The sequence below is a fragment of the Aeromonas sp. D3 genome (assembly GCF_027705025.1).
Taxonomy (GTDB): domain Bacteria; phylum Pseudomonadota; class Gammaproteobacteria; order Enterobacterales; family Aeromonadaceae; genus Aeromonas; species Aeromonas salmonicida.
In genome coordinates, this window is the sequence record NZ_JAPDBE010000009.1 from 57,672 (window position 1) to 114,978 (window position 57,307).

Annotated in this window: 49 protein-coding genes, 4 tRNA genes and 1 pseudogene (2 of these 54 only partly in view); 16 read left to right on the forward strand and 38 right to left on the reverse strand. The window is 56.1% G+C overall.

What is annotated here, in order from left to right:
• From yidC to OKC28_RS07820, 7 genes are all read right to left on the reverse strand, one after another.
• Window positions 1-1,456, reverse strand: partial view of a membrane protein insertase YidC gene (gene yidC / locus OKC28_RS07790; protein WP_219614852.1) — the 5' portion only. The gene continues 191 nt to the left of window position 1, outside the view; the window shows 1,456 of its 1,647 coding nt (coding positions 1-1,456); its start codon is at window positions 1,454-1,456; the stop codon falls past the left edge of the window.
• Between the two features lie 5 nt (window positions 1,457-1,461).
• Window positions 1,462-1,710 (reverse strand): membrane protein insertion efficiency factor YidD, encoded by a 249-nt coding sequence (gene yidD, locus OKC28_RS07795; protein ID WP_010635605.1) that lies wholly within the window; start codon window positions 1,708-1,710, stop codon window positions 1,462-1,464.
• Window positions 1,677-2,036: a ribonuclease P protein component gene (gene rnpA / locus OKC28_RS07800; RefSeq protein ID WP_005319554.1), complete on the reverse strand. Its 360-nt coding sequence runs from the start codon at window positions 2,034-2,036 to the stop codon at window positions 1,677-1,679. Before rnpA ends, yidD begins: the two co-directional genes overlap by 34 nt.
• On the reverse strand, window positions 2,036-2,170 hold the full coding sequence (gene rpmH / locus OKC28_RS07805) for a 50S ribosomal protein L34 (RefSeq protein WP_005307156.1): 135 nt from the start codon (window positions 2,168-2,170) through the stop codon (window positions 2,036-2,038). The genes rnpA and rpmH overlap by 1 nt, the downstream gene beginning before the upstream one ends.
• A 269-nt stretch (window positions 2,171-2,439) precedes the next feature.
• Entirely contained in the window at window positions 2,440-3,174 is a 735-nt protein-coding gene (locus tag OKC28_RS07810; protein ID WP_005319551.1) for an amino acid ABC transporter ATP-binding protein, read from the reverse strand.
• A gap of 12 nt (window positions 3,175-3,186) precedes the next feature.
• Window positions 3,187-3,855: an amino acid ABC transporter permease gene (locus tag OKC28_RS07815; protein ID WP_270688578.1), complete on the reverse strand. Its 669-nt coding sequence runs from the start codon at window positions 3,853-3,855 to the stop codon at window positions 3,187-3,189.
• Entirely contained in the window at window positions 3,856-4,614 is a 759-nt protein-coding gene (locus OKC28_RS07820) for an amino acid ABC transporter substrate-binding protein (RefSeq protein WP_270688580.1), read from the reverse strand.
• Window positions 4,615-4,925: 311 nt separating this feature from the next.
• On the opposite strand from OKC28_RS07820, the gene dnaA reads away from it, so the two are divergent.
• The 4 genes from dnaA to gyrB all read left to right on the forward strand — a co-directional run bounded on the left by dnaA (window position 4,926) and on the right by gyrB (window position 10,999).
• Complete coding sequence (gene dnaA, locus OKC28_RS07825) at window positions 4,926-6,296, forward strand: chromosomal replication initiator protein DnaA (protein ID WP_005319544.1); 1,371 nt, start codon at window positions 4,926-4,928, stop codon at window positions 6,294-6,296.
• A gap of 82 nt (window positions 6,297-6,378) precedes the next feature.
• A complete protein-coding gene (dnaN, locus tag OKC28_RS07830; protein WP_005319542.1) occupies window positions 6,379-7,482 on the forward strand; it encodes a DNA polymerase III subunit beta in 1,104 nt (367 codons plus the stop codon).
• A 2-nt stretch (window positions 7,483-7,484) separates the two neighbouring features.
• A complete protein-coding gene (gene recF / locus OKC28_RS07835; RefSeq protein WP_021139890.1) occupies window positions 7,485-8,588 on the forward strand; it encodes a DNA replication/repair protein RecF in 1,104 nt (367 codons plus the stop codon).
• Window positions 8,585-10,999, forward strand: coding sequence for a DNA topoisomerase (ATP-hydrolyzing) subunit B (gyrB, locus tag OKC28_RS07840; protein WP_096117958.1), 2,415 nt, complete (start codon window positions 8,585-8,587; stop codon window positions 10,997-10,999). Before recF ends, gyrB begins: the two co-directional genes overlap by 4 nt.
• Window positions 11,000-11,066: 67 nt before the next feature.
• Here the strand turns inward: gyrB and OKC28_RS07845 are convergent, their stop codons facing one another.
• The 5 genes and pseudogenes from OKC28_RS07845 to OKC28_RS07865 all read right to left on the reverse strand — a co-directional run bounded on the left by OKC28_RS07845 (window position 11,067) and on the right by OKC28_RS07865 (window position 15,080).
• Window positions 11,067-11,831 (reverse strand): GNAT family N-acetyltransferase, encoded by a 765-nt coding sequence (locus tag OKC28_RS07845; protein ID WP_270688588.1) that lies wholly within the window; start codon window positions 11,829-11,831, stop codon window positions 11,067-11,069.
• 203 nt (window positions 11,832-12,034) lie between these two features.
• Entirely contained in the window at window positions 12,035-12,412 is a 378-nt protein-coding gene (locus OKC28_RS07850; RefSeq protein WP_270688650.1) for a VOC family protein, read from the reverse strand.
• Window positions 12,413-12,482: 70 nt separating this feature from the next.
• Window positions 12,483-13,187, reverse strand: a complete 705-nt coding sequence (locus OKC28_RS07855) for a helix-turn-helix transcriptional regulator (protein ID WP_113721700.1) — start codon at window positions 13,185-13,187, stop codon at window positions 12,483-12,485.
• 71 nt (window positions 13,188-13,258) lie between these two features.
• The gene (locus OKC28_RS07860) at window positions 13,259-14,218 is read right to left on the reverse strand and encodes a GlxA family transcriptional regulator (RefSeq protein ID WP_265458073.1); all 960 of its coding nucleotides are present in this window, start codon (window positions 14,216-14,218) and stop codon (window positions 13,259-13,261) included.
• A 90-nt stretch (window positions 14,219-14,308) separates the two neighbouring features.
• Window positions 14,309-15,080 (reverse strand): annotated as a pseudogene (locus OKC28_RS07865) (MBL fold metallo-hydrolase).
• A 280-nt stretch (window positions 15,081-15,360) separates the two neighbouring features.
• On the opposite strand from OKC28_RS07865, the gene OKC28_RS07870 reads away from it, so the two are divergent.
• Window positions 15,361-15,774, forward strand: coding sequence for an Hsp20 family protein (locus OKC28_RS07870; protein ID WP_005319532.1), 414 nt, complete (start codon window positions 15,361-15,363; stop codon window positions 15,772-15,774).
• Window positions 15,775-15,867: 93 nt separating this feature from the next.
• On the forward strand, window positions 15,868-16,305 hold the full coding sequence (locus OKC28_RS07875; protein WP_058395536.1) for an Hsp20 family protein: 438 nt from the start codon (window positions 15,868-15,870) through the stop codon (window positions 16,303-16,305).
• A 58-nt stretch (window positions 16,306-16,363) separates the two neighbouring features.
• On the opposite strand, the gene OKC28_RS07880 is transcribed toward OKC28_RS07875, so the two are convergent.
• A complete protein-coding gene (locus OKC28_RS07880; protein WP_270688592.1) occupies window positions 16,364-17,614 on the reverse strand; it encodes a valine--pyruvate transaminase in 1,251 nt (416 codons plus the stop codon).
• Window positions 17,615-17,906: 292 nt separating this feature from the next.
• Between OKC28_RS07880 and OKC28_RS07885 the strand changes: the two genes are divergently transcribed.
• Window positions 17,907-18,140: a hypothetical protein gene (locus OKC28_RS07885; RefSeq protein WP_021139880.1), complete on the forward strand. Its 234-nt coding sequence runs from the start codon at window positions 17,907-17,909 to the stop codon at window positions 18,138-18,140.
• Here the strand turns inward: OKC28_RS07885 and OKC28_RS07890 are convergent.
• Window positions 18,106-18,894 (reverse strand): AraC family transcriptional regulator, encoded by a 789-nt coding sequence (locus tag OKC28_RS07890; RefSeq protein ID WP_265463063.1) that lies wholly within the window; start codon window positions 18,892-18,894, stop codon window positions 18,106-18,108. The genes OKC28_RS07885 and OKC28_RS07890 overlap by 35 nt on opposite strands.
• Before the next feature lie 92 nt (window positions 18,895-18,986).
• On the opposite strand from OKC28_RS07890, the gene OKC28_RS07895 reads away from it, so the two are divergent.
• On the forward strand, window positions 18,987-20,114 hold the full coding sequence (locus OKC28_RS07895; protein ID WP_270688596.1) for a multidrug effflux MFS transporter: 1,128 nt from the start codon (window positions 18,987-18,989) through the stop codon (window positions 20,112-20,114).
• Window positions 20,115-20,118: 4 nt separating this feature from the next.
• Here OKC28_RS07895 and OKC28_RS07900 read toward each other — a convergent pair whose 3' ends face one another.
• From OKC28_RS07900 to OKC28_RS07970, 15 genes are all read right to left on the reverse strand, one after another.
• The gene (locus OKC28_RS07900) at window positions 20,119-20,802 is read right to left on the reverse strand and encodes a response regulator (RefSeq protein WP_058395532.1); all 684 of its coding nucleotides are present in this window, start codon (window positions 20,800-20,802) and stop codon (window positions 20,119-20,121) included.
• An 86-nt stretch (window positions 20,803-20,888) separates the two neighbouring features.
• On the reverse strand, window positions 20,889-23,477 hold the full coding sequence (locus tag OKC28_RS07905; RefSeq protein ID WP_270688599.1) for a sensor histidine kinase: 2,589 nt from the start codon (window positions 23,475-23,477) through the stop codon (window positions 20,889-20,891).
• A gap of 126 nt (window positions 23,478-23,603) precedes the next feature.
• Window positions 23,604-24,119: a potassium-transporting ATPase subunit C gene (locus OKC28_RS07910; RefSeq protein ID WP_270688601.1), complete on the reverse strand. Its 516-nt coding sequence runs from the start codon at window positions 24,117-24,119 to the stop codon at window positions 23,604-23,606.
• Window positions 24,120-24,179: 60 nt separating this feature from the next.
• The gene (kdpB, locus tag OKC28_RS07915) at window positions 24,180-26,237 is read right to left on the reverse strand and encodes a potassium-transporting ATPase subunit KdpB (RefSeq protein ID WP_021139873.1); all 2,058 of its coding nucleotides are present in this window, start codon (window positions 26,235-26,237) and stop codon (window positions 24,180-24,182) included.
• 67 nt (window positions 26,238-26,304) lie between these two features.
• Window positions 26,305-27,987: a potassium-transporting ATPase subunit KdpA gene (gene kdpA, locus OKC28_RS07920; protein WP_270688604.1), complete on the reverse strand. Its 1,683-nt coding sequence runs from the start codon at window positions 27,985-27,987 to the stop codon at window positions 26,305-26,307.
• A 531-nt stretch (window positions 27,988-28,518) separates the two neighbouring features.
• Window positions 28,519-30,894 carry a DUF4238 domain-containing protein gene (locus tag OKC28_RS07925; protein WP_270688606.1) on the reverse strand — a complete coding sequence of 792 codons (2,376 nt, stop codon included), beginning with the start codon at window positions 30,892-30,894 and terminating at the stop codon, window positions 28,519-28,521.
• 20 nt (window positions 30,895-30,914) lie between these two features.
• On the reverse strand, window positions 30,915-31,373 hold the full coding sequence (locus OKC28_RS07930; protein WP_256686439.1) for a hypothetical protein: 459 nt from the start codon (window positions 31,371-31,373) through the stop codon (window positions 30,915-30,917).
• Window positions 31,370-33,415, reverse strand: a complete 2,046-nt coding sequence (locus OKC28_RS07935; protein ID WP_256686441.1) for a hypothetical protein — start codon at window positions 33,413-33,415, stop codon at window positions 31,370-31,372. Before OKC28_RS07935 ends, OKC28_RS07930 begins: the two co-directional genes overlap by 4 nt.
• Window positions 33,415-35,151, reverse strand: a complete 1,737-nt coding sequence (locus OKC28_RS07940) for a hypothetical protein (protein WP_270688609.1) — start codon at window positions 35,149-35,151, stop codon at window positions 33,415-33,417. Before OKC28_RS07940 ends, OKC28_RS07935 begins: the two co-directional genes overlap by 1 nt.
• The gene (locus tag OKC28_RS07945) at window positions 35,144-36,469 is read right to left on the reverse strand and encodes a tyrosine-type recombinase/integrase (protein WP_256686447.1); all 1,326 of its coding nucleotides are present in this window, start codon (window positions 36,467-36,469) and stop codon (window positions 35,144-35,146) included. The genes OKC28_RS07940 and OKC28_RS07945 overlap by 8 nt, the downstream gene beginning before the upstream one ends.
• Before the next feature lie 100 nt (window positions 36,470-36,569).
• A complete protein-coding gene (gorA, locus tag OKC28_RS07950) occupies window positions 36,570-37,919 on the reverse strand; it encodes a glutathione-disulfide reductase (protein WP_270688611.1) in 1,350 nt (449 codons plus the stop codon).
• A 76-nt stretch (window positions 37,920-37,995) separates the two neighbouring features.
• Window positions 37,996-39,993, reverse strand: coding sequence for an ATP-binding protein (locus OKC28_RS07955; RefSeq protein ID WP_270688613.1), 1,998 nt, complete (start codon window positions 39,991-39,993; stop codon window positions 37,996-37,998).
• Between the two features lie 92 nt (window positions 39,994-40,085).
• Window positions 40,086-43,166 carry a multidrug efflux RND transporter permease subunit gene (locus OKC28_RS07960; protein WP_265458288.1) on the reverse strand — a complete coding sequence of 1,027 codons (3,081 nt, stop codon included), beginning with the start codon at window positions 43,164-43,166 and terminating at the stop codon, window positions 40,086-40,088.
• A gap of 15 nt (window positions 43,167-43,181) precedes the next feature.
• Window positions 43,182-44,288: an efflux RND transporter periplasmic adaptor subunit gene (locus tag OKC28_RS07965; RefSeq protein ID WP_059112353.1), complete on the reverse strand. Its 1,107-nt coding sequence runs from the start codon at window positions 44,286-44,288 to the stop codon at window positions 43,182-43,184.
• Window positions 44,285-44,875: a TetR/AcrR family transcriptional regulator gene (locus OKC28_RS07970; protein WP_059112354.1), complete on the reverse strand. Its 591-nt coding sequence runs from the start codon at window positions 44,873-44,875 to the stop codon at window positions 44,285-44,287. Before OKC28_RS07970 ends, OKC28_RS07965 begins: the two co-directional genes overlap by 4 nt.
• A 259-nt stretch (window positions 44,876-45,134) precedes the next feature.
• Between OKC28_RS07970 and OKC28_RS07975 the strand changes: the two genes are divergently transcribed.
• The 5 genes from OKC28_RS07975 to OKC28_RS07995 all read left to right on the forward strand — a co-directional run bounded on the left by OKC28_RS07975 (window position 45,135) and on the right by OKC28_RS07995 (window position 46,296).
• A tRNA-Arg gene (locus tag OKC28_RS07975) sits at window positions 45,135-45,211 on the forward strand.
• A 50-nt stretch (window positions 45,212-45,261) separates the two neighbouring features.
• Window positions 45,262-45,337 (forward strand) — tRNA-His (locus tag OKC28_RS07980).
• A gap of 20 nt (window positions 45,338-45,357) precedes the next feature.
• A tRNA-Leu gene (locus OKC28_RS07985) sits at window positions 45,358-45,443 on the forward strand.
• A 77-nt stretch (window positions 45,444-45,520) separates the two neighbouring features.
• Window positions 45,521-45,597: transfer RNA gene (locus OKC28_RS07990), tRNA-Pro, on the forward strand.
• Window positions 45,598-45,783: 186 nt separating this feature from the next.
• Window positions 45,784-46,296, forward strand: a complete 513-nt coding sequence (locus tag OKC28_RS07995) for an RICIN domain-containing protein (RefSeq protein ID WP_059112355.1) — start codon at window positions 45,784-45,786, stop codon at window positions 46,294-46,296.
• A gap of 116 nt (window positions 46,297-46,412) precedes the next feature.
• On the opposite strand, the gene OKC28_RS08000 is transcribed toward OKC28_RS07995, so the two are convergent.
• From OKC28_RS08000 to OKC28_RS08030, 7 genes are all read right to left on the reverse strand, one after another.
• Entirely contained in the window at window positions 46,413-47,225 is an 813-nt protein-coding gene (locus OKC28_RS08000) for a Cof-type HAD-IIB family hydrolase (protein ID WP_270688652.1), read from the reverse strand.
• A 90-nt stretch (window positions 47,226-47,315) separates the two neighbouring features.
• Window positions 47,316-48,356: an alpha/beta fold hydrolase gene (locus OKC28_RS08005; RefSeq protein WP_270688619.1), complete on the reverse strand. Its 1,041-nt coding sequence runs from the start codon at window positions 48,354-48,356 to the stop codon at window positions 47,316-47,318.
• Window positions 48,346-49,092, reverse strand: a complete 747-nt coding sequence (gene trmH / locus OKC28_RS08010; RefSeq protein ID WP_270688621.1) for a tRNA (guanosine(18)-2'-O)-methyltransferase TrmH — start codon at window positions 49,090-49,092, stop codon at window positions 48,346-48,348. The genes OKC28_RS08005 and trmH overlap by 11 nt, the downstream gene beginning before the upstream one ends.
• 156 nt (window positions 49,093-49,248) lie before the next feature.
• The gene (gene spoT / locus OKC28_RS08015) at window positions 49,249-51,363 is read right to left on the reverse strand and encodes a bifunctional GTP diphosphokinase/guanosine-3',5'-bis pyrophosphate 3'-pyrophosphohydrolase (protein WP_005319472.1); all 2,115 of its coding nucleotides are present in this window, start codon (window positions 51,361-51,363) and stop codon (window positions 49,249-49,251) included.
• 134 nt (window positions 51,364-51,497) lie between these two features.
• Complete coding sequence (gene rpoZ, locus OKC28_RS08020; RefSeq protein WP_005307060.1) at window positions 51,498-51,773, reverse strand: DNA-directed RNA polymerase subunit omega; 276 nt, start codon at window positions 51,771-51,773, stop codon at window positions 51,498-51,500.
• Between the two features lie 79 nt (window positions 51,774-51,852).
• Window positions 51,853-52,479 carry a guanylate kinase gene (gmk, locus tag OKC28_RS08025; RefSeq protein ID WP_021140198.1) on the reverse strand — a complete coding sequence of 209 codons (627 nt, stop codon included), beginning with the start codon at window positions 52,477-52,479 and terminating at the stop codon, window positions 51,853-51,855.
• 299 nt (window positions 52,480-52,778) lie between these two features.
• Window positions 52,779-53,834: a glycosyltransferase family 9 protein gene (locus tag OKC28_RS08030; RefSeq protein WP_270688626.1), complete on the reverse strand. Its 1,056-nt coding sequence runs from the start codon at window positions 53,832-53,834 to the stop codon at window positions 52,779-52,781.
• Between the two features lie 185 nt (window positions 53,835-54,019).
• Here OKC28_RS08030 and OKC28_RS08035 point away from each other — a divergent pair, with 185 nt between their 5' ends.
• A complete protein-coding gene (locus OKC28_RS08035) occupies window positions 54,020-54,733 on the forward strand; it encodes a 3-deoxy-D-manno-octulosonic acid kinase (protein ID WP_021140196.1) in 714 nt (237 codons plus the stop codon).
• A gap of 70 nt (window positions 54,734-54,803) precedes the next feature.
• The gene (locus tag OKC28_RS08040) at window positions 54,804-55,664 is read left to right on the forward strand and encodes a GGDEF domain-containing protein (protein WP_021140195.1); all 861 of its coding nucleotides are present in this window, start codon (window positions 54,804-54,806) and stop codon (window positions 55,662-55,664) included.
• Here OKC28_RS08040 and OKC28_RS08045 read toward each other — a convergent pair.
• The gene (locus OKC28_RS08045) at window positions 55,661-56,515 is read right to left on the reverse strand and encodes a carboxylate/amino acid/amine transporter (RefSeq protein ID WP_021140194.1); all 855 of its coding nucleotides are present in this window, start codon (window positions 56,513-56,515) and stop codon (window positions 55,661-55,663) included. The two genes, OKC28_RS08040 and OKC28_RS08045, sit on opposite strands and share 4 nt — an antisense overlap.
• A gap of 42 nt (window positions 56,516-56,557) precedes the next feature.
• Between OKC28_RS08045 and OKC28_RS08050 the strand changes: the two genes are divergently transcribed.
• Window positions 56,558-57,016, forward strand: a complete 459-nt coding sequence (locus OKC28_RS08050) for a DUF6314 family protein (protein WP_034524096.1) — start codon at window positions 56,558-56,560, stop codon at window positions 57,014-57,016.
• Between the two features lie 156 nt (window positions 57,017-57,172).
• Here the strand turns inward: OKC28_RS08050 and OKC28_RS08055 are convergent, their stop codons facing one another.
• Window positions 57,173-57,307, reverse strand: the 3' portion of a protein-coding gene (locus OKC28_RS08055; protein ID WP_005319457.1) for a hypothetical protein. It continues 27 nt past the right edge of the window; 135 of the gene's 162 nt are visible here — the last part of the coding sequence; its start codon lies beyond the right edge, outside the window; the stop codon is at window positions 57,173-57,175.

Genomic DNA, 57,307 nt, shown 5'->3' on the forward strand with positions numbered 1-57,307 from the left:
TCATCTTCTGCAGATACCACATGGAAGCACCCATGAGGATTGGCAGTACGAAGAAGGGGTCCTTCACTGACAGGTCGGTGATCCACAGCGCGAACGGTGCGTGACGCAGCTCAACGGATTCCATCAGTGCCCAGTACAGAGCGATGAAGATAGGCATCTGGACCAGGATAGGTAGACAGCCACCCAACGGGTTGACCTTCTCCTTCTTGTACAGCTCCATCATGCCCTGGGACATCTTCTGGCGATCGTCACCGAAGCGTTCCTTGAGCGCGGCCAGCTTGGGCTGGAGCATGCGCATCTTGGCCATGGAGGTGTACTGGGCCTTGGTCAGCGGGAACATGATACCGCGCACCAGCAGGGTCAGCATTATGATGGCCACACCCCAGTTATGCACAAAGCCCTGGAACACGGTCAGCAACCAGTGCAGCGGTTGGGCGATAAACCACAGCCAGCCGTAGTCGACGGTCAGGTCGAGGTGGTTTGCCACCTTGGCCATCTGGTCTTGCAGCTTGGGACCCACCCACAGCTTGCTGGTCACTTCGGCCTGCTGGCCGGCAGCTACGTCTACCAGCGGCGCCTTGTAGCCAATGATGGCCTGGTCTTTACCAGGGATCACTCGGCTGTAGAAGCTGTTGGTATCGTCGGCATTCGGTGCCCAGGCAGAGACGAAGTAGTGTTGCAGCATGGCGACCCAACCACCCCTGGTGGTCTTGTTCAGGTCGGCATCCTTCATCTCGTCGAAGGTGTACTTCTTGTAGCGGCTCTCCTCACTGGAGAAGGCGCCACCACGGTAAGCACTTGCTACCATGGCGTGACCTTCCTGATCCTTGGGTGTGGTCACGGTCTGCTTCAGCTGACCGTAGAACTGCACCTGGACCGGCTCGGCAGATTTGTTGTCGATCTTGTAATCGACGCCAATCGCATAGTCACCGCGCTTGAGCACGAACTCTTTGGTGAAGACCACACCCTTGCTGTCGGTCCAGGTCATCGGAACGACGACTTGATCCTGACCATCGGCCAGCTGGTAGCTGGTCTGGGCGGCTTCATAGGTGGGACGACCCTGGGCCTGGCTGTCAGGACCATCGCGACCCACCAGGCCGCTTTGGGCGACATAGAGGCGGTCAGGCTGACTGGTCAGCAGGACGAAGGATTGATCCTTGCCCTCTTCCAGTTTGTGAGCCAGCAGCTCGGCAGAAACAATGTCACCGCCCTGGGTATCCAGGGTCAGCTTGAGCACGTCGGAGGAGACGGTGATCAGCTTGCGTGCGGCGTTTGCGTTGGCTTGCTCGGAAACCTGAGGAATATCACCGGTCTGACCGGCTTCAGGTACGAAATGTTCGGTTTGGGCCACGGTAGTCGGGGCCGGCTTCGGAGCCTTGTCGGACTCCCACTGTTGCCAGAGCAGAAAGCTCACGAACAGCAAACCGATCAGGATAAGATTGCGTTGTGATTCCATAGTCTTCAGTTTCTTCGCTTTGGTTGCGGAACCGGGTCATAACCACCCTCGGATAAGGGATGGCATTTTAATAGACGTTTGCTGGCTAACCAAACGCCTTTTATGAAACCGTGAAGTCGGATGGCTTCTATCGCAAATTGGGAACAAGTTGGCGTGAAACGGCAGCGCGGCCCCAGCAGGGGACTAATGATTAGCTGATACAGGCGTATCAGTTTGACAGCTACCCATTGCAACGGCGTGACAGAGTGCGCCATAGCTTTTCCAGTAACTTGAACAGCTCCTCGTTATCCATCTCTTTGACGCCGCCCTTGGCGATCACGACGATGTCGATAGCGGGCAGGCTGGCTTGATTGAGACGGAAGCTTTCCCGGACCACTCGTTTGACACGATTACGCCAGACGGCACGCTTGAGTGCTTTTTTGGGCACAGCGAGGCCAAGACGGGGATGTTCGAGAGTATTGGGACAGGCGAGAAGAGTAATTTGCGGAGAAGCGGCCCGGACAGGCTCGGCGAAAACGCGTTTGAAGTGTTCGGGAGTTAACAGACGTAACTCCCGAGAGAAGGTGTGCGGCGTTGGCATTAAACTACCAGACGGGCACGACCCTTGGCACGACGAGCGGCCAGAACTTTACGACCGTTGGCAGTTGCCATGCGGGCGCGGAAACCGTGAGAGCGCTTGCGCTTCAGGTTGGACGGTTGAAAAGTACGTTTCATGATTCGATTCCGTATTTCTGTACAGTTTTGATTGTCACACTTAGCCGACGCGCCAGCTATAGCGTGTGACGACTAGCAAAAGAGGCCGAATTCTAAACAGAGTTCGGCTTTTAGTCAATCCGCCGTTCCCTCTCATCTTGCCCTGACTCATCAATAAGCAGGAGAAGCTGACAGGATCCGGAGGATCAAGGGCTCCGGATTATACTGGCAACCCGGGGTTAAACAAGGATCCTCCAATAAAAAAGGCGGCCAGGCCGCCAAAGAGAGAGCTATTTAAGGACTTTTCGCAAGAACTCCCGGGTGCGGGGATCCTTGGGATCGACCAATATCTGATCCGGCGGGCCTTGTTCCACGATCCGGCCCCCCTCCATGAAGATCACTCGATCGGCAACATCACGAGCAAATTCAATCTCATGGGTCACCACCACCATGGTCTGGTGCTGGCGTGCCAGCTCCTTCATCAGGCCAAGTACCTCGTCGACCCACTCGGGGTCGAGGGCCGAGGTGGGCTCATCGAACAGAATGACCTTGGAGTGAGCCGCCATGGCGCGGCCGATGCCGACCCGTTGCTGCTGTCCGCCGGAGAGAGACGCCGGGTAGGCATCCTGCTTGTCGGCAAGCCCTATGTCCTTGAGGATGCCGAGGGCTGTGGCACGGGCCTCAGCCTTCGGCTGCTTCCAGACGGTGATCAGCCCTTCGGCTATGTTGTCGAGCGCCGTCTTGTTGGCGAACAGGGCGTAGTTCTGGAACACGAAGGAGGCGCGCTTGCGCAGCTCTATGGCCTGCTGCTCGCTGGCATTGGCCAGATCCAGCTGCAGATCATCGATGGCAAGGGTGCCTGCATCCGGTGTCTCAAGCAGATTCAGGCAGCGCAGCAGCGTCGACTTGCCGGTACCGGAGGGGCCGATAATGACCACTATCTCCCCCTTCCTGACCTCCAGATCTATGCTGTTGAGCACCTTGTTGCCGTGAAATGCCTTGGAGAGGCCTGTTAATTTGATCATCGCAGACTTCCTTTAATAGGCACGGTTCAGGTGCACTTCCAGCAGGTGCTGCAAGCGGGTGAAAATGATGACCACCACCCAGTAGACCAGGGCCACCGCCATGAAGCTCTCGAAGAACTTGAAGGAGGAGGAGGCTTCCATCTGTGCCTTGCCCATGATCTCGGCCACTCCCAAGGTGAACGCCAGCGAGGTGCTCTTGATCATGTCGATGAAGTAGTTCATCAGCGACGGGGTCGCTATGCGTGCCGCCTGCGGCAATATGATCCGCCGCATAGCCTGATAGCGGCTCATGCCGATACTGAGCGCCGCTTCCATCTGACTCTTGTGAATACCCAGGATGGCGGCACGGATCGACTCTGCCATGTAGGCGGCGAAGTGCAGTGTCAGACCGACGATGGCGGCGGTAAAGGCATCCATTCCCACGAAGACGGGGAACAGTTGCGGCAGTCCGTAGTAGAGCAGGAACAGCTGGACGAGCAGCGGCGTACCTCGAAAGAACGAGATATAGAGCATCACCAGCCAGTGGATCACGGGGATGCGAAACACCCGTACTATCGCCAGGGTCAGCGACAGCACGAGTGCCAAGACGAATCCCCACAGAGCCATTTCCATCGTGGTGCCCAGGTATTTGAGCAGGATGGGGAACAGCCCTAGTGTGTACTCGAGGTCAAATTCCATCATTTATTTGTCGGTGATGTCCGCTGCGAACCATTTTTCCGAGATCTTGGTCAGGGAACCGTCTTTACGCATGGCGGTCAGTGCCTCGTCGACCTTCTTCAGCACGGCCTGTTTTTCCGGGGTCTTCAGGAAGGGCAGGGCGTTCTCGATAGTCTCGAACGGTGCGCCGGCCTGTTGCAGCGGCAGCTTGGATTCCTTGATCAGCTGGGCGGTGGAGACGCGGTCCATCACGAAGGCATCGATGCGACCCAGGGCGACGTCCTGCTCGAAGCTGGAGTCATAGGTGCGGATGTCGATCTTCTTGTTCGGGTCGTTCTTGCGCAGCAGCTCTTCGAAGTTGGAACCCAGGTTAACGGCGACCGTCTTGCCTTCCAGATCCTTGATGCCGTGGATGGTGCTGTTGCCCTTGCGGACCACTATCTGGGCACCGTCATGGACGTAGGGTTGGGAGAAGGCGTACTTTGCCTTGCGCTCGTCGGTGATGGTGATCTGGTTGGAGATGGTATCGACGCGGCCAGTTTCCAGCATGCCGAACAGGCCGGAGAAGCTGGCGGTCACGAACTCGACCTTGTAGCCGGTGCGCTCACCGATCTGGTTCCACATATCCACCTCGAAGCCCTGCAGCTTGTCCTGCTTGACGAAGGTGAACGGGAAATATTTGCCGGACATGCCGACCTTGATGGTTTCCTGGGCGATGGCCTGACCGGACAGGGCGGCCAGCAGAATGGCGGCACCGGAGACCAGCTTGATGGATGATGTCATGGGGATTCCTCTCTCTGTTGTTCTGTATTTTTAGTTGTAATGACTGGATTTGTGTTGATGTTATTGGAATAAAACCCAAAGAATAAATGATATTTGGTTATATAAAATAACCGGTTAAGGTCAGGATCCCCGGGGCCGTCCGGGTGGGATCAGGCTGTGGGTAACTTTGGGGATGAAATCAGATTCATCGGTGCTGGATCCTTGAAAGTCAAGGATCTTATTTGCCGGATCCACGAGGTGGCGGCTAGAGATCCAGCCGCTAAAAACGTAGAATAGCCGGTCTTTAGTTAATCAATTGACGGGAGTTTAGAGTGACTGCTTCGCTATGGCAGCAGTGCCTTAACCGGCTGCAAGATGAGTTGCCCTCGGCAGAATTCAGCATGTGGATCCGGCCGCTTCAAGCGGAGTTGAGTGACAATACTCTGACCCTGTATGCACCGAATCGCTTTGTTCTGGACTGGGTACGAGACAAGTATCTCATCCGGGTTAACGGCATCATCAATGAACTCTGTGGGGTCGATGGCCCCACCCTGCGTTTTGATATAGGTAATCGTCCCCATCCCGTTGCGATCGCAAGAGCGCCGGCGCGGGGTGCTGCGCCTGTGAATAACTTGCAGAAGAGCTGGGAAAGCAAGGCTGACGCCAAGCCTGAGCCGAACCACAAGAGCAACACCAACGTGAACTATACCTTCGAGAACTTCGTCGAGGGTAAGTCCAACCAGTTGGCCCGTGCGGCTGCCCGTCAGGTAGCCGACAACCCGGGTGGCGCTTACAATCCTCTGTTCCTCTATGGCGGCACCGGTCTGGGCAAAACCCACCTGCTGCATGCCGTTGGCAACGCCATCAAGGAGCGCAAGAAGGACGCCAAAGTCATCTACATGCACTCCGAGCGGTTTGTGCAGGATATGGTGAAGGCGCTGCAGAATAACGCCATTGAAGAGTTCAAGCGTTATTACCGTAGCGTCGATGCCCTGCTCATCGATGACATCCAGTTCTTCGCCAACAAGGAGCGCTCCCAGGAGGAGTTCTTCCATACCTTCAATGCGCTGCTTGAAGGTAACCAGCAGATCATCCTGACCTCGGATCGCTATCCGAAGGAGATCAACGGTGTCGAGGATCGTCTCAAGTCCCGCTTTGGCTGGGGCCTGACGGTAGCGATCGAGCCGCCGGAGCTGGAGACCCGTGTCGCCATCCTGATGCGCAAGGCGGATGAGAACCAGATCCACCTGCCGGACGAAGTGGCCTTCTTCATCGCCAAGCGTCTGCGATCCAACGTTCGTGAACTGGAAGGCGCCCTCAACCGGGTGATCGCCAACGCCAACTTCACCGGCCGTGCCATCAATATCGATTTCGTGCGCGAAGCGCTGCGCGACCTCTTGGCATTGCAGGAGAAGCTGGTCACCATCGACAACATCCAGAAGACGGTGGCTGAGTATTACAAGATCAAGCTGGCGGATCTGCTGTCCAAACGCCGCTCACGCTCCGTTGCCCGTCCGCGTCAGCTGGCGATGGCACTGGCCAAGGAGCTGACCAACCACAGTTTGCCGGAGATAGGTGATGCCTTTGGTGGCCGTGACCACACTACCGTTCTTCATGCCTGCCGCAAGATAGAGCAGCTGAAGGAGGAGAGTCACGACATCAAGGAGGACTATTCCAACCTGATCCGAACCCTCTCTTCCTGATATGACGGTGAGTGGACAGATGCAGCGCGAATATTCCAACCTGATCCGAAACCTTTCGTCCTGATAACAACGGAGAGCACAGATGCAGCTCGAAATTAGCCGTGAGGCCCTGTTACGTCCTCTGCAACTGGTGTCCGGTGCCCTGGGTGGCCGGCCGACCCTGCCGATCCTCGGCAATGTCCTGCTTGATGTCAGCCAGGGTCTGCTGTCGCTGACCGGGACTGACCTGGAAGTCGAGATGATAGGTCAGGTCTATCTCAATAATGAGAGCCAGGATGGCCGCACCACTGTGCCGGCGCGCAAGCTGCTGGATATCTGCCGTGGCCTGCCGGAAGGCGCGGACATTCGCCTCAACACCGAAGGCGAGCGCCTGATCATCCGTTCCGGTCGTTCCCGTTTCAACCTGTCGACCCTGCCTGCCAGTGAATATCCGAATATCGAGGATTGGGAATCCGTGCTCGAATTCGACATTGGCCAGCTGGAGTTGAAGAAGCTGATCGATGCGACCCAGTTCTCCATGGCGAGCCAGGACGTGCGTTACTACCTGAACGGCATGCTGTTCGAGAGCGAGGGCCACGGCCTGCGTACCGTGGCGACCGACGGCCACCGTTTGGCCACCTGTCGTCGCGAGGTAGTGGAAGAATCGCTGCCCGATCATCAGGTTATCCTGCCCCGTAAAGGTGTGCTTGAGCTGGTGCGCTTGTTGGAAGCGGAAGACAAGCCGGTAAGGCTGCAGATTGGTCGCAGCAACCTGCGCGCCGCGCTGGACGGCTTCATCTTCACCTCCAAGCTGGTGGATGGCCGCTTCCCTGATTGGCGTCGGGTTATTCCGCGCAACAGCGACAAGGCCCTGATTGCCGGTCGTGAGGATCTGCGTCAGGCATTTGCCCGCGCCGCTATCCTCTCCAATGAGAAATTCCGTGGGGTGCGTCTCAATCTGCAGGAAAACCTGCTGCGCATTACCGCCAACAACCCGGAACAGGAAGAAGCCGAAGAGCTGCTTGACGTACAATACGAAGCCAGCGAGATGGAGATCGGCTTTAACGTCTCTTATGTGCTGGACGTGCTGAATACGTTAAAATGTGACCAAATTCGGATTAGCCTGAGCGATTCCATCAGCAGTGCCATTATTGAGGATTTTGATCATCAGGATGCTCAGTACGTGGTGATGCCGATGCGGATCTAGTCGTGTCCCTGGTCAAACTCCAGCTCAGCGACTTTCGCAATATCCAGCAGGCCAGTCTCAAGCTGTCCCCCGGTCTCAATATCCTGGTCGGGTGCAATGGCAGCGGCAAGACCAGCGTGCTGGAAGCCATTCACTATCTTGGTCTCGGTCGCTCCTTTCGTACTCACCTGACCGGGCGGGTTATCCGCCAGGGGGAGCGGGCCTTTACCCTGTTTGCCCAGTGTGAACTGGAGGGGCGTCAGGTGCCCATCGGGCTCGCTAAGGACAAGAGTGGCGAGACCCAGCTCAAGATCGCCGGGGCCCAGGCCCAGCGACTGGCCGATCTGGCCGAGCTGTTGCCGGTGCAGTTGATCCATCCCGATGGCTTCAACCTGCTGACGGGCGGGCCCCAGGCTCGCCGGGCCTGGCTGGATTGGGGCGTTTTCCATCAGGAACCGACCTTTTTCTCCCTGTGGGGACGAGTGCGGCGTCTGTTGAAACAGCGCAATGCGCTGTTGCGCCAGAGCACCCAGTATCGCCAGTTGGCGTTCTGGGATCAGGAGCTGGTGCGGCTCGGGAGTGAACTGGCCGAGTTTCGCGCCAGTTATTGTCAGGCCATTACGCCCCTGATCAAGGAGATGACGGCAGATTTTCTGCCCGAATTCGACATCAGTCTCGGTTTCTATCGGGGCTGGGAGAAAGATACCCCCCTCGGCGACTTGCTGGAGGCGGGGTTTGAGCGGGATCGTACGCTGGGTTACACAGGGGTTGGCCCACAGAAGGCCGATGTGCGACTCAAGGCGAACGGTGTGCCTGCTCAGGATATTTTGTCCAGGGGTCAGCTGAAGTTGTTGGTCTGTGCCATGCGACTGGCCCAAGGGCTCTATTTGAATCAACATAGCAGCCGTGGCTGTATTTTTTTAATTGACGATTTTGCCTCTGAACTGGATGTCGACAAGCGCCGTTTGCTGGCCACAAGGCTGAAGCAGTGCGGTTCTCAGGTGTTTATCACCGCCATCGACACCGGTCAGCTCGCAGACATGATGGATGCGAATGACTGCAAGTTGTTCCACGTGGAACAAGGCAAGATCTCCGAAACGTTAGAGAAGGCAGAGAGTAAGCTATGAGTGAAAATACTTACGACTCCTCGAATATCAAAGTACTGAAGGGCCTGGATGCGGTCCGGAAGCGCCCGGGGATGTACATCGGCGATACGGATGATGGCTCAGGTCTGCACCACATGGTGTTTGAGGTCGTCGATAACTCCATTGACGAGGCTCTTGCTGGCTACTGCTCCGATATTCTGGTCAAGATCCATTCCGACGGTTCCGTATCTGTGCGTGACAATGGCCGGGGTATCCCGGTAGACATGCACGAGGAGGAGGGCCGCTCCGCCGCAGAAGTCATCATGACTGTGCTGCACGCAGGCGGTAAATTCGATGACAACTCCTACAAGGTGTCAGGCGGCCTGCACGGCGTGGGCGTCTCAGTTGTTAACGCCCTTTCTGACAAGCTGTTGCTGACCATTCGTCGCAACGGCCATGTCTATGAGCAGACCTATCACCTGGGTGAGCCTGTGGCGCCGCTCAAGCAGATTGGCGACAGCAGCAGCGGCACGGGTACCGAAGTGCGCTTCTGGCCGAGCCCGACCATCTTTACCGATACCCTGTATCACTACGAGATCCTGGCCAAGCGTCTGCGCGAGCTCTCCTTCCTCAACTCCGGTGTCTCCATCCGTCTGCAGGACGAGCGTGATGGCCGCGAGGTGCATTTCTGCTATGAGGGCGGTATCAAGGCGTTCGTTGAATACCTGAACCAGAACAAGACCCCGATCCATCCCAAGGTGTTCCACTTCTCCACAGAGCAGGACGGCATCGGTGTCGAAGTCGCCATGCAGTGGAACGATGCCTATCAGGAAGGGGTTTACTGCTTCACCAACAACATCCCGCAGCGGGATGGCGGTACTCACCTGGTGGGTTTCCGTACCGCGCTGACCCGTACCCTCAACACCTATATGGACAAAGAGGATTACAGCAAGAAGGCCAAGTCGGCCGCCAGCGGCGACGACGTGCGTGAAGGTCTGATTGCGGTCATCTCGGTCAAGGTACCGGATCCCAAGTTCTCCTCCCAGACCAAGGACAAACTGGTCTCTTCCGAAGTGAAGACCGCCGTTGAACAGGCGATGGGTGAGAAGCTCGGCGAGTTCCTGCTGGAAAACCCGGGCGATGCCAAGATAGTGGTCAACAAGATCATCGATGCGGCCCGTGCCCGTGAAGCGGCCCGCAAGGCCCGCGAGCTGACTCGTCGCAAGGGTGCGCTGGATATCGCCGGTCTGCCCGGCAAGCTGGCCGACTGCCAGGAGAAAGACCCGGCCCTCTCCGAACTCTACATAGTGGAAGGGGACTCTGCTGGCGGTTCCGCCAAGCAGGGTCGCAACCGGAAGAACCAGGCCATATTGCCGCTCAAGGGCAAGATCCTGAACGTAGAGAAGGCCCGTTTCGACAAGATGATCTCCTCGCAAGAGGTGGGCACCCTGATCACAGCCCTGGGCTGTGGTATCGGTCGTGACGAGTACAACCCGGACAAGCTGCGTTACCACAACATCATCATCATGACGGATGCGGACGTCGATGGTGCGCACATCCGTACCCTGCTGCTGACCTTCTTCTATCGTCAGATGCCGGAAATCATCGAGCGTGGCTACATCTACATAGCCCAGCCACCGTTGTACAAGGTCAAGAAGGGCAAACAGGAGCAGTATCTGAAAGACGAAGATGCGCTGCTGCAGTACCAGACTGCCATGGCACTGGATGGTGCGACCCTGCACGTCAACGAGTCTGCGCCGGCTATCGGTGGCGAGGCACTGGAGCGTCTGGTCAATCAGCACCGCGCCGTGTCTCACCTGATCACCCGCATGTCCCGCCGCGCTCCGGATGCCGTGCTGACCCAGCTGATCTATCAGCCTGAGTTGAACGAAACCCTGCTGGCCAGCGAAAGCGATCTGCTGGCCTGGTGCCAGGGGATGGAAGCCGTGCTCAATGAGAGCAACCACGGTATCCAGTACCAGATCCAGGTGCGTCGTGACGAAGAGCGCAGCCTGTTCGTGCCGCACGCCGTCGTGCGTCAGCACGGGGTAGACCGTGAATATGCGATCAGCTACGACTTCCTGCAGTCCTCCGAGTACCGTCAACTGGTCTCGCTGGGCAAGGAGATTGCGAACCTGATCGAGGACGGTGGTTTCATCAAGCGTGGCGAGAAGGTCAAGCCGATCGCCAACTTCGTGGAAGCGGTCGACTGGCTGATGGGCGAAGGCAAGCGTGGCATCTACATTCAGCGCTATAAAGGGCTGGGCGAGATGAACCCGGATCAGCTGTGGGAAACCACCATGGATCCGGAAGCCCGTCGCATGCTGCGCGTCACCATCGACGATGCCGTCGGTGCTGACCAGCTCTTCTCCACCCTGATGGGTGATGCCGTTGAGCCCCGTCGTGACTTTATCGAGACCAACGCCCTGCGCGTAGCCAACCTCGACGTCTAATCGACGCAGTCAGACAGTAAAAAGCCGCTCCTTGTGAGCGGCTTTTTTACATCTGCAGTCAGCGGGATCAGAGCAGTTTGCTCATGATGACCAGATTATGGGGAAGCTCGGTACCATCCTTTGTCGTGCGGTGACGTAACGCAGGCACTATGTGGTGAATGGCCCTGAATCCTAACCTGGTATAAAAGGACTCGGCGGTCTGGGTGCCCAGATTGATTTCGCAAACCCTTTGCAGGCTCAGGTACTCCAGCACTGTATTGGCCAGCAGTGTGCCGGTTCCCGCGGGTTGCCCCGGTTGCACAACGACAGTGCCAATATAGGCATAACGACGCTCTTCTTTAGTCCAGATTGACCCGGACATGCCACCCTGCAGCTTGCCATGCTCATCGCGCAACATCAGCACAAACGTTGGCCGGATCTTTGGGTCCTGCTCATTGACGACTTCGACATAGAGGGTCTTGCCAGCCGGGTGAGTGCCACACTGCCATCTGAAGATAGCGGTATGGTCGGGGCCTGCTGGCATATGAACCGCTTCATGCTGATAACCGGCTTGCATGAGTGGGGAGCTCAATACCTGATAGGTGGTGAGGATAACCACCTGATTGATGAAGTAGCCCAGTTGCAACTGTTCGCCAATCAGCTGATTCAGATAACCGATCGGCGAGCCGAGAAAGCCGGCTTCCGGGTAATGGACGATCACATTCGGGTTGAAGCCAAACTCCTGCTCACGCAGTTGGAGCAGGGTGAACAGTGCCAGTTGTTGCTCTGTCAGTTCATCCGGGGTGCTGTTGGTCGGCTGGTAAAGTCTGAGGGAGTTATGTCGAGAGGTCATTGTTTTTCCAGATAATCAGGCTTGAGGATGATAACACAGGCAATGCAGCTGGTTAGCGAGGCACCTCCCGATGTTCCACGTGAAACACTGGCAGTTGAAAGGATGATAGTGTCACTGTCGGCCGGGTTGAAATAACGAAAATGCCGAACGCCTGATTAGCGTTCGGCATTTTTCCTGATGTACAGATGTGGATACCTGAAGATCTAGGTTGGCTCGGCACCCAGGCAGTAGAGGCGCAGGCGATGGCCATCCGGATCGAGCGCCATGCCGGTGTAGCCAAACTCCATCTTGGTTGGCTGCTGGAGTATGGTCAGGCCGCGAGCCCGCCACTCGGCCAAGCCCGTATCGACACTGGCTTCATCAGGCAGAGGGAAGGCCAGCTCCATGGCGCCTGCACTCTGGGTAACGGCGGGTTCTACTGTGGCACTGGACCAGAGCGCCAGCCTGGCGCCTGACTCGAACACGAACATGGCAAAGGTGGGAGACTCTTCGACTGGCGGGTGGCCAAACAGCTCGCGATAGAAGAGGGCGCTGCGAGCCGGATTCGCGACATAGAGAATGGTGAACTGCGGGACTAACAACATGGTAATGCTCCTTGATTCGGTGGAGGGCGCATCTACGCCGACCCCGTCAGCATGGCGCTACCTGCTGTCAGTTTCTGTCAGCAATGAATTTTGGTTGCGGGATCTGCTGGGTAGCACGCCACTCTTTAAGCAGGCTCTCTCTGCTCTTGGGATAGCGGTTATCTTCCTGCTGCATCCGGGTGATGCGATCTACCCGAAAGTGACGAAAGCCCTGCCGCAGTTCGCACCAGGTGACCAGTACCCGCACCTGCTCGAAGTAGCCGAGAGCAAATGGCCAGACGGTGCGCTCAGATAGCTCCTCTTTCAGATCGCGATAGCTCAGGGTCACCTTGCGCTGCTGGCGGATGGCGCTGCGCAGGGGAGCCTCATCGACAGGGCTGTCGCTGCGGGAGGTGCCGATCAGCAGGGCATTGGCCTGGAGCTGTTGGCGGTATTCGGCGGGCAGCACGGCCTCTATCTTGGCCAGTGCACTGCTGGCAGATGCACTCAAGGCTTCATCACAGTGCGCGACGACCCAGCGTGAACCCAGCACCAGGGCTTCCAGCTCTTCCTCGCTGAACATCAGCGGGGGCAGCATGAAGCCAGGGCGCAGCACATAGCCGATACCGGGCTCACCTTCGATATGGGCGCCTTGAGCCTGCAGGGTGGCGATATCCCGATAGAGGGTGCGCAGACTGATGCCAAGCTGGCTGGCCAGCTCTGTGCCTGTGATGGCGTAACGGTGACCGCGCAACAGCTGGAGCAGGGCCAGCAGGCGTTCGGAACGGGACATGGCATGGCTCCTTGGGATCTGCGGTTAGGGTGCCATGTTTGGGCGAGCCGGAACAGGGTGAGAAGAGCGACTCACTCCTTGTTGCCACGAAAAGATCGCCGCCATTCGCTCGGCGAAACCGCGAAGCGGGCCCGAAAATGTTGGCGCAGGGAGGTGGCTGTCTTGAAACCTACCAGTTCGGCGATGCGTTCTATGGGATGGGTGCTGGCTTCCAGCAGCTCCTGGCAGCGCCTGAGGCGCTCGATCAGCAGCCACTCTCCGACGGAGAGGCCGGTTGCCTGATGAAAGCGGCGGGTAAAGGTGCGACGACTCATCAGGCTGTGGGCCGCCAGGCTGTCGAGGGTATGCGGCTCCGGCAGGTGGGCTCGCAGGTGATCGAGCAGCTGGTTCATCCTGGTATCCCGGGTAGAGGCGGAGACCGGCTGCTGGATGAACTGGGCTTGGCCACCTTCCCGGTGGGGCGGGATCACCAGCCGTCGTGCCACCTGGTTGGCAATGGCGCTGCCGTGGTGCTGGCGTACCAGATAGAGGCAACAATCCAGTCCGGCAGCTGTGCCCGCCGAGGTGACCAGCCCCTCATCATCCACATAAAGGGCGTTGGTATCGAGCCGTACGCAGGGAAAGCGGCGGAGGAAATCCTGCTCGTACTCCCAATGGGTCGAGGCCTTGCGTCCATTGAGCAAGCCGGCATAGGCGAGCACATAGGTGCCGAGGCAGAGTCCCACCACCTCAGCTCCTCTGGCATGAGCCGCCACCAGGGCATCGAGCAGTGGCTGGGCCGGGCGTTCTGCCGGGTCGCGCCAGAAGGGAATGATTATGATGTCCGCCTCGGCCAGGGCCTCCAGCCCATGAGGTGCCTGGATGCTGAACCCCTGTGACGAATGCGAGCTGGCCTTGCCATCCCCGGCACAGAGCCTGAGCTCGAACAGGGGCTGGCCCGGCAGTATGTCGCCGAAGATGAGGCAGGGCACTGAGCAGTGAAAGGGGCTGAAGTGGTCGAAGGCCACGACGGCAACTATCGGTATGGGCATGACGCTGGCCTCCTCTTTGCGCGATGAACAACCATGATATGCGCTGGTAGCTGAAAGCCGAAGGGCCATGCTGATGCACGGCCCCAGTCATCACAGCGAGAGCGTGCCGCCATCTTCCGGTACCCGCACCCGATCCGCCATGTCGTGCTCGGCCAGATAGTCGCGCAACTCCTTGCGTGACAGCACGGCATGATTGACCGCCTCCATGTGGCTGGCCAATCAGGGTGGCCTGTGGCGCTGCCTGAGAGACGGCCCGCACATCCTCCTTCCCCATGATGATGGAACCCAGCCCCGGCACCTGGGCATCGCCACAGTTGAGGATGATCACCTCAGGCCCGTGTCGTCGCAGGCTCTGTGCGACCATCTCGTTCCAGACGGTATCACCTGCCAGATAGAGGGTTTTCTCTTGCGGGTGGGAGAAGACCACACCACACACTTCACCCAGCCGCTCGGCCAACACTGCCATGACCTGATCGTTGCCGTGTTGCCCCTCGGTCTGTTGCAGGCGGATACCGGCAAATTCGACCTGCTCGCTCAGCAGGCGCACATCTTTGAAGCCACAGGCACGTATGGTGTCGGCATCTTTCTGATGTTGCACAAACAGCGGCAGATGTTTGGGGAGCTGTTGCTGAGCGACCGGGTCCCAGTGGTCCAGGTGATCGTGGGTGACGATCACCGCATCCACATCGAGAATCTCCGCCAGGGGCAGGGGTAGCTCGACCAGGGGGTTGTGCAGGTGGCAGTTGGCTGTTCCTGCGAAGGCGGGCAGTGTCCCCTTCGCTGCCAGCATGGGGTCGATCAGAAAGCGGGTACCGGCATAGTCGATCAGCAGGGTGGCGTTGCGAACCTGGGTAATCTGCATTGTGTAGCTCCGTGATAATGGCGAGATGTGCAACCAGTATGACGGGGGATGCGGGCAGCCATGAGTGGCCCGCGGGTCGATTATCGATCCTATCGGGCCAGGTGAACGAGACGACTGTGTGCCGGGCAAATTCTAAAAATTTTTTTGATTTTCGCCCTTGAAAGCAAAAAGCTGGCCCCTATATAGGTAACAAGGCCGGAACGCTCGACAGAGGTTTCGACCAGGAGCCCGTCCAACAGGAGGGTAAATAATCCGTTATCGCTCACAAGAGGGTAATACTATGCGTTCTATCGATTTTTCCCCGCTCTATCGTTCTGCCATCGGTTTCGATCGTCTGGCCAATCTCATCGAATCTGCGGCCAGCAATGGCAATGCCGGTTATCCCCCCTACAACATCGAGCAGCTGAGTGACAACGACTACCGTATCAGCATGGCGGTGGCTGGCTTTACCCAGGAAGAGCTGGAGCTGAGCTTCCAGGAAAATCTGCTGACGGTGAAGGGCAGCAAGCAGGCAGAGTCCGATCGCAACTACCTGTATCAGGGCATAGCCGAGCGAGGCTTCGAGCGTCGTTTCCAACTGGCCGACTATGTGCGAGTGAAAGGGGCTGATCTGAAAAATGGCCTGCTGCACATCGAGCTGATGCGAGAAGTACCCGAGGCGATGAAGCCACGCAAGATTGAGATCAACGGCTAACGCCTGATTTGAATCCATTTTTACCAAGCTTCCCGGGTGCCGATGACGGGCCTGTGGAAATGAAAACCTGTTGCTTATTAGAAGGATAGGATTATGCGTAACCTCGATTTTTCTCATCTCTATTCCAATGCCGTCGGCTTTGAGCGGATGGCCCGTGAGCTGGAGGGCCTGTTTGAACAGAAAGCAGCAGCCTATCCCCCTTACAACATCGAAAAGCGGGAGCACGACAGCTACCGCATCACGCTAGCGGTGGCAGGTTTTGAGCGCGAAGAGCTGGAGCTGGAAACCGAAAACGGCACCCTCAAGGTGAAGGGGCGCAAAGCAGCTGCCGGTGAGCGTCAGTTCCTCCATCAGGGTATCGCAGAGCGTGACTTCGAGCTCGCCTTCAAGCTGAGTCAGCACGTTGAGGTGCAGGGCGCCAAACTGGAACATGGCCTCTTGACCATAGATCTGGCTCGCGAGCTGCCCGAGGCGCTCAAGCCTCGTGCCATCGAGATCGGCAAACCCGATCAGCTGGCGCTGCCCAACTAAGTGACAAGAGATGAAAAAGGCCTGCGATTGCAGGCCTTTTTGTTTTTGGCAGGCTTGATCAGCGAGCGTAGAGAGTATTGATTTCGTCCGCAAGGATGGCAATGCCACGGCGCACCAGCTCCTCGCTCTGGGAGTAGTTGAGGCGGATGCACTCCTGGCTGTGGCGCCACTCCGGGTCATCAATGCCGGGGAAGAAGTAGTGACCAGGCACGATCAGCAGATTCTTGGCCTTCAACCGTTCATACAGCTCCTGGCTGTGGATCGGCAAGCCTTCGAACCAGAGCCAGAGGAAGAGGGCGCCTTCCGGCTTGTGGATATGGAAGCGCGGGTCCGGGATGGCGTTTCGCAGCAGTTGCACGGCGAAGTCGGCCTTCTGCTTGTAAAAGGGTTTCACCACTTGTTCGCTCAGGGCAATGATCTCGCCGCTCTCGATCATGGGGATTGTGATGGCGGGCCCCAGGCTGCCCGGCGCCAGGTTGATGATGCCGCTCAGGTTGGTGATGGCCTGGATGATCTTCTCATCGGCGATGACGATGCCACAGCGGGTGCCTGGCAGTCCCAGCTTGGAGAGGCTCATGCAGAGGATGGTGTTGGCGTTCCAGAACGGCTTGGCTTCGCTGAAGATGATGCCGGGAAAGGGCACACCGTAGGCATTGTCGATCAGCAGCGGTATGCCCCTGTCGCGAGCGATCTGATCGAGGTGTTCAATCTCTTCATCGGTCAGCACGTTGCCGGTCGGGTTGGTCGGACGAGAGACGCAGATTACGCCGATATCGTCGCCCACCTGCAGGCTTTCGAAATCCACATGGTATTTGAACTGGCCATCGGGCAGTTTCTCTATGGTGGGTTTGTACGCCACGAAATAGTCATCAGCCAGTGCCGAGTCGGCATAGCCAATGTATTCGGGCGCCAGGGGGAAGAGTACCTTCTTCTTGCGGCCATCTGCGAACTCACCGGCCAGCAGGTTGAACAGATAGAAGAAGGCATTCTGGCTGCCGTTGGTCAGGGCGATATTGCGGGACGTGATATTCCAGCCGAGCTCCTTGCTGAGCAGGGTGGCCAGCGCCTTGGTGAACCTGTCTTTGCCTTGGGGACCGTCGTAGTTGGCCATGGCTTTGACCAGTTCGCCATTGTCGAGCAAGTTTCTGGCTTCGGTTTGAAAGCGCTCCAGCATGGCGGGGATCGGAGCCGGATTGCCGCCACCCAGCATGATGGCGTCCGGATTGGTCAGCCCCTGATTAAGGTCATCCATGAGTTGGGTAATGCCGGCGTGGCGAGTGAACTTCTCGCCGAACAAGGAAAATTCCATTCGGTGACGGATCCAGAGTCAGTTACGGGGATGTAGCACCATAGCTCAGTTTAAAAGCGGGTGTCGATCAAAATAACGGGACGTTCCACGTGGAACATGACTCAATAATCGAGCATGGTAAAAAATACCATTAATGGGTTTAAAAATGACCACGCATGATGTTTTGTGCGACGTACCTTGGTGTCATAAGAAGATAAATTTAAACAAATTCATAATCTTATGTATTTTTTGAGGATTGGCACGACTATTGGAATAGCTATCTGGTCATCTCAACCATACCGGAGCAAGCCAGATGAAAACCCTGATCGCCACCCTGATAATGAGCACCCTCAGCCTGAATGTTATGGCAACTGAAAACCCCAGACCCGAACTGGATACCGCCAAACTGGGACAGGAGATGCTGGCCCAGCAGCAGGAAGCATCCCGGGCTGTGGTGCTGGATGCCCTCAGCAACTTGAAGCCACTGGCGCTGGACACCCTGGTGGTGGAAGCTAGCTCGGCCGATGCGACTCACCCCGAGAGTTGAGATGGCGCAGGGGAGTTTGCCCCGTATGCTGCTTGAAGAAGCTGATGAAGGCGCTGTCGCTGGAGAACTCCAGCGAAGCCGCTACCCGACTGATGGGCACAGCCTCGGCCAGCAGCTCCATGGCGCGCAGCAGACGCCACTGCTGGCGCCATGCCTGATAGCTCATGCCGGTTTCCCGCATGAAGATACGACCTATGGTCTTGTCACTGGCACCCACCCGTTCGGCCAGCCGGTTGAGCCGATCGGGCAGGGTGTCCCCCCGTTTTACCTCCTGTAACCAGACTGCCAGGCGAGGGTCTGCCGGCAACGGCAGCTGCCAGGATTGTCGCGGCGCTTGCGCCAGCTCCTCCATGAACAAGGCCAGCGTCCGGCTCTGCTCCACTTCCGGTTTATCCCATGACCAGAGCGCCATTCGCTCTATAACCTCCCGCAGCAGTGGATTGACAGCGATCACCTGCACACTGGCTGGCAGCTCTGGTTGTGGCATGAAGTAGAGGGATCGGTAGGCCACCACGCCGCGCATCAAGACCCTGTGGGGCGTACCCGCCGGCAGCCAGGCTGCCCGGCTGGGTGGCAGCAGACAGACCCGATTGGCCAGCTCTATGCTCATGCAGCCAGCCTGGGCGAACAACAGCTGATGGCGTTGATGCTGATGCAAGCCTGAGTCGTGCCAACCCAGTGCAGAGGCTATGCCGATCACGCTGCCAGTCAGGCGGTCGGGATCAAAGGGGTGATCGGGAAGAATAAAGGCCATATGTCTGATTGTTGATGTTTATAGTCTTGCTTATTGTAATCAGACATTTCGTATCTCTCTAGACTGGCAACCTCTCGTCAAGGAGGTTTGTCATGAACAACAAGTTGCCACCGCTCTGGCTGGTGGTGGGATTGATGATGTTTCCCCAGATAGTGGAGACCATCTACAGCCCTGTGCTGACGCATATTGCCAGTCAGTTCAGGGTGAGTGACGGGCAGGCGTCCCAGACACTGTCGGTCTATTTTCTGGCGTTTGCGGTAGGGGTTGTCTGTTGGGGTCGCCTCTGCGATCTGATCGGGCGGCGTCCGGCCATGCTGGCCGGTCTGCTGACCTACGGGGCTGGCAGTCTGCTGGCATTGCTGGCCAACCAGTTTGAAACCCTGCTGCTGGCCCGGATCATCTCGGCCTTTGGCGCCGCCGTGGGATCTGTCGTGACCCAGACCATGCTGCGTGACAGTTATCAGGGCAGCGATCTGGCCCGTGTCTTCTCCGTGATGGGGGTGGCTCTGTCCATCAGCCCTGTGTTGGGGCTGGTGAGCGGCGGTCTGTTGGCCGAGCAGTTAGGCTATCTCGGTGTCTTCAGCGGCTTGCTGGTGCTGGCCCTGGGATTGACGGTGATCGCCAGCTGGCGTCTGCCTGAAACCCGTCCTGCCATCACTACCAGGGTGGCTCTCTGGCCACTGGCGTGCCGGATGGCAAGGGATGGAGGGCTCTGGCGCAGCGCCCTGCTGGTCGCTCTGTTCAATACCATGCTGTTTGGCTACTACAGCCTGGCACCGTTTCTGTTTGCCGGATTGGGATTGAATGCCAGCGAGTTCGGCTATTCCGGCCTGGTGTTGGCGATAGGGACTCTGATCGGCAGCCTGCTGAACAAGCGCTTGTTGGGCAAGGGCTGGCAGTCGATGTCGCTCATCCGGTTGGCCACGTCGCTGGCGCTGGGGGCGGGGGTTGCTGTGTGGGTGAGTCAGGATTCGCTCTGGTTCCTGTTGCCCATGATGGGGGTGGTCGTGGCCTTTGGTATCGCCATTCCCAATGTGCTCAGTCAGGCCTTGCGGACTTATCGGGAGGTGGCAGGCAGTGCGGGTGCTCTGTTCGGGCTGGCCTACTACCTGTTGCTCAGTCTGGGGTTGGCACTGGCGGCCGGTTTGCAGGATCTGGGCATGCTGCTCTTTGGCTGTGGCCTCTTGGCCGTACTGTGCAGCGGACGGCGTTCCACGTGAAACATCAGCTGCCGATAAAGCGGTAGCCGATGCCGGATTCGGTTTCAATCAGGCTGGGTTGTTGGGGATTATCCCCCAGCTTCTTGCGCAGGCTGGCGATGACGATACGCAAGTAGTGGGTATCTTCCTTGTGGCTTGGCCCCCAGATGTCGTTGAGCAGCTGGGTCTGCATCACCAGCTTGCCCGGGTGGCACACCAGCGCCTGCAGCAGGGCAAACTCCTTGCGAGACAAGGGAATTTCCTCATCATGCAGGCTCACCTTGTGGCTGCTGGCGTCTAGGGTCAGGCCACATTGCGGGAAGTGGCGGCGTTCGCCGCTGCTGACTCCGGCCCGTTGGCGCAGTAATACCCGGATGCGGGCCATCATCTCCCCAATGCCGAACGGCTTGCTCATATAGTCGTTGGCGCCGGCATCCAGCAGTCGCACCTTCTCCTGTTCCGAATCCCGCGCTGACAGTACCAGCACCGGATTCTGGTGATGCTCGCGAATGGCTTGCAGTATCTGAATGCCATCCCCATCCGGCAGGCCGAGATCCAGGATCACCAGATCGGGATTGAGATGGCGATACAGCTCCAGCCCTTCATTGACCCCTACCGCCTCGCTGACCTGATGCCCTTCGGCAATCAGGCTGATACGCAGAAAGCGGCGAATCGCCGCTTCATCATCTATGACCAATATGTGAGCCATCTAGTCTCCTGAGGCGAACATTGGGGGAGGGCTGAGGCGAGGGAAAATAGCACTCTCTGCCATCGCTGTGAGCCATATGCGGACCATTATACCTCAGGTGCGTTGAGGGCAAGCGGCAGCGAGATGCGCATGCAGGTGCCGTTGCCATTGGGACCGGAGAATGCCCAGATACGGCCGCCATGGGCCTCTATCATAGCGCGAGAAATGGCGAGGCCAAGCCCGGTGCCTCGACTGCCGCAATCGCCGACAGGCTGGGTGTAGAACAGATTGAAGATCTTGTCCCGGTCCGACTCGGCGATGCCGACCCCGATATCTATGATGTCGAGGATGAGGTCCGGATCCGCCAGCATCACCTTGAACTCTATGGGGGTGCCGGCCGGTGAGTAGCGGGAGGCATTGTCGAGGATATTGACCAGCACCTGCTCGATAAGGGCGCCGTGCACATAAAGCTGGGGGATCTGCTGATCGAAGTGCACCAGCAGCTTGTGCTGACGCCAGGAAGACTCCAGCCGCTTGCGGGCACTCTCCACCAGATCGGCCAGGTCGACCCAGTCGCGTTTCAGCTGGAAGTCGGGTGAACCGATGCGGGTCATGTCCAGCAGGTTCTGCACATAGCTGTGCAGGCGGCGCGCCTCGTCCTGCACCGAATGGAGCAGTTCGCTGCGATCCTCCGGGCTGATCCTGTCACCGTACTCCAGCAGGGTGCTGCCAGCCCCCATTATGGTGGCGAGCGGGGTTTTCAGGTCGTGAGAGACAGACGAGAGCAGGGCGGCGCGCATCCGATCCGTCTCTGCCTGCAACTGGCTGTCGGCCAACCGTTCGTTGAGATCGATCCGGGCCAGGGCCGCTCGGATGTCGGTGAGCAGGGCTTGCAGCTGGTGCTCGGCAGAAGAGGAGAGCGGATTGGTCAGCAGGATGCCCAGCACCAGCTCATCGGTGAGATGGTGATATTGCGCGTCGGCGGCATTGAGCGTCGCCGTGTGGGCTCCGGCACTCTGTTTCTGGGCCAGACACCAGTCGATGGCGGCTTTGTCGGTCTGGCCAGGCTCAATTTTTTCCGAACCAGCCCTGTGTTGATAATGCTGGTCGAGGGCAAAGACGGGTTGAGCCAGGGCCAGGGAGATGGCCTGGGTGCCTTGCCTGAGTACCTCTTCCGGACTGCTGGCGGTGGCCAGCCCCTGGCTCAGCGACAGCAGGGCGTTGCCGAGCTGCTGGGTTTCGCGCAAGCCCACCAGTTGCTGCCGCTGGCGGGAGGCGAGCCGTCCTGCCGTCATACCGACGATAAGCAGTACCAGCAAGGTGAGCAGGTCACTGTGTCTTGCCACGCTCAGTGAAAAATAAGGGGCGGTAAAGAGCAGGTTATGGCCGACAAACCCCAGCACGGCCGCCAGAATGGCGGGCACCAGGCTGGTGGTGAGTGCCGTCGCCAGCACCCCCAATACGAACAGCAGCGGCAGGGAGGCAGGGGGCAGCCAGTGAGAGAGTCCCCAGGCGGCAGCCGATGTCAGCCCCATTATGGTCACTGCCAGCAGACTCTGGCGAATGTCCTTGGGGTGAAGCGGCTGCAATCCTATGCCGGGTTTGCGCTTCTCGGTATCCACCAGCGTGATTTCGAGCCCTTGTGCCTGTTTGAGCAGGTGTTGCACCAGGGAGCGGCGCCAGGGGGCCTTGTGGGGTTTGCCGAGCAGTAGTTGTGAGACCTGTTGCTGCTCGGCCGTTTCCAGCAGGGTACTGGCTACCGCCGGGCTGGAGAGGGTCAACACCTTGGCCCCTAGGTGGGAGGCCAGCGCCAGTGCCTGCTCCAGCTCGGCGGAGCGTTGTCCCTTGCTGTCGATATGGACCACCAGCCAGGGCAGCTGGCGGCGCTGGGCGAAACGGTGGCCGTAGCGCACCAGTGCAGAGCCGTGCTGATCACCGAGGCAGACCATCAGCTTGCCTCGCAACGGCAGCGTTGTCTTGCCTGCGGCTTGCCACTGCAGTTGCAGATCCCCCTCCACGTGGCTGGCGGCGGTCTGCATCGCCAGCTCGCGCAAGGCGGTCAGGTTGTTGAGGGAGAAGAAGGACTGCAGGGCGGCCTTGGCCTGATGGGGCACATAGACCTTGCCCTCCTTGAGTCGGCCGAGCAACTCCTTGGGGGGCAGGTCGATCAGCACTATGCTGTCGGCCTCCAGCAGCACCTGATCGGGCAGGGTCTCCTTGACCCTGACACCGGTCAGTTGCCACACCAGATCGTTGAGGCTCTCGAGGTGTTGCACGTTGAGGGTGGAGTAGACATCGATGCCGGCACCGAGCAGCTCCTCCACATCCTGCCAGCGCTTCTCGTGGCGGCTGCCGGGGGCATTGCTATGGGCCAGCTCATCCACCACCACTATGGCGGGTTTGCGTGCAAGCAGCGCATCCAGATCCATCTCCTCCAGACGTTGCTGGCGGTGGAGATGGAGTTTGCGTGGCTGGATGGCAAGCTTGTCGAGCAGGGCCAGAGTCTCCTGACGGCCGTGGGTTTCCACTACGCCGATCAGGATATCGACCCCCTCTCTTGCCTGCTCACGCACTGCCTGCAGCATGGCGTAGGTCTTGCCTACGCCGGGTGCGGCACCGAGGAATACCTTCAGCTTGCCCTTGTGTTCTTGCTCCAGGCTCGCCAGCAAGGCGTCGGCCCTTGCCTCATCACGCATCCCGGTGCTCCCGCTCCAGACCTGCCGCCTTTACCTCATCACGCATTATTGTCCTTATCGAGCAACCGCTGGCTCAGTTCGAAAATATGGGTCATCGCCAGCCGCATGTGCCGGACTTTGCCTCCATCAGGCATCCTTGCCCTGATCGAGCAACAGATTCAGCTGAAGGATATTGACCACTTGCGGGCCAAGGATACCAGCTTGTGTCGCCGACTTGACCTGCTCCGTCAGCAAGGCGGGGTCCAGCCCTCGCTGCTTGGCCACTCTGTTCACCTGAGCCAGCACGGCATCCACCGGCAGATGGGGGTCGAGGCCTGAGCCGGAGCGGGTCAGCATGGCGGGTGACTGGGCATCACCCTGTGCCTTGGCGAACTCGCTACGCAATGGTGAGCTGACGCCCAGATTGCTGCCGCCGCCACCTATGGTGGCGAAGTCACTGGCGGAAGGACGGGAATGAAAGTACTCGGCCCGCTCGAATTTCTGCGCCAGCAGGGCGCTGCCGACAAACTCTTGCTTCTTGTTGGTCAACTGGCTGCCATTGGCCTGCCAGGGAAACAGCAACTGGGCCACACCTGTCACTGCCAGGGGATAGCCGACGCCCAGCAACAGGGTCAGGGTCAGCAGGGTTCTGATTGCGATCATGATTTTCTTGCTCCAAACAGGTTGATGGGATGCAAGCCTGGCTTGCACCCCGCTATGTCGTTACACCAGACCCAGGCCTGTGATGACCAGGTCGATCAGCTTGATGCCGATAAAGGGCACCAGCAAACCACCGACACCGTAGATCAGCAGGTTGCGGCGCAGCAGGCTGGCAGCCGAACCTTTCAGATCGACACCGCGCAGGGCCAGCGGTACCAGCGCCACTATGATCAGGGCGTTGAAGATGATGGCCGACAAGATGGCGCTTTCGGGGCTACCCAGCTGCATCAGGTTCAGCGCACCCAGTTGCGGATAGGCTGCGATGAACAGAGCCGGCAGTATGGCAAAGTACTTGGCCACGTCGTTGGCGATGGAGAAGGTGGTCAATGCTCCCCGGGTCACCAGCAACTGCTTGCCGACCAGTACCACGTCCAGCAGCTTGGTGGGGTTGGAGTCGAGATCCACCAGGTTGCCCGCCTCCTTGGCGGCCTGGGTACCCTCGTTCATGGCCAGACCTACGTCAGCCTGTGCCAGCGCAGGCGCATCGTTGGCACCGTCACCGCACATGGCAACCAGACGTCCGTCCGCCTGCTCCTGGCGGATATATGCCAGCTTCTTCTCCGGCGTTGCTTCTGCGATAAAGTCATCCACCCCGGCTTCGGCAGCGATGGCGGCGGCGGTCAGCGGGTTGTCACCTGTGATCATCACGGTGCGGATCCCCATGTGACGCAGGATCTGGAAGCGGGCCTTGATGCCGGGTTTGATGATGTCCTTGAGGAACACGACTCCCAGCAGCTTCTCGTGGGTGCAGACCAGCAGCGGCGTGCCGCCCTGGCGAGCTATGTGATCCACCGACTTGAGGATTACCTCTGGCACTGCCTTGCGGTCGAGAGAGAGGTAGTTGAGCACCGCATCCACAGCCCCCTTGCGATATTGGTGACCGTTGCGATCCAGACCGCTCAGGCGGGTCTCGGCACTGAAGGGGATCACCTTGTCGCTCTCCAGCTGGCTCGGTTTGGCCATGCTCTTGCCCGCCAGGGTTAGGATGGACTTGCCCTCCGGCGTATTGTCGCCAAGGGAGGCCAGCATGGCCGCCTGGGCAAGCAGGGAGGGATCCACCCCTGGTGCCGGGATCAGCTCGTCTGCCATGCGGTTACCGAAGGTGATGGTGCCTGTCTTGTCCAGCAACAGGGTGCGCACGTCACCGGCGGCCTCCACGGCACGGCCTGATTTGGCTATCACGTTCAGCTTCACCAGCCGGTCCATACCGGCGATACCGATGGCGGAGAGCAGACCGCCTATGGTGGTCGGTATCAGAGTGATGAAGAGGGCGATCAGATAGAGCCTGGGTACCTGGGTGCCGTTGTAGTTGAGGAACCAGGGCAGGGTCGCCACCACCAGCAGGAAGATCAGGGTCAGACCCACCAGCAGGGCGTCGAGCGCCATCTCGTTCGGGGTCTTCTGGCGCTTGGCTCCTTCGACCAGGGCTATCATCCGATCCAGCGTGCTTTCACCCGGATTGTTGCTGACGCGTACCCAGATCTCGTCAGAGACCACTGTGGTGTTGCCCGTCACGCCACTGCGGTCGGTGCCGGATTCGCGGATGACGGGGGCAGATTCCCCCGTGATGGCGGCTTCGTTGACCGAGGCGATACCGGCGACCACTTCACCATCGGCCGGGATCATCTCACCGCTGCGTACCAGCACCAGATCGCCTTTCAGCAGGCTGGTGGCAGGCACCCATTCGCCCTGACCATCTTTGGCATCGGTCACCCGACGTGCCTTGAGCTGGCTCATGCCCGCCTTCAGGCTGTCGGCTCTCGCCTTGCCACGACCTTCGGCCAGGGTCTCGGCGAAGTTGGCAAACCAGAGGGTCAGCCACAGCCAGGCGGTCAGCTGCCAGGCCAGACTGGGGGCGACCCCAGACAAGGGCTGCCCCAGCAGGGACTCCACGGTTGCCATGACGGCAGCCAGCCAGAGCGTGAACAGAATAGGGCTGCCAAACAGTGCCTTGGGATTGAAGCGGTAAAGCGCTTCGGCCATGGCCTGCACGATTTGTGAGCGTTGCTTTTTACCCTTCACCTTGTCGGCATGGGTTGTGATGGATATGGACTTGCTCATTGAAAAGCTCCCAGTATCAAATAGTTGACCATTGGCATCTGTGATGTGATCGCGCTGGCGTCGTTCATCAGAACGCTCCCTGCATCAGACTCAGATGCTCGGCTACCGGTCCCAGCGCCAGTACCGGCAGGAAGGAGAGGCCACCAATCAGCAGCACTGTGATGATCAGCAAGGTAATGAACAGCGGGCCGCGGATCGGGAAGTCACTCTCACCCGTCTCCTGGCGCGGGGCGCGGGCGAGCTGACCTGCGATGGCCAGCACAGGGATGATGTAACCGAAGCGACCGAGCAGCATGGCCAGGCCGATGGCGATGCATTGCCAGCTATCGGCGGCTGCGAGACCAGCAAAGGCGGAGCCGTTGTTACCCGCGGCCGAGGCATAGGCATAGATCAGCCGTGACAGCCCGTGGGGGCCTTCATGACCTATGATGGTGCTGGCATCCGGCATCAGCAGCGTCACCCCGCCGATCACCAATACCCCGGCTGGCATCACCAACATGCTGGCGACAACCCATTTCATCTCAGTGATACCGAGGCGCTTGCCCAGATAGGTCGGGGTGCGCCCCACCATCAGGCCGCAGAGGAACACGGTCAGCAGCACGAACAGCATCATGCCGTAGATACCGGCACCCACACCGCCAAAGACCACTTCACCGAGCAACATGTTGAACATGCCGACCATGCCGCCGAGGGGGGTGAAGCTGTCATGCATGGCGTTGACCGACCCGTTGGAGGCAGCTGTGGTGGCGACTTCCCAAATGCTGGAGAGCACAGGGCCGAACCGGCTCTCCTTGCCTTCCCAGTTGCCCACCTGAGTTGTGAGTTGAGTCAGGTTCGGGTCCGGCTTCATCTCCTGAGTAACAGAGATACTTAGCCCCAGTACGAACAGCAACGCCATGGCGGTGAGGATGGCGCGGCCGTGGCCCGTGTCCTTCACGTAACGGCCCAGTGTGCAGACCAGCGCGGCGGGAAGGGTCAGCAGGGCGACCATCTCCAGCCAGTTGGAAAGGGCTGTCGGGTTCTCGAACGGATGAGCCGAGTTGACACCGAAGAAACCACCACCGTTGGAACCGAGCTGCTTGATGGCGATTTGCGAGGCCGCGGGGCCCAGCGGCAGCAGTTGCTCCTGACCTTCCAGGCTATGGAACGGCAGATAGGCAGACAGGCTCTGGGGCACACCCTGCCACACCAGCAGCAGTGCCATGATCAGCGCCATCGGCAACAGTACATAGAGGCAGAAGCGCACCAGATCTTGCCAGAAGTTGCCTAGATGAATGGTCTGCTGGCGGGAGATACCACGAAACAGGGCGACGGCAACGGCTGCACCAGTACCGGCGGAGACGAAGTTCTGGGTGGTAAGCCCCACCATCTGGCTGAAGTAGGAGAGGCTGGCCTCACCGGAATAGGCTTGCCAGTTGGTATTGGTCATGAAGCTGACCGCTGTGTTAAAGGCCAGTTCCCAGTTCAGCCCTGGCAATTGCAGCGGGTTGAGGGGAAGCAGGCCTTGTGCCATCAGGATCAGGAACAGCAGACCGAAACCGGCACCGTTGAAGGCCAGCAGGCTGAGGGCGTAGGACTTCCAATCCTGCTCCCGTCCGTCCGTGCCGCAGCAGGCCAGGGTAGCGCGCTCGATCGGCGACAGCCAGCGGCTCTTGCCTTCAAACACCCGATATATATAGCTGCCAAGCAGGGGTGCTGGCAGCAGGACCAGCAGCACAAAGGCTACCGGATAGATCACTTCTTGCCACATATCAGATCCCTCACTCGTGGCTGCGCGTTAAAGCGCGCAACAGATAACCCATCAGGGCGAGGACCAGCAGCAGATATAGCCAATTCATATCGACTCCATTGAAATAATTAGCTGCAAGAGTCGACGTAAAACAGCATCGACTCCGTTGGTGTAGTTGACGCTGAAAGGGTATGTAAAACAGGCGTAAAGGCGCCATAAAGCGGCATGGGGCGGGCGTAAAATCGGCGTAAAAAGCGAGGGTTTTACTGGGCTACGGAAGGAAGGACATGAAAAAACCGGCTGTGGTAGCCGGTTTACTCTGTACTTGGCGCATGGTCACGAACTACCTACACAGACAGATTCTGAAATTTATCTGGAAAGACTTATATGGTAAGGAATGATGACTGTTTCCAGAAAAAATGAAAATTTTGCTATTTTTCCTAATTTTCAACTTTTGATAGTACCATTTTTCCAGAAAAATCACCTCCAATAGATGATGACCCCTTTCACTTTGCGAACAAGTACATTAGTTGAATCATGAATTGTACTGCTTCAATCTTGGATACTAATACCGTAAACAGACCTGACATATCTGTCATACCTCAAGCAACTAGATCGAGCTAGTAGCCGTTGTACGTTGACATCATGGAAACCACCTTCAGGACTCGAAATTCTGAACTGAGACAATAGAACTTGGTCAGTAACCTGCTCAAGGTGCCTCATAAGGTCAGAAGCTTGTCCAGCTAAGTTGGCTAAATTACTAGGATCGCGGTTATTGCTCACAACCATCTTATCCATGGTTTTAAGCCATTTTCTAGCAGTGGAAAAATCACCTTGAGATTTTCGAAATGTATCTAAAATTTTCTCGTCAATCGGTACTGCTCTAAAAGCAGTATGAGAATCATTCCATGGATAATTTACAATTCCTTGCGATCTATGTTGAGCAGCCATCAGCTCCTTCCATCTTGAGCCACTGTCAGTAACTATGACTGAACCCGTTACTTGCGCAATTAATAATGCCATTTCATAGTTGGGCCCCATTCTGGATAGCATGATCTGTCCACTATCCTTAATATTGGCCTGTTGTAGAATCACAAGTGGTGATGATTCTGCCTCCTGCTCGAATAGATCAATCATTTGAGTTGCATGATCGTTATCAAGTCCAAATTGATTCATCAGAAACTGAATTTTTTCCTCTCTGGGAAGCATATATGTTGAGTTCAATAAGTCTTCAATACACATTTGAAAATGTAGCAGACGATCCTGTTCATTTAGAATGCCTTGCTCCATGCCTCGTTTACTCGATATATCCATCACGGCACTCATTAGAGGCATGTCAAACTCGGCTGGATCAGGAATCAAATTAACCAATCCAAAATAAATATAGGGCTCCAATTGAAGCATAAATAATAAATCTTTTAAGGCTTGATATTTGTATTTTGATGGATTGTCTATTGGACTAAATTCTGGCCTGACGTTGTTAGGATTGGTTATTGGTGTCTCAATTAGAAGTTCATCAAACATTGATGCCATTGGTAATGCATTAATACTAATAGTCCGAATATCTAGTGAGCCGCTGTATAAACCTCTAAATTTTCCATCAGACTTTGGCAGTAGTGAATAAACATCGGTTTCGCGAGGCCACAAAATAGAATAGAACTCATAAATTTTTTTAATATGATTGTCCGAAAGTTCTTTTCTTACATCTAGCAATGTTTTTCCGCTATCGAGTCCGAGAACATCACGGATGCATTTGCAAAACATCAAATTCCGCTCTCGGATACTGACAACACTCCATGTTGTGCGTAATTCAAAAGGGATATTTAGACAACAGCTTTTATATTTCTTACCACTTCCACAACCACAAAAATCATTACGACCTAAGTGAGTTTCATCAATATTTTTATTTAGGTATTTGTTTTGTGGTGTTGTTCTACCAAATGCATCCTGATAGTGAACTGTTCCATCTTCAAATTGAGCATACATTTCTCTACCAAAAAACACCCCTTTTTTCGGTGGTAACAATACGTGCCTTAAATACGCCCAGTCACAAGTAATACTGCGTTCTGGGTATAGCCAATCTTCACTACCTGCCGCAACTGACACATGTGCTCTACTTTTAATGATGTAGTTTATTTTTGTGACTTCATCCGCAGTTAGTTTTCGTGTATTAATAAATTCAATCGTGTTGACCATGCTATGACGCATTCGCGCTGGATTAGTGCGTAGTTCAAGGGGGTTTACGTTTTCAGGATCCTGAGCATATTCAAGATTTGTTAGAATCAGGCAACGATTTTTATCTAGTGGAAATATAGTTTGAGAACCTTTTAGCGCAATATCAGGATCATTCGGATAATCACATAACTCCGAATCAGGTGGACAGGCATAATTATAAATGGTGATCGGGTGGTCTGATAGTACGAATTTAACATCTGAATTTTCAGCTGACACCAGCTCTCGAACACCTTCTGCCCACAACGTACAGTGTATAGAACGCAATAACTGCATTTCAGTCATTAACTGTAGCTGGTTAAGTTCATGGTATTTGCTTCTAATCCAGTCCAAACCTTTTGGTGTGCGAAGCTTCTGTGCATCTAAGTAAATAAAGAAATCGTTAAAATTATTATGCCACTCGGCCTGATCGTCGGTTAGAAATGCGCGAATGGCTTTGGAACCATTATCGTCTATTGGGCCAAATAACTTCCGCTCTATATCATCGCTCACATCTTCACCGAAGAATGTTGAATAGAGATGTTCTCCATAGAACTGTTGAGCTGGGGTATGCCATTTTTTAAATGTTTTCACTTTCACCTCACCATTTGGTAAGGGGAACTCCCGACGAGTTAAGTAGCAGAGCTGGTCATCACGATCTCTCATGAAACCTTTCTGATGCCATTGTGGGATGTAATGGTTGTTTTTAGTTATCATCCGACCAACCTCAAAATTAATTATTGTATTGCTGTGATCATGCCGCGTTTAAATCTAATCAGTTCCTCTTTCAACTCAGCATTTTCGTATTCAAGAACACTGATTTGAGCTAGCGCTTTGACGAGTTTATCATTTAATTGCTGCTGAGCAGCAGCAAACAATGCCAGCTTGTTTTTTTCAGCCTCGTACTTCTCCTTGTAGTTCGTTTTAATTCGCTTTTGCTCGTTGAGCTTGGCTCGCACGGCCTGAATCTCTGGCACTACCAGGTTGCCTCTATCTGTAGAGATCTTTGCTTTGGCGGCTTTTACCTTGGTAACAAACTCAGGGTAGTAATAGCCGCTGCCATTGCCTAGGTTAGCCTCCTCCTCTACAGCTCTGACGCTGAGTTTGCGGCTCTTAGGGATACGTTTAGGCTGACCGTGTATGATGCGTTCCAACGCCGCCTCTAAGATCATTAAGGTGTTCTCGCTTTTGTTCATACTGTCGTTGCCTTAAGTTCTGGCTCAAAGGGGGTAAATATCATGCCAAAGTCTGACATTACATTTTCTGCTGCTCGTATCTGAGTGATGTAATGGCTGCGTTCGGTCACAGAAATATCGTCACCTGACTCCATATAAGCGATTAAACTGCTGTGTTTTTTCTGCCACCATTTGGCTTGTTGCTCGTCAATAATGCTACTGCCAGAACCACAATCTACGCAAAATTGTGGTGTGACCACACCATCCATATCGCAGTCGTATCCCGACTTACAATAGCTGTGCATAGAGCCATGAAGGGTTAGTTTCCCCTCTTTAACCGCTTTGTAAATCACCTCCCAAGAGCCATAAATGGTTGGCACATCACCGCGCATCTTCATAATGGCCTTACCATGGGTTCCTGACAGTGTTTCATCCGAGTGCCATTGCTTGAAAATTTTATTTGCTGTGCATTCGGCATTAATGTCAGCCAACAAGCTACGCATCTTGTCATCAATTTTTAAATTGTGCAGACTAGCTAGTTTTCCGCCATTGGTGTACCACTCCGTCATAGATAAATATAGATGCTTAAACTGTTGCTTAAGCGCAACCAAGGTGCCAAAACGGTTTTTAATGCAATAAAATGCCAGCGTGCGCCGAAATTGGTGTGGAGTCAAAGGCCAAGCTTGCCCTGGTACTACGTCCTCTTTCACGCGTACCAATGATCGAGGGTTAGACATAAGGCATTCTTGGTAGTCGGCTTCGGTAACAGAGAAATCAAACTGCCGACAAAAGCGCTTTAATCGCTCACTCCAATTGTTGATAAGTACAGGAGGTATTGAGCGTTTATATTGATTTAACCATAGTGTATTGGCGTATTTTTCATTCGGGTAGTTAACGTCTTTTCGCCAGTTTTCCGTAAGTACGGTCATCAGTTCAATGGCAGTTTTTGAGGATGCAGCTGTCACCCATGTTTCACGCTTTTCACCGAACTTAAAGCTGTGAGATTGCAGCATGTGGTAATCCCGCCCCTCGAACGTATCTTTGTAGTAACAGCCAGGAGACAGTTTATCCAGTTCCGAGTCTCGCATTCCACTAAAGCCGCCACAGATAATGTAACTTGCGGTGATGAGATTTGATAAGTAACGTTGGAAATGGTCTCCATGCGTTAATTTAATGCTGGGGAGTTTGTTGGCTAAAGTGGATAGAATTTTTCTCTGTTCTTGAGGTTTGTTATCTACGATTGTAGAGGCATATTTATGTCCGTCGATGCTTCCATCAGTATTCATAAAAGCAAATACTGCGCCAAGTTTAATCTTCACATCCAATTCGCGCTTAGCTGCATTATAGTTGTCTTGTAGAGATTTTTCGGTGTCTGCAATGAGTTTCCGGTGTGGGTAAGCGCCCTCTACCAACTCAATCGCTTTACCATAGATGGCATCACATAAGCGCTCTGGAATCACGAGAGTTTGTTGCACTTCCTTCAAACTTAGGGACTTCGATTTTATATTGCTTTTAATAGAAGGTAAGCCCAATTCTAACCTGTGCCACGAGGCAAGGTCTGTCGCAGTATTAATTGAAATAAAAGTTTGTTCGAGAGCGCTTTGGGTGCAATCTCTGGCTATCAAATAATTCTCAAACTCTACCCAGACGTTTGACTGAGATAGTGCGCTTAGGGAGTAGTGATTGCTTTTAAATAAAAATTGGTAAGCGCGTTTAATTGCTGAAAGTCGAGTGTAGACAGTCGAAAATTTCACGGCTTTTTTCTTCTTAAGACTTTTATTAAACAACCAACCATATGTGATCAGTTTAAGCTCTCGTTGCAACTTTGGCGTATGCTCAAACTCTTTAAAATTAAGGTTGTTCGCACTTTTATTTCTAGAAAAGGGCATGCAATTCCAAACGCTTTGTCCAAAGCAGGCGGTAACCTGACCATCTCTGTCTTTGCAGACTGTGACAATATCAAGTTTGTCAAATTGCCCTTCATGGTAGAGTTTGACCACATCGATATCTTGAACTTTATGCTGCTCAGGAAAGTTGCTGGAATAGAGGTGTGATGTTTCCATTATTTTACCTTCTGGGGTGGTTTTGGCAGCAGATTTAAAAGATATGCGCTGTCGTCCCAAGCGGGATGTAAACCCTCGTCATTTAACTTTTCTTCGGCTTGTTTTAGTATCTTTTTATTGATGCTCGGACATATATTTGTATCGATAAAGTTAATGATTTTCTGGAAATTTTTGCGGTAGTGGCTGGCATCCAAGTGCAAATACAGCGACTCCTCAACGCATGTCTTAAACGACAGTAAACACCAAATGTCAGAAACAGACTGCACTATTACTTGGTCAGGACAGCCGAAACAAGCTAGCAGATCAGCGCAGGCTAAACGCTCCCCCTCTTTAAGTAGTCCATGCAGTCGCGCTTTGCGTGAGTATTTTTCAGACTTTTCACCAAAGGGGGCTTTACAACTTCCCCCGTTAGGCGTTCGACTTAAATTGGGGAGGTTAACTTTGTATTCCGCATCAATAACTAGTACCTCAATCCCTAATTTTTTCTGTGCCTCTTTTACGTCGATTTTATTTCTTATCTGCGCTTCACGAATGGACATAGTATCTTGCATCATGCCGTTGTTAGCGATTTTACTCCCTTCGCTATAATGCTTCTTGCGCGTTTTCGGGGTATTGTTGAGCATGAGATCGTTAGCCAAGTCACCTTGATGGTAAGCTGTTAACTGTGCGCCAGTTTCGCGAAAACGGCTTATGACAGGTCGTAAGCGGCGGTTAGTTTGATCGATAAAGGCAAAGTGCTTTTCGACCCATATCCTCAGGAAGGTCTCTAGCATTTTTGATGTTAAAGGTTGTGTTTTTTTTGAGACAGCCGTTTGCAGCAAAGTGGCATTTTCACCATCATGGATAAATTTTGATGCAGTCAGCAACTTATCAAAAAAATCCAAGGCATACTTGGGGATTTCTAATTCATGTCCACCCATCTCAAGTTGGATTGTTTTAAACGCACGGCGCTTAAACGCTGGCATGGTGTACCACACTTCACCGGCCTTTGTTGAGGCGTTGCTTGGCTGTTTTAGTTTGAATAAATCACTGGTGTTGGCGTAAGTGTAGTAAGACAGTAAATAGGTCGCTGCGCACATCATTTTTGTTATTCCTATGGCTAGTGGGTACTGCTGCCCTTGCCACTGGAACGTCATCGTATTTGTTTTGAAGCTACTATTAATATGTTTTTCTGGGTTTTGGATGAACTGTTGATAGGTTTGCTTAAACAACGACCTTAGAAATGGCAGCAATTGATTTAGATCGCTGCGACTATAGGCTTCAAAGGGTTCACGATCACTGCCGTCTCTGACCACTATACTATCGAAATAACTTTCTGGTAGCTCTAGATACTTAGTAAATAACGTCACCATGACTGTACGAGTGCTTTTATAGCTATTGCCTTTGTATTGTCCTTGCATCACTTTAGTATCCAGATAAGACATATAGCCTTCTAAAGATCGTTGGGTAAATGCGGGGGCATTGTTCTCGTCACACCATTTTAGATATTGAGCGGTTTTTACAAATATAGTTTTATGTGAGGCTAGACTTCCGCCCTCTTCAATTTTCTCGTCGAACTGTTCTTTCAATTGGTAAATAATTTGTTTGCGGTTGGCTTCGTTAAATTGCCCACCCTGTTGCAACGCTGCGGTCGAAGGTAATCCCTTGAAAAGGTAGCGATTGAAGTCAGCCCTGTAGTCATCAAGCTGAATACACAACTTGGGGTTCCAACCACTGATGTAGGTAATATTATTCATCGTTACCGCCCAGCGCCTCATGCATGATGCTATCGAGCATCCCAAATTTTATTTTGAACGCCTCCTTTTGTTTTAAGAAACGTAGATATTTCCAAGTGGTTGACTCGTTTTTGTGTCCCATCCAGCCCATTAGCAGCTCCATGCACTCCACGACTGACAAGTTGGCTTCCAACAGGTCATTGAGACGGTAGGTGCCGTAGGTGGAACGCAGATCATGAAAGCGATATATAAATGAGGGATGAAGTTGTTTGAGCTGAGTCCTGAACTCTGTCCACCGAGCCTCGATGGATTTAGCGGTTACGGGATTTCCTTGCTTGCTGACAAAAAGTGGTTCGTGTTTTTTGCACCATTGAAGAGTATCTATAGCCGCTTGATGAAAAGATGCTTGAGGATCGGTCAAGAGCTCAATTTTTTGGTAGAGTTTGGTTAAGCGTTTTAGGCGGCGCTCAGAGGTGCGATATTCATTCAAAACTGCCAACAATTGCGCTGAGACTTCAATCTGTCTTGATTTGCTATATTTGGTTTGAACACCCGTTATTTGTGGTGAGAGTAATAGTTCATAACGGTGTTGGCTTTCAGCCAGTGGTGTGGCCGTATCTAGAACATCAAGGGTTAATGTTGCGACTTCATTAATACGTAACCCGGTATCAATAGATAGCAGCACTTGTAAACGCAGTTCCTCTGCTGTTTGTGGTAAATGCTGGGTCAAGATAGCCAATGATTCACGACTTAATGGAGATAAGGGACGAACGTTTTTGCTGCTCGCGTCACGTGCGACTTTTATCCTCAAATCGCTTGTTTGCACGGTATAGGTGGGGGAGAGATGTGCCAGCATTCCGGTATTTTTTACGGAGACAAATTCAATTGTAAAGGGCGCTTCCTTCTCATTCCTGATTCTGAGGTAGCCATCGTGCATCAACCACTTGTAGTAGTTCACTATATGGTTCATGCGCACACTGGCAGTGCTTTGTGCCAGCTCTTCAAGCTTTACTTGTTTCAGTAAATGAGAACGAAACTGGTACGTGGGCTTTAAACGCTTTACTGGCGGGAAGTAATCCCAGGTCAAGCCGTTATCTTCAAGGAACTGATAGTAGGCGTGCAGAGCCTTGGCACAAGGAGAGAGGTCTTTGGCTTGATTAATGGCCTTTTGATAGAACAGGTAGCTGTTCGCTTCGTGATTAAAGGTGCCATCCTGGTTAAACAGGGTGGGCAAGGAGCCAATGTTGCCACTGATGGGATCGCAAGACAACGCACCTTGGGCATCGGTTTTAAGCTCAGTTTTTGTGCATACGTCTGCTGAGGAAATGAGATAGGACATAAATCTACCTAGAAGATGCCACTGACCATACATACAGTATAGACAGTGGCAGGGTATTTTCCAGATTTACTTATGTGTGTGGGTTGCTTTTTCTACACCGCTACCTAAGGGTAACAAACTCTTCCGCGCTGGTGGGATGAATGGCCACGCAGTTATCGAAATCAGCCTTGGTAGCGCCCATCTTCATGGCGACACCGAAGCCTTGCAGGATCTCGTCCATGGCAAAGCCGATGCCGTGCAGACCGACCACTTTTTCTTCCGGCCCGACACAGACCAGCTTCATGCGGGTGGGTTGGCGATGCTGTGTCAGTGCCGAATACATGGCGGTGAACTGGCTGCGGTACACCTTCACCTGACTCTCGCCATACTCGGCGATGGCCTCTGGCTCGGTCAGGCCTATGGTGCCAATGGGGGGGTGGCTGAACACCACTGTGGGTACCAGATTGTAATCAAGGTGCTCATTGGGCTTGTTGTTGAACAACCGCTCCGAGAGGCGGCGACCTGCGGCGACGGCCACCGGGGTCAGCTGAATGCGACCCGTGTTGTCACCCACCGCATAGATGTTGGCGACGTCGGTGTTCTGGAACTTGTCGGTCGGGATAAAACCCTTGTCGTCCAGTTCGATGCCGGCTGCTGTCAGGTTGAGATTGTCGGTGGCTGGCGTGCGGCCAATGGCCCAGATCAGGCAGTCGACCGTGAGGTGGCGACCATCTTCCAGCTGCAGTGTCAGGCTGTCATCGGCGTTCTTGATCACCGCCTTGGGCGTGGCATGGGTGTGCAGTTTGGGCCCTTCTTGCGCCATGATCTCCACCAGAGTCTCGTGGATCATGGGATCGAAGTTACGCAGCGGCGCGTGTTTGCGAACCACCAGATGGGTTTCACTGCCGAGGGCCTGCATCACGCCAGCAATTTCGACGGCGATATAGCCAGCACCGACCACGGCAACCCGCTTGGGCTGCGCCTGCAGATCGAAGAAACCATCGGAATCTATACCCAGTTCGGCGCCGGGAATAGTGGGTACTTCAGGGCGGCCACCGGTGGCGATCAGTATGTGATCGGCCGTGTATTGTTCACCATTGACCTCGATCGTGTTGCTATTGACGAAGCGGGCGAAGCCTTTGACGATGGTGATCTGGTTTTTGCCCAGCACATTCTGGTAGGACTGATGGATGCGGCCTATATAGGCCTGGCGGGACTCGACCAGCTTGGCCCAGCTGAATTGATTGAGTGTGGTATCGAAGCCGTAATCGGCGCCATATTTCAGGGCATCGGCGATCTGGCCTGCATACCACATGGCTTTCTTCGGTACACAACCGACGTTGACGCAGGTTCCCCCCAACTCTTTGGCTTCAATCAGGGCAACTTTTTTGCCGTACATGGCAGCCCGGTTCGCCGAGGCGATACCGCCACTGCCGCCGCCGATGGCGATATAGTCAAAATGCTGTGCCATTGCGAGATTCTCCGCTCATTAAGAAGGCAATCACAGCATGATGGGGATAAAGCGGCTGGCTCACAAGAGCCAGCACTCAGTTATGTTGGATTGGCAGGCGAATATGGAACTGGGCGCCATTGCCCGGTTCGCTGGCACAGCTTATGCGGCCTTTCAGCAACTGCACCACCAGGTTGTAGATGATGTGGGTGCCGAGCCCGCTGCCGCCCTGGCCTCGCTTGGAGGTGACAAAGGGGTCGAAGATGCGCGGCAGTATCTCCGGCGGTATGCCGCGGCCGTTGTCGCTGTAGTTGATCAGCAGCTCTTCACCCTCTTGTTCCACCTTGATGGTGATCTTCTTGGGCTTGTCCCAATTATCAAAACCATGGTTGATGGAGTTGAGGATCAGGTTGGAATAGATCTGGGTGAAGCTGCCGGGGAAAGAGAAGATAGACAGCTTGGGATCGCACTGGATATCGACTTCGCACTGGGCTTTTTTCAGCTTGTGACCGAGGGAAACCACTACCTGATGCAGGTTGTCAGCGAGGCTGAAGTTGTAGCGTGCTTCCGATGACTGATCGACTGCCACCTGCTTGAAGCTGGCGATAAGCTCCGAGGCGCGTCTCAGGTTGCTCTGCAGCAACTGCATGGATTCATCGAGGTTGACGGTGAACTCATTGAGGTAAGAGCGCGACAGTTGTTTGGAGTCGATATGCAGCTTGAAGTCAGCCACTCGCTCCTGCAGATAGGAGGAAGCGGTGACGCTGATGCCGATAGGGGTGTTGATCTCGTGGGCGACACCGGCCACCAGGGAACCGAGTGACGCCATTTTTTCCGATTCCACCAGGGTTTGCTGGGCCTGTTTCAGATCGTCGTAGGCCCTGCCCAGTTGATTGTTGGCATCGCTCAGGCTGCGGGTCCGTTCCACCACCTTGCCTTCCAGCAGCTCGTTGAGCTGAATGATCTCCCGCTCAACCTTCTTCAGGCGGGTGATGTCATAACCGAATCCGATCAGATACTTGAGGTTGGGCCCTTCGTAGAAGGGGGCGAAGGTCCACTGCAGTACCAGCTCATGGCCCTGCTGGTCATGCATGATGACCTCTTTGTCCTCGATGGCGCCGTGATCGGCCAGGGTCAGAGTCAGGTCTTCCCGCTGCTCCTGGCTGACAAACAGATCCAGCCAGTTGTGCTGCAATATTTCCTGCTGGTGATAGCCGGTCAGCAGTATGGCCGCCGGGTTGATGCTGGCGATGTTGAGATCCGGCTCCATGCAACAGATGACCATGTTGGCCGAGTTGATCAGCGTTGCCGAGAAGTCCCGCTCCTGTTGCAGCTGTTCTGCCGCCTGATGGCGTGCCGCAAACTCATCGTTCAGCCGTGCTCGCATCTGGTTGAGGGTGGCGACCAGGGTATCCAGTTCATCGGGTTTCTTGCGGGGCAGAGGGCGGCCTTCCAGCGTCAGTTCGACAGCCAACCTGTCCAGATTGAATTTTTGGGCGTAGTTGGCGATGCGGTTGAGATGACGAACCACCAGATAGTAAATGATGATCAGGATGCAGAATGAGACCACCAGCGTCTTGATGGTCTGACTGACCAGGATCAGCACGGACTTTTCGATAAGGCGCTGATAGATCTGCTCGAGGGAGGCGGCGACGAAGAGCTTGCCAACCACTTCACCCTGATAGGTGAGGTTGAATTCGCGGGAGATGTCGTAGCTTTCCCGTTCGACCCCCTGTGTCAACAGCGGGACTTCCGAGTTGCCGAGCATCTCCTTGACCATCACGAATTGCATGTTGGGCAGGTTCATGATGCCTTCGATCTGCACCTTGACCTGCTCTTCATCCAGGTTCCACAAACTGGCGGCGATGGGCTGCAGGAAGGAGGCTTCGATCTGGCCGATGCTGTCTTCGATGACGGCAACATCCTTGCGGTAATCCCAGGCAAGCTGAAGCGCCGTAATGATCATCGCCAATACGGTACTGCACACCAGAATATAGGAGAGCAGTCGGTATGAGAGTCCGTTGCGGCCGACGGCCTGCGCGGTCTTGGAGAAGAGTCCTGACATGGCGTCCTTGCGGTCTGGATATATTGCCATTTAGTTTAACTGCTTCATGCACTTATGTCGTGTTTCGTTAGCGTGATAAAAATAAGGCCCCGAAACGGGGCCTTGAGCAGTCAATTTGAGTATCAGTGACTCCCTTTCGCCTTGGGCGGAATGGATTCATCAAACACCGGCAGGGGTTTGTGTTCGGAGGCCAGGTAGGTATAGATCACCGGCAGCACGAACAGGGTGAAGATGGTGCCGATCGCCAGACCGGCCACGATCACGATACCGATACTGAAGCGCTGGGCCGCACCGGCACCCGCGGCATACAGCAGCGGGATCAGACCCGCAATCATGGCAGCCGTTGTCATCAGTATGGGGCGCAGACGCACCTTGGCTGCCTGCATCACGGCTTCCATCCGGTTCATGCCATGCAGCAACTGCTCTTCCTTCGCCACTTCGCAGATCAGAATACCGTGCTTGGTAATCAGACCCACTAGCGTGATAAGGCCTACCTGGGAGTAGATGTTCATGGTGGCCATGCCCCATGCCAGCGCAATCAAGGCGCCACTGATGGCAAGAGGGACAGAGACCATGATGACCAGGGGGTCACGCACGGATTCGAACTGGATCGCCAGCACCAGGAAGATGATGGCCAATGCCAGTGCAAAGGTGGCGTAGAGCGCATTGCCCTCGGTCACGAACTGACGGGCTTCACCCATGAAGTCGTAGCGATAGCCTTGCGGCAGCTTCTCTTCGGCTGTGGCCTTGAACCAGTTGATCGCATCCCCCATGGCCACGCCCGGTGCCGGTACTGCGCCTATGGTGGCCGAATTCAGCTGGTTGAAGTGGGGCAGGGCACGGGGCTCACCGACTACTTCAATACTGATGAGGCTCCCCAGCGGGATGGATTTACCGTCAGCCGCCCGCACGTAGTAACCCTTGATGGATTCCGGGTTCATGCGGTACTTGCGCTCGACCTGCGGGATCACTTCATAGGAGCGGCCATCCAGGTCGATACGGTTGACGTAACCGTCCGCCATCATGGTGCCCATGGTGATACCTATGTCCTGCATTGTGATGCCGTAGGCACCCGCCTTGTCCTTGTCGATCTTGATCTTCATGGTGGCGGAGTCGTAGTTCAGATCGAGATCCGAATAGACGAATTGGCCGTTGGCCTGGGTGGCCGCCAGCATTTCACCGGCGATCAGGAACAGGCTTTCGAAGCTCTTCGGCGTCGTGATGACGAACTGGATCGGCAGACCGCTCGACGCACCTGGCAGTTCCGGGAACTGGAAGGTGGTGATGGCCATGCCGGGGATGTCTTTCACCAGATTGGCAACCCGGTCCAGTACCTCTTTCTGGCTCGCTTCACGCTGGCTCCAGGGCACCATGGAGGCGATACCAAAGGCCTGGTTGGCATTGAACACACCGGAGAAGACCTGGGAGTAGGCGATTTCCGGCTGCTCATCCAGGATCTTGTTCACGTCCGCCATGGTGTTTTCGATGTAGTCCAGGTTGGCGTTGGACGGTGCCGTACCCAGCACGGCCATCACCCCCTTGTCTTCCGACGGAGCCAGTTCACTGGGGATGAATTTGAACAGCAGCGGCAGACTCCCAAATACGATGACGGCAAACACCACGACCACGATGCGCTTTTGCATCACGGCGTGCAGCATGCTGTCGTAGCGGTCTGTCATCCGTTCCAGCAGGTGATGAACCGTGCTTTCGAACTTGCCAGGCTTTTCGTTGGCCTTGAGCATCTTGGCGCACATCATGGGCGACAGAGTCAGGGCTATGATGCCGGAGACAAACACCGCCCCCGCCAGGGTCAGGGCAAACTCCTTGAACAGGGAACCCGTGATGCCGCCCATCAGGGCGATCGGCGCGTACACAGCCGCCAGGGTGACCGTCATGGCGATAACCGGCACGGCTATCTCACGGGTCCCTATGATGGCGGCCCGGAAGGGTTCCTCCCCCTGTTTGATATGCCGATCGACGTTCTCCAGCACCACTATGGCGTCATCCACCACCAGACCTATGGCCAGTACCATGGCCAGCAGGGTCATCAGGTTTATGGAGAAACCGAACAGATCCATCATCATCACTACGCCGATCAGACTGAGCGGTATTGTGATAATCGGGATGATGACGGCACGGAAGGAGCCAAGGAACAGGGTGATCACCACCAGCACTATGGCAGCCGCTTCCAGTATGGTTTTGATAACCTCGTGGATGGACTCGTTGATGGCGATGGTGGAGTCATACAGCACATTGGTCTGCATGGTGCTCGGCATGTTGCTCTTCAGGCTCGGCATCAACTCCAGTACATCGTGGGCGATGTTGATGGGGTTGGCTGTCGGTGCTGCGTTGACCGCCATGACCACGGCTTCGCGACCGTTGGCACTGGCGCGATAGATGTCGTGGCTCTTCTCCAGCGTCACCTTGGCAATGTCGGAGAGGCGGATCACCTTGCCGTCACGGGTGGCGACGACCAGCCGCTTCAGCTCGTCGGTATCGCTGACCTGGGTCTCGGCATTGCCGTTGAACAGGGTGAAGTAACCCGTCGCCTGACCGGTGGCTGACTGATAGTTGTTGCTGTTGAGCACAGTCATCACGTCGCTGGCGGTCAGGTTGAAGGCTGCCATCTTGGCCGGATCCAGCCATACCCGCAGGGCAAATTCGACCCCGCCGTAGAGGTCAACCTTGGACACACCGCCCACGGTGAACAGCTGCGGCTTGATGACCCGTTCCAGATAGTCGGTGATCTGGCTGGAGCTCAGTTCTGGACTGGTGAAGCCAAGATAAAGTACTGCCGTGGTCGAGCCGGTGGAGGAGGTGACCGAGGGGTCTTCCGCCTCTTTCGGCAACTGGGAGCGTACCGAGTTGACCTTGGCCAGTATGTCGGAGAGCGCTGCGTTGGGGTCCGTGTTCAGCTTCATGAAGGCCGTGACAGTGGAGCTGCCCAGCTGACTGGAGGAGGTCATGAAGTCGATATTGTCGGCTTGTGCTACCGCCTGCTCCAGCGGCTGGGTGATGAATCCCTGGATCAGGTCCGCACTGGCGCCATAGTAGCTGGTGCTGACCGTGATCACCGTATTGGTCACCTCGGGGTATTCGCGCACCTGCATCTTGAAGATGGCCTGAAAGCCCAGCAGGGCGATCAGGAAGCTGAGCGAGATCGCCAGCACAGGCCGTTTTATAAATATGTCAGTAAATCGCATTGCAGATCTCCGCGCTTACAGCATCGGGGTTTGTGCCGGAACGGCCAGGGCATCGTTTTCGACCACGTGTACCTTGGTGTCGTTGCTCAGGCGAACTTGACCCGACAGCACTATCTGGTCTCCAGCCTTGATGCCGGACAGCACATGCACGTCATTGCCGCGACGCTCACCCGCCTTGACCACTACCTGCTTGGCCCGTTTCACGCCGTCCGCCTCATGAATGACATAGACGTTCTCGCCATACAGGGTGAAGGAGATGGCGGATTGCGGGATCACAACCTGGTCTTTTACCGTGGGCAGAATGATGCTGGCGCGGGCGAACATGCCGGAACGAAGCTGACCGCCGTTGTTCGGGATGTCTGCCTGTACCTGGATCAGGCCGCTCTGGTAGTTGACTGCGGGTTCAATGGCGGTGATATGCCCGTCAAATTGCACTTGCGGATAGGAGTCCACATTGATCTTGACGGTCTGGCCCAGAGTGATTTTGGAGATATCGGTCTGGGGCACGGTGAAGCGCAGGCGCATCACACTGGTATCTTCCAGCCGCACTATGTCGGTACCCGGTTGCAGGTACTGGCCGAGGAAGACGTTGCGCAGACCGACCACGCCACCGAAGGGGGCACGTACCTGGCGACGGGCAATGGTTGCCTTCAAGCTGTCGATGTCCGCTTCCAGTGAACGGTAGCTGGCTTCGGCATCATCCAGTTGATCCTTGGAGATGGAGCTCTTCTTGTAGAGGTTCTGGAAACGCTCGAACTTGGCTCGCGCCGCCGGCAGCTTGGCCAGGGAGGCTTGCAGATTGGCCTTCTCGACGCTGGAGTCCAGGCTCAGCAGCAGCTGCTCAGCCTTGACCGGTTTGCCCGACTCGAAGGTGATGGCATCGATTGTGCCTGCCAGTTCGCTGGAGAGTGTTACCCCCTGATTCGGCTCGATGAAGCCGATTGCCTCTATGGTCGGCACCCAGTCCTGGGACTTGGTCACCATGGCGGTGACGGGGAACTCGGGCTCAGGCCGGTTGGCCATGAACTCTGCAATCTTCTTCTGTTTGAACATATTGAAGCCGATGACGCTGCCAAACAAGACGAGCGCTATCAGCAACATGATGGCCATCCACTTTTTCATGAACAGACTCCTGAGGTGGAAAAATTGGGGGTTAAAATGGCATTCCAGCTGGCCCGGATCGCGGCTTCCAGCTGTTCTTGCGTCAGCTCAAAGTGATGAACCTGGCGTTGTAGCGCCAGAGTTCCCACACAGTCCAGACTCAGCACCTGCAGTGCCCGGACGGGTAGATCGATAAACAGACCCTGTTCACGTCCCCGTTCGAAGAAGCGATCCAGAGGCGCCCAGGCGGCCATGATGACCGGGTCTTTCTCCAGTTCGGCTCCCAACGGGGAACACTCATATTGCAACTTGCATTTGAGTGCGTTGGGGTCGTCGGCAAAAAAAGCGTGGATGTTGAGCCACAGACGCCGAAATTGCTGAAATGACACCTCCTCTATCTGCACACCTTCCATGACCAGGGGATGACACTGGAGGATACTGTGTTGATAGAGCTGGCGGATCAGGTCATCTTTGTCACTGAAGTAACGGTAGATGGTGCCCGCCGCCACCTTGGCTTTCTTGGCAACCACGGCAATGGACAGACCGTGGAAACCCTGCTCGCCGAGAATTTCATGAGCCGCATTGAAAATGCGTTCTTTCTTGTTCATGACTCGATTATCACAACGGCTGAATGAACGTTCATTCATTTTAGGGGGGCATTGAAGCAAGTCAAGTTCCGCTGCTGGATGCATCACCATTAGGGGGGGGAACAAATTAGCGTTGCAGAGCTGGATCCAGCCTGAATGAAACAAAAATGGTGAAAAAGCGCCATAAACGATGGAAAAACAAGCGGTTGATTTGGCGGGAGCAAAAAAGTGTAGACAAGCCTGCCCCCATCATCAATAATGCGCCCCGTTCGACAGCGTAGCGCCCGTAGCTCAGCTGGATAGAGCGCTGCCCTCCGGAGGCAGAGGTCACAGGTTCGAATCCTGTCGGGCGCACCATTTAAAGTGCGCCGGTTAAACGGGCGTGTTGTGGAACGAAAACAGCTGTGGTGGCTGTAGCTCAGTTGGTAGAGTCCCGGATTGTGATTCCGGTTGTCGTGGGTTCGAGCCCCATCAGCCACCCCATTTTACAGCTTGTCAGGTATGCGAAGGTGGCGGAATTGGTAGACGCGCTAGCTTCAGGTGTTAGTGCCCCCCGGGTGTGAGGGTTCGAGTCCCTCTCTTCGCACCATACTTGCTGTATGATGAAGATGACCGAAAGTAGTTGTCTTGATGTTTTGAAAGAGTGTTGCAGTGAAAAAATTGTCTCGGTGATTAGCGCAGCCCGGTAGCGCATCTGGTTTGGGACCAGAGGGTCAAAGGTTCGAATCCTTTATCACCGACCATATTCAGAAAAACCTCGCTTCGGCGGGGTTTTTCGCTTTCCGGCGTTTCTTCTCTTCCCCGCCTCTGTGTTTGTCACGTCTGTTTACACTTCTGTTGGCACTTTCCTGTCACCGCTTCGGGTATGCTGGGCCGCAGACCCACAGCAAAGTGGGCATTATTGAACACTTTTCAGGCCAAAATGTCATATGCACCATAATACAGTTCGCGCCAGCACGTTGGCGCTGGTTGTCGTGGCCCTCAGCGGCTGCTCGTACAAACCCAAGCCGGATGAAATCCTGATGGGCGCCGCCCCCAGGCAGGCCATCGATGCTCCTTCTGCCCTGATGACCAGCGGTGGTTTTTGTGTGGCATTGAATGCCCAGGATCAACTGATCACTCAACCTTGTGAAAAGATAACCCGACAGCAGTTCAACTGGGATGCCGGCGCCCTGCAGCTTGAGCAGCGCTGTCTGGTGGCCAAGGGGGTGAGCGAGCTCGTGCTGGCTGAGTGTCAGGATGATAGCCGTCAATGGCAGTGGCAGGCGGATCGTCTGCTCAATCACAAGGTTGATCGGTGTCTGGATGTCGCCGGTCGTCGCCACAAGCCCGGCACACCGCTCCGGCTGGCGGAGTGCTACGGTGGTGCCAACCAGAGTTTCGAGTGGAAGAGTAGCGCTAGCATGCTGGAGCAGTTGAATCTGAAAAGCCTCATCTGGTGAGGCGATAGGAGATGTGGGGCAAGTTGCAGGCTGAGGGAGATTTCGCCTGTGTCTCGATTTGAAATATCTGCCAAACAGCATGGATACCACAGTCGTGGTATCCATGCTGTCACGGGTCAGGCTGCGCCAGCAGTACTGAGGGCGAACAGCTGCTCCAGATAGATGGCAACCCCATCTTCGTCCGAGCTCAGGGTCTGCTCATTTGCCGGCAAGGCGAGCTTGAGACGGTCGTGAGCATTGCCCATCACAACGCCACGGCCCACCATGTCCAGCATCTCGAAGTCGTTCATGCCATCCCCGAACGCGACGGCCTGAGACATATCCAGTCCATGCTGTGCCAGCACGGCGCGCACGGCATTGCCCTTGTGCACCCCGGCGTGCATCACTTCGAGGCAGTCCGGCAGGGAGAAGGTGACGTTGAGTCGATCACCATAATGCTGGTTGAGGTGAGCCTCGATCCGCAGCAGTTTTTCGTGCTCGCCGATGTAGAAGACCTTGTTGACCTTGTCCATCGGATGGGTGGCGAGGTCGGTGAGGCGGTAGGTGAAGCCGGACTCGTCATGGAATTGCAGCAACCAGGGCAATTCCTCTTCTACCAGCCATTCGTCGCCATAGTAGACATTGAGGTGAATGGAGGGGTCGCGATCCAGCGCGATCAACTCGGCGGCCACGGCAGCTGGCAGTGCCTGATTGAAGATGAGTTGATCCTGTTTGTCGTGCACCACGGCACCGTTGGAGGTGATGAGGTAGATGTCCAGCCCGAGCGTGTCGCGAATGCTGCGCACATCCACATGGTGCCGGCCAGTGGCCACCACGAACTTGATCCCCTGTTCCACCAGACGGTGCAGGGTGTCACGGGTGCGGGGGGAGATCTGGTGCTGCTTGTTGAGCAGGGTGCCATCGAGATCGGATACAACTACCTTGAACATCATTACCTCGGCATCAATTGAACGCCGGGGCAGTGTACCCCAGCGTTTTGCGTCACCCCATTTATTTAGGGATCCAAAAAATAACCAGCGCTAGAAGCGCTCGAAGAACGCCAGGGTCGCGCTCAGTGCGGCCTGACGCTGAGGGTCTGCCTCGATAAACAGCTCATGCCAGGCGCCCTCTATCCGCAGCGGCTTGCCCCCTTCACATCTGGCCTTGGCACAGAAAGCATCCTGGGCGGCATTGTCCACCACGCTGTCTTCCCCCGCCTGCAGCAGCAGTAGTGGCGTCTTGATCCGATCAGCGGCGGCAATGGCGCTGTCTCCGGCGGCTATCCCTTCGCGGATCCAGTGGGCTGTCACCCCCCCCAGCTTGATTTGCGGGTGCTGTTCGTAGAGATCGCGAAACGCCTGATAGCGCGGCGCGCTGTGGCTCAGGCCATTATCGGCAAATTCGTGTGACTGGTAGCTGCCCTGGCCAGGACCATAGGGTGGTTCGCCCAGCCAGCTGCCGACCGTGTCTATGCTGGCCGCGAGTCCCTGTGCCAGCCATTTGGGCAGACCGCCGAGGTTGATGCCCATCATGGGGGAGGAGAGCACGGCCGCCTTGATATCATCCGGCCAGCGTTCCAGGTAAAGCGCTGAGATGGCACCGCCCATGGAGTGAGCCAGCAGGAACAGTTTGGCGGGCTGATCTGCCATGATGACCTGGTCGTGGAACTGTTTGAGATCCACCACATAATCTTCGAAATCAGCAACATAGCCTTTCTGCTTGTCGGCCAGCATACGGTCGGACAAGCCCTGTCCCCGGTGATCGATGAGGTAGAGGCTGTAGCCCTGGCGCCACAGATCCCAGGCCAGTTCCTGATACTTGAGATAGCTCTCGACCCGACCATTGACGATGACGATGGCGCGATCCACCTTGGCCTTTCGCAGGGCTGCATAGCGGATGGTGACGCCGTCTCTGGCCTTGAACTCCCCCTCGATAGCATGTGTACGCCAGAAGTCGGGCAGCGTTTGCTGGTAAAGCGCGGGGACCTCGGCTTCGGATGTCAGCGGATAGGAATTGGTCACGGCTAGGGCTCCGGCAGAAAACAGGGTCAGTGCCAGCAGGGGCAGACAGTTAAATTTCATCGGTTGGATACTCCATATCCTGGGGATCTTCCTGTTGTGCAGCCCAGCCCTTGCGGGTCAGCTGCATCCGTTGCCACCAGGCCTCGTCCGCCAGAATTTCACCAGCCGGGCCGAGCTGGGGATAGGGCATCTCTTTCTCTTTGCATAGCTGGGCATAGATGGGGTAGCCCCCCTCGAACAAGATAGTGTTCTGCTCTTCAAGCGTGAGGGGGCAGCTGCGCTGATAGCAACCGGCCAGCTCGCGCTGGCGCTGGGCCTCGTAGAGGATGGCGGCGGCGGCCACCGAAACGTTGAGGGACTGCACCATGCCCACCATGGGGATGACGATATGGTGATCGGCCAGCGCCAGCGCCTCTTCACCGATGCCGTGTTTCTCCTGACCCACCAGAATGGCGGTGGGTCTGGTGTAGTCGATGGTGCGAAAGTCCACCGAGCTCTCCGATAGGTGGGTCGCCACTATCTGCATGCCGGAGGCTTTCAGCTCGGCCACGGCGCTGCCGATATCCGGGTGCAGCTTCACATCCACCCAGTTCTGGCTGCCGCGGGCCGTGCCCTTGCGCTTGTGGATCCAGGTCTTGGGCCAGACGGCATGCACCCTGTGGATGCCAATGGCATCGGCGGTACGCACTATGGCGGCCAGGTTGTGAGGTTTATGAACCTCTTCCATGCAGACGGTCAAGTCGAGCTGACGCTGGGCCAGCATGTCGGAAATCCGTTTAAATCGTTCAGGAGTCATATCAGTTTCTATAGGGTGAGGCGGGTGTGCCAAGAGTGCGCAGCAAGCGGGTTGAGCCGGGTTGAGGCTGGGTCAGTATGATACTGATTTGCTTGAGGCATTCGGGGATCATGGCTTGTCTCTATAAAAGCAGCAGGCGGCTTGCGCCGCCTGTTTTCAGTTCTTTTGTCGGCTCACCTTGAGCACATTGGGCATCACGCGGATCTTGCGCATGATGTTGGCCAGGTGGATGCGGCTCTTGGTGGTGATGAGCAGGGTGACCAGATAGACACGGCCATCCTTCTCTTCAGTGCTGATGGCGTGAATGTTGGCGCCGGTGGCGGCAATCACGTTGGCCAGCTCGGCCAGTGCACCCTGATGGTTGACTATCTCTACGCTGATGCCGGTGCGGAATTCCTGCTCCTGATCCTTGTCTACCTCCCACTGTACCGGCAGATACTTGTCCGGCTCGCGGCTGTATCCCTTGATATTGCGGCAGGCTTCCTGGTGGATCACCAGCCCCTTGCCCGGGCTGATGTGGGCAATGATGGCATCCCCAGGGATCGGGCGGCAACAGTTGGCGAAGGTGACCAGCATGCCGTCGGCACCCTTGATCGGCATCTTCTTGCTGCTGGATTTGGGCTGCTCTTCCGGCGGCAGTTCGCCCAGCATGCGGCGCGCCACCATGACGCTCATGGCGTTGCCCAGGCCCACATCGGCCAGCAGACCCTGCAGGTTTTCGTGTTTGGTATCGGCCAGCACCTGCTTGATGCGGGGTTCCGGAATGTCTTCGATGTTCTTGGCGCCAAGCGCATGGTTGAGCAGGCGGCGGCCCAGCACCACAGACTCTTCGGTGCGCAGGTTCTTGAGGAACTGGCGGATCTTGGATCTGGCCTTGGTGGTCACTACGAAATTGAGCCAGGCCGCATTGGGACGGGCGCCCGGTGCCGTGATGATCTCTACCGTCTGCCCCGAATAGAGCGGGCTGCTGAGGGGGTAGGGATGTCTGTCAACCCGTGAGCCCACACAGGCGTGGCCGATATCTGTGTGTACCGTGTAGGCGAAGTCCACCGGCGTGGCACCCGTGGGCAGCTCCATGATGCGACCTTCGGGAGTGAACACGTAGATCTCGTCAGGGAACAGATCTGTCTTGACCCCTTCGATGAACTCAAACGAGCTGCCGGCACTCTGCTGCAGCTCCAGCAGGCTCTGCATCCAGCGCTGGGCGCGGATCTGGGCCGTGGTGCCCGAGCTGTCGCCATCCTGCTTGTAGGCCCAGTGAGCAGCAACCCCTTTATCGGCCATCTGATCCATGAACTCGGTGCGGATCTGCACCTCCACCGGCACCCCGTGGGGCCCCACCAGCGAGGTGTGCAGCGACTGATAGCCGTTGGTCTTGGGGATGGCGATGTAATCCTTGAAGCGACCGGGGCGCGGCTTGTAGAGGCTATGCATCTGCCCCAGCACCCGGTAACAGGTATCTATGTCCTTCACTCTGACGCGAAAGGCGTAGATATCCATTACCTCATGAAATTGCAGCTCTTTTTTCTCCATCTTGTTGTAGATGGAAAACAGGTTCTTCTCGCGGCCGCTCACCTGGGAGTCGATGCCGGCCTCATGCAGGCGGCCCTCGATCTCGCTCTGGATGGAGTCGATGATTTCACGGCGATTGCCGCGGGCGCGGCGTACCGACTCTCGTAATACCCGTGAGCGCATGGGGTAGAGCGCCTCGAAACCCAGCTCTTCCAGCTCGTTCTTCATGGTATGAATACCGAGGCGGTTGGCGATGGGGGCGAAGATCTCGAGGGTTTCGCGGGCAATGCGGCGGCGCTTGTCCGGCCGCAGCGAACCCAAAGTACGCATATTGTGGGTGCGGTCGGCCAGCTTGATCAGGATGACCCGGATATCCTGGGTCATGGCCATCACCATCTTGCGGAAGTTTTCGGCCTGAGCTTCTTTGCGATCGCGAAACTTCAGCTTGTCGAGCTTGGAGACACCGGCCACCAGTTCGGCGACGGCATCGCCAAACAGTGCGGCCAGATCGGCCTTGGTCACGGGGGTATCTTCGATGACGTCGTGCAGCACTGCGGCCATCAGGGTTTCGTGATCGAGTCGCATGTCGCCGAGAATGCGGGCAACGGCAACCGGGTGGGTGATATAGGGTTCGCCACTGGAACGCATCTGTCCCTGGTGGGCATCACGGGCCACCACATAGGCTTGCCTGAGCTTCTCAACCTGCTCTGGAGGCAGGTAGGAACTGGCTATTTCTTTAAGATTTTCAAATAAATACAAGACAGTCCCCGCAGCGGTGAAACGGCAATCCGTGAAATTGAGGAATAGTCCTGAGTTTGCGAGGTTTTCGAGCGGTTGTAAATGGGAAGAACAGTCGGCACCCGGGCGGGCGCCGACCATGGGAAATTACTTACTTAACCGCGGCCTTCGGCGATGGCAGCAACGGCTGCCAGTTCGGCGGCTTCCTGTTCTTGCTGCTCGTAACGGTCCTGGGTATCCATCACTTGATTGTTCACCAGACCCAGTTCGATCTCGCGCAGGGCGATCACGGTCGGCTTGTCGTTCTCTTCGTCGACCAGGGGATCTTTGCCTTGAACCGCGATTTGGCGGGCGCGGCGGGCGGCGACCAGCACCAGGTCAAAACGGTTACCTACCTGTTTTACAGCATCTTCTACAGTAACGCGTGCCATGCAGGACTCCAGTGTTTGGGCTTTCTGTGTTTAAAAAAGCAGTGTTTAAAAATGACGCAAAAGTTTACTTGTTTTTGGCCTATTCTGCCAGTAGCTGTTGCAGCAAGTTTTGTTGTGCCTGCTGTTGCTGATGCATTTCCAGCCGTTGGCACTCAATAATGGCCCTGAGTTGGAACAGTGCCAGCTCAAAGTCCTTGTTGATAATGACATAGTCATACTCGTCGTAGTGCACCATTTCGGCAATGGCTTTCGCCATCCGGCCGGCAATCACCTCGGCGCTGTCCTGACCGCGTCCGATCAGGCGCTGTTCCAGCTCGGCGCGGCTGGGGGGCAGAATGAAGATGGATTTGGTCGGCATCTGCTCGCGGATCTGGCGGGCGCCCTGCCAGTCGATGTCGAGGAAGACGTCGATCCCCTGAGCCAGGCAGGCTTCAATGGCGGCGCGAGAGGTGCCGTAATAGTTGCCAAATACCTCTGCCCACTCCAGAAAGTCACCGCGATCGATCAGTTCCTTGAACTCTTCCACCTGCACAAAGTGGTAGTGCACCCCGTTCTCTTCGCCGGGACGAGTGGCGCGGGTGGTGTGGGAAACCGACAGTTGCATCTTGCCAGCCGGGTTGTGTTTGGTCAGCAAGGCATTGAGTAGGCTGGATTTACCCGCCCCGCTCGGGGAGGAGATGATATAGAGAGTGCCTTGTTGCGCCATGTCATTACCTTATTATCTAGAGCTGCGTTTTGGTTGTAGCAGAGGCTGCCGTCTTGTGCCCGAAAGGGAGACAGCCAAACGCAAAACGCAGGAAATTCTTGAGTCGGGAGGATGTAAAGGCGGCGAATTTTATCAGAAGGCGGCGGATAAAAAAACGGCTGGAATCATATTCCAGCCGATCAAAGTATTCGTTGCTTGCTGCGGGAGCGTAACCCACATCGGCTGCCATTCTGCCCCGCAGGTGGGACAGGGGCCATCAGGTTATCCCTGCCTCATGGCTCGGAATTTCCGAATCGCCCTCAGCCGGGCAGGTGACGATCGGCGCAGAGCCGGTCAAAGGTGGTGATGACCCTCTCAATCCCTATCTTGCCCATGGCATCCGGATCCTTGAGGCGGGTGCGCCAGCCGAGCTCGGCCAGCGGCTTGCCGGTTTCCTGTTCGATCAGTACCTGATAGACGCTGACCACGTAGTCACGGCACAAATAGGGGCCGGTGCGAGCCGGATTGTGGTGGGCGTAGAGGCCGATCACCGGCGTGCCTACCAGGGTTGCCATGTGGGTGGGGCCGGTATCGGGGGCCAGCACCAGGCTCGCTTCATCAATCAGGGCCAGCAGCTGTTTGAGGTTGGTCTGCCCCACCAGGTCCACCGGTTTGCTCTGGCTCAGCCGCTGTATGTCGGCCGCCAGATCCCGCTCCAGTTTGGCCGGGCCGCCGCACAGGTAGACCTGAAAGCCCTTGTTGGCCGCGTGATCCGCCAGCGCAGCATAGCCTTCGGCAGTCCAGTTCTTGAATGCCTTGCTGGCGGCGGCGCAGATGAGCAGAGTCGGTTTGCCGCCGATTTTCTCCCTGGCCCAGATTATATGTTCGGCGCTGATGGGCAGTTGCCAGTCCGGTGTCAGATCCTTGATGCCGAGCTCTTTGGCAAAGGCAAGGAAACCGTCCAGCACATGGGGAGATGTGGGGGAGGGAACCCTGTGGTTGGTGAACAACCACTGACCGTCGTTAGCGCGCGCCTTGTCGAAACCGAGTTTGACCCTGGCCTTGATACCGAGCGTCGCTATGCTGGCGCGCATGGCCGCCTGCAGGTGGAGCAGCGCATCGAACTTGTGTCCCTTGAGGGTGCGCCACAGGTCGAGATAACCGCACCAACCCTTGCTCTTGTCAAAAGCGATCACCTCGACCCCGGGCAAGTCGGCAAACAGGGTTGCTTCGATTTTGCCGGTGATCCAGGTGATGCGAGTCTGGGGCCAGGCCCGCTGGATGACGCGCACCAGCGCCAGCGCGTGGCAGCAATCCCCGATGGCGGAGAGTCGCAGTATGCAGATAGAAGAAGGCGGCGTTTGGAACAGCGGCATGATGTGGCGCTATGGTGGAAAAATGGATGGATGGCATTATGCAAACTCCCCTGTGGATTGTAAAATTGCGCGCAACTGGCAGCCGGTACCGGCCCTGCTCCTCACAAGGTGCACGGGTCCGTGCTGGCAAGCCGCCTTATCGTGAATCGAACCATTGCGATTACTGACCGACCGGAATCACCAAGATGCGAATACAGACCGAACACAACCAGATCTGCTGGTACGCCGAAGGGGTTTTTCGTGACCCTTCTCCCGAGCTGTTTGATCCGGCCTGGTGGCAGACACATCGCCAGGTGGTGGGTTCTGCCATAGGGCGCGGTGTGACCTGGTTCGTGAAGGATGAATCCCGTCATCTTGTGCTGCGTCATTACTATCGTGGCGGCATGGTGGGCAAGGTGGTGCGGGATCGCTTCTGGTTCGAGGGGGTGGAATCCAGCCGGGCCATGGCCGAATACACTCTGCTGGCCAAGTTGAGCGAGCAGGGCTTGCCGGTGCCGCGCCCGTTTGCGGCCCGCATGGTCAAGCAGGGCCCCTTCTATCGCGCCGATATCCTTATCGAACGCATTCGCGGTGCCAAGGACCTGGTGGCCCTGCTCAAGCAGGGGCCGATCGCCGACCAAGTGTGGCACAAGGTAGGCCAGACGGTGCGCCAGCTGCACGATGCGGGTGTCTATCATGCGGATCTCAACAGCCACAATCTGCTGCTCGACAAGGAGGGCAAGGTGTGGGTGATCGACTTCGACAAGGGGGCGATCCGTTCCCCGGGCAGCTGGCAGCAGGCCAATCTGGAACGGCTGCAACGCTCCTTCAGTAAAGAGTCCCAATTGCACACCAGTTTTCACTTCGTGCCGGAAAACTGGCAGGCGCTGATGAGCGGTTATCAGGTAAAAGCGAGCTGACCCTGTTGCTCGGCGCGAGAGCCAATGTTACTTATTGAGCAGGTATTCAGATTCGGTTTCGAGGCATTCGATGGACATGCTCAAGGCTCCCCTGAGGGAAGTGGTCACCCGGTTTGATCCGACGCTGATGGCGGATGCCATGGCTCTGCTGGAGGCGGGGCTCTGGAGCTGGAGCCCGCAACAGGGTGTGCAGCGGGATCTCTCCTGTCTGCGTCTGTTGGGATTGAGTGAAACCGGTCTGGACGATCTCGGCTGGCTGGAACGGGTGCATCCCGACGATGTGGCTGTGCTGCAGGAGGCTCTCGCTGCCTGTCAGAGCGGGCGAGTGCCCCAGATCCGGCTCGAGTACCGCATCCTGCATCACGACGGTCACTACGTTCGGCTGGAAGAGCGGGCCCGGCGCGATGTTCACGGTCAGGTGTTGGGGGTAGTACGCCTGCTCGAGTCACAGGCGGTGGCGGAAGAGCGGCATGGCACGGATCCCCTTACCGGACTGGAGAGCAGAAGCCACTTCGAACAGCTGCTCGACGAGCGGCTGGCGACCGAGAGCGGCAGTTTCAGCCTGTTGCAGTTTACCGTCGACCACAGTGCCAAGATCCAGCAACTGTTTGGCGAAGCGGCCTGCGATGCCATGCTGGCCAAGCTGGCGCGCATGGTGCGCCACGAGCTGCGGCGGGAAGATCCCTTCGCCCGCTGGGATCAGGACGGTTTTATCCTGATGCTCTCCCAGACCGATCGCTTGAGTGGCCTCGAGATTGCCGAGCGATTGCGCCTCGAGATCGCCGATGCCAGCCTGCTGCCGCAGCGGCCTGTGACCGTCAGTGTCGGGCTGGTGCAGAGCCAGGCCGGCGAGCATATCGATCACTTGCTGGCCCGGCTGGCGACCTGCCACGGTCAGGCCAGACGGGAGCACAATGCCGTCGTTGGTTAATGCTTGCTCACGCTGGCGCGCTGACAGATCCAGAGGGAGGCCAGCATCAGCAGGCCGCCAATGGCCAGCCTGGCGAGATTGGTATCCTTGCCCCAGATCAACAGATTGACCAGCAGGCCCGCCGGGATCAGGGCGTTGTTCATGATGGCCAGCACACCGCTGCTGACCCTGGTCGCGCCCTTGTTCCACAGGAAGTAGCCGAGGCCGGAGGCTCCCACTCCCAGCCAGAGCAAAATGCCCCACTGTAAACCGGAAGTCGGATACTGCGGCTTGCCCAGCAGCCACCAGGCGGGCAGGGCGACAGCCAGTGCTCCCAGATAGAAGCAGCCGAACACCGCCTGCTGTGGCGGTTGCTGTGCTTCCCGTGCCAGCAGTACCTTGTAGCCCACTTGTCCCATGGCGAAGCTGAGGTTGGCACCCTGCACCACCAGGAATCCCAGTGCATAGCTTTCGGTCAGCCCGTCGAAGCGGATGACGGCTGCCCCCAGCACCGCCAGCAGAGCGCCCCACAGATACACAGGCTTGAAGCGGCGCTCCAGCAGGTCGTGCAGCAGGGTGACGTAGAGGGGGGTGAAGATGGTGAACACCAGTACTTCCGGCACCGTCAGCAGCAGGAAGGACTGGTAGTAGAACAGATACATGATGCCGAGCTGGATGGCGCCGAGTCCCATCAGCTTGAGTGCGAAATCAGGCCGCAGCCAGCGGCGTCTGAGGAAGGGCAGAAACACCAGACTGGCGAGGACGATGCGCGTCAGCACGGAGAAGTAGGCATCCACCTGGCCGGCGAGATAGACCCCGATCAGGCTGAAGGAGAATGACCAGAGCAGGGTAACCCCTATCAAATAGTTCATGTGTTTGATTTATCGTCAGTTGTCAATTTTGAGGGCGCTATGATGGCCGAGATGGAAGCTGTGATCCAGCGTTTATGGCACCAGTTGCCACAGATCCGCGCCTTTGCCTTCGAGGCAAGCAATGGTGCGGGTTCCGCGACTGACTGGTGTGGTCGTGGTGAGGGAGATGTGGAGGTGACCGATCATCAGGGGGGCTGGCTGTTCGCCGAGACGGGCCGTTACACCACGCCCCATGGCCGTGTACTGACCATGCACAACCGCTTCTGGTGGCAGCGCGGCGATCGGGGGATCCGTCTATCGCACCTGCGTTATGCCCAGCCGGTGGAATTGTTCGAGCTGTTGCCGCAAGGGGATGGCCGCTGGCTGACCGTCGAGCCGCATCTGTGTGGCCAGGATCACTACAGTGCCGAGCTGACCGAGAGCGACAGCGGCTTTCTGCTGAGCTGGGAGATCACAGGCCCGCGCAAGAATGAGCGCCTCAGTTATCGCTACCTGAGGTGACCCTCACGTCGGACACCTGTCCAATGCAAGAGCATGAAAATGCAGAAATAAAAAAACCGGCGCAGAGCGCCGGTAGAGGGGACAAATCGGAGGTTTTTTTAAAACGGTCCCAAAAACAGGAGAGATACACTCTCGTCACACATTCAGAGATGGATGTCAGACACTCAACGCATAGCTCAGCATGGCTTGCAGCTTGCTGTCGAAGAACCAGGGCAGCAGCACCATCAGCAGGCCGAGCAGGCCGGCCAGCCGGTGGCGATATTGCCAACCGGCAATCAGCACCAGGCCACC

Excerpts from the sequence above, each read along its gene's own strand:
- yidD (WP_010635605.1), bottom strand. The coding sequence starts at position 1,710 with ATGGCGCACTCTGTCACGCCGTTGCAATGGGTAGCTGTCAAACTGATA.
- rnpA (WP_005319554.1), bottom strand. The coding sequence starts at position 2,036 with ATGCCAACGCCGCACACCTTCTCTCGGGAGTTACGTCTGTTAACTCCC.
- rpmH (WP_005307156.1), bottom strand. The coding sequence starts at position 2,170 with ATGAAACGTACTTTTCAACCGTCCAACCTGAAGCGCAAGCGCTCTCAC.
- OKC28_RS07810 (WP_005319551.1), bottom strand. The coding sequence starts at position 3,174 with ATGATCAAATTAACAGGCCTCTCCAAGGCATTTCACGGCAACAAGGTG.
- OKC28_RS07815 (WP_270688578.1), bottom strand. The coding sequence starts at position 3,855 with ATGATGGAATTTGACCTCGAGTACACACTAGGGCTGTTCCCCATCCTG.
- OKC28_RS07820 (WP_270688580.1), bottom strand. The coding sequence starts at position 4,614 with ATGACATCATCCATCAAGCTGGTCTCCGGTGCCGCCATTCTGCTGGCC.
- dnaN (WP_005319542.1), top strand. The coding sequence starts at position 6,379 with ATGCAGCTCGAAATTAGCCGTGAGGCCCTGTTACGTCCTCTGCAACTG.
- gyrB (WP_096117958.1), top strand. The coding sequence starts at position 8,585 with ATGAGTGAAAATACTTACGACTCCTCGAATATCAAAGTACTGAAGGGC.
- OKC28_RS07845 (WP_270688588.1), bottom strand. The coding sequence starts at position 11,831 with ATGACCTCTCGACATAACTCCCTCAGACTTTACCAGCCGACCAACAGC.
- OKC28_RS07855 (WP_113721700.1), bottom strand. The coding sequence starts at position 13,187 with ATGTCCCGTTCCGAACGCCTGCTGGCCCTGCTCCAGCTGTTGCGCGGT.
- OKC28_RS07860 (WP_265458073.1), bottom strand. The coding sequence starts at position 14,218 with ATGCCCATACCGATAGTTGCCGTCGTGGCCTTCGACCACTTCAGCCCC.
- OKC28_RS07870 (WP_005319532.1), top strand. The coding sequence starts at position 15,361 with ATGCGTTCTATCGATTTTTCCCCGCTCTATCGTTCTGCCATCGGTTTC.
- OKC28_RS07875 (WP_058395536.1), top strand. The coding sequence starts at position 15,868 with ATGCGTAACCTCGATTTTTCTCATCTCTATTCCAATGCCGTCGGCTTT.
- OKC28_RS07880 (WP_270688592.1), bottom strand. The coding sequence starts at position 17,614 with ATGGAATTTTCCTTGTTCGGCGAGAAGTTCACTCGCCACGCCGGCATT.
- OKC28_RS07885 (WP_021139880.1), top strand. The coding sequence starts at position 17,907 with ATGAAAACCCTGATCGCCACCCTGATAATGAGCACCCTCAGCCTGAAT.
- OKC28_RS07890 (WP_265463063.1), bottom strand. The coding sequence starts at position 18,894 with ATGGCCTTTATTCTTCCCGATCACCCCTTTGATCCCGACCGCCTGACT.
- OKC28_RS07895 (WP_270688596.1), top strand. The coding sequence starts at position 18,987 with ATGAACAACAAGTTGCCACCGCTCTGGCTGGTGGTGGGATTGATGATG.
- OKC28_RS07900 (WP_058395532.1), bottom strand. The coding sequence starts at position 20,802 with ATGGCTCACATATTGGTCATAGATGATGAAGCGGCGATTCGCCGCTTT.
- OKC28_RS07905 (WP_270688599.1), bottom strand. The coding sequence starts at position 23,477 with ATGCGTGATGAGGCAAGGGCCGACGCCTTGCTGGCGAGCCTGGAGCAA.
- OKC28_RS07910 (WP_270688601.1), bottom strand. The coding sequence starts at position 24,119 with ATGATCGCAATCAGAACCCTGCTGACCCTGACCCTGTTGCTGGGCGTC.
- kdpB (WP_021139873.1), bottom strand. The coding sequence starts at position 26,237 with ATGAGCAAGTCCATATCCATCACAACCCATGCCGACAAGGTGAAGGGT.
- kdpA (WP_270688604.1), bottom strand. The coding sequence starts at position 27,987 with ATGTGGCAAGAAGTGATCTATCCGGTAGCCTTTGTGCTGCTGGTCCTG.
- OKC28_RS07925 (WP_270688606.1), bottom strand. The coding sequence starts at position 30,894 with ATGATAACTAAAAACAACCATTACATCCCACAATGGCATCAGAAAGGT.
- OKC28_RS07930 (WP_256686439.1), bottom strand. The coding sequence starts at position 31,373 with ATGAACAAAAGCGAGAACACCTTAATGATCTTAGAGGCGGCGTTGGAA.
- OKC28_RS07935 (WP_256686441.1), bottom strand. The coding sequence starts at position 33,415 with ATGGAAACATCACACCTCTATTCCAGCAACTTTCCTGAGCAGCATAAA.
- OKC28_RS07940 (WP_270688609.1), bottom strand. The coding sequence starts at position 35,151 with ATGAATAATATTACCTACATCAGTGGTTGGAACCCCAAGTTGTGTATT.
- OKC28_RS07945 (WP_256686447.1), bottom strand. The coding sequence starts at position 36,469 with ATGTCCTATCTCATTTCCTCAGCAGACGTATGCACAAAAACTGAGCTT.
- gorA (WP_270688611.1), bottom strand. The coding sequence starts at position 37,919 with ATGGCACAGCATTTTGACTATATCGCCATCGGCGGCGGCAGTGGCGGT.
- OKC28_RS07955 (WP_270688613.1), bottom strand. The coding sequence starts at position 39,993 with ATGGCAATATATCCAGACCGCAAGGACGCCATGTCAGGACTCTTCTCC.
- OKC28_RS07960 (WP_265458288.1), bottom strand. The coding sequence starts at position 43,166 with ATGCGATTTACTGACATATTTATAAAACGGCCTGTGCTGGCGATCTCG.
- OKC28_RS07965 (WP_059112353.1), bottom strand. The coding sequence starts at position 44,288 with ATGAAAAAGTGGATGGCCATCATGTTGCTGATAGCGCTCGTCTTGTTT.
- OKC28_RS07970 (WP_059112354.1), bottom strand. The coding sequence starts at position 44,875 with ATGAACAAGAAAGAACGCATTTTCAATGCGGCTCATGAAATTCTCGGC.
- OKC28_RS07995 (WP_059112355.1), top strand. The coding sequence starts at position 45,784 with ATGCACCATAATACAGTTCGCGCCAGCACGTTGGCGCTGGTTGTCGTG.
- OKC28_RS08000 (WP_270688652.1), bottom strand. The coding sequence starts at position 47,225 with ATGTTCAAGGTAGTTGTATCCGATCTCGATGGCACCCTGCTCAACAAG.
- OKC28_RS08005 (WP_270688619.1), bottom strand. The coding sequence starts at position 48,356 with ATGAAATTTAACTGTCTGCCCCTGCTGGCACTGACCCTGTTTTCTGCC.
- trmH (WP_270688621.1), bottom strand. The coding sequence starts at position 49,092 with ATGACTCCTGAACGATTTAAACGGATTTCCGACATGCTGGCCCAGCGT.
- rpoZ (WP_005307060.1), bottom strand. The coding sequence starts at position 51,773 with ATGGCACGCGTTACTGTAGAAGATGCTGTAAAACAGGTAGGTAACCGT.
- gmk (WP_021140198.1), bottom strand. The coding sequence starts at position 52,479 with ATGGCGCAACAAGGCACTCTCTATATCATCTCCTCCCCGAGCGGGGCG.
- OKC28_RS08030 (WP_270688626.1), bottom strand. The coding sequence starts at position 53,834 with ATGCCGCTGTTCCAAACGCCGCCTTCTTCTATCTGCATACTGCGACTC.
- OKC28_RS08035 (WP_021140196.1), top strand. The coding sequence starts at position 54,020 with ATGCGAATACAGACCGAACACAACCAGATCTGCTGGTACGCCGAAGGG.
- OKC28_RS08040 (WP_021140195.1), top strand. The coding sequence starts at position 54,804 with ATGGACATGCTCAAGGCTCCCCTGAGGGAAGTGGTCACCCGGTTTGAT.
- OKC28_RS08045 (WP_021140194.1), bottom strand. The coding sequence starts at position 56,515 with ATGAACTATTTGATAGGGGTTACCCTGCTCTGGTCATTCTCCTTCAGC.
- OKC28_RS08050 (WP_034524096.1), top strand. The coding sequence starts at position 56,558 with ATGGCCGAGATGGAAGCTGTGATCCAGCGTTTATGGCACCAGTTGCCA.